This is a genomic window from Dendrosporobacter quercicolus, assembly GCF_900104455.1.
GTDB classification, from domain to species: Bacteria; Bacillota; Negativicutes; order DSM-1736; family Dendrosporobacteraceae; genus Dendrosporobacter; species Dendrosporobacter quercicolus.
In genome coordinates this window covers 57,672-115,342 of sequence record NZ_FNHB01000006.1, presented here as the reverse complement: position 1 = coordinate 115,342, position 57,671 = coordinate 57,672, and the positions used below count along the sequence as shown (strand labels likewise).

Here is a 57,671-nt window from a genome sequence, read left to right as displayed (position 1 = left end):
GGCCAATTGACATAATGATTCCATTGCCGGAGCGGGCAGTCGGCATGGGTCACCGGACCTTTACAGCCGACCTTATATAAACAGCCGGCCTCACCGGGGTATCGGGCGAAAACCCCGTCCTCATATTGCTGCCGCCGCTGGCATAAATCATGAATGGTTTGGCCGAAAAACATCACCGGCCGCTGATAGCTGTCCAGTTCAGGCCGGCCATACAGCAGCAGATGTCCCAAAGTGCCGCTCATCCAGTCAGGATGAGCCGGACAGCCGGGAATGTTGATGACCGGCTGCCGGATGACCTCCCACACCCCTTTGGCTCCGCACGGGTTGGGATGAGCGGCGGCCGGACCGCCAAAACAGGCGCAGTCGCCAACCGCAATAATATGTTTCGCCTGCGGGGCAATTTCCTGCAAAGCCGCCAGTCCGGTAACCGTTTTCCCGTCCCGGATAAACAACTCGTTATACCGGCCGTTGTCCGCAGTCATTACCGCCCCCTCCACAATCAGCCAAAATTGGCCCTGCTCCTGTTTGACCGTATCCAGCATTGCCTGCACACTGGCTGCTCCCTGCTCGGCGCACAGCAGCCAGTGATAGCGCAAATCCAGCATATCAAACAATAACTGATCGATTGACGGATTAAAGGCATTCTCCAGCGACACCGAATTGCCGGTGCAGGAGCCCAGTTCCAGCCAGATTACCGGCGGCCGCACTGCCTGGCTTGTTGCAAAAGCCTGCTGGATGAACGGCGCAATCCGGTCGGTAAGACTAAAGGAAACTGCTGTCGACATACATAACTTAATAAAATCGCGTCGCGTAATCATGAAATTTAATTCCTTTCATTCACTGCCGCTATTTTTTAAAATCCCCAAAATTGGTAATGTTATGTACCGCTCGCAACGAGTATGAACAACCATGTTGGTAAACACTATACTCCAGGTGATGAACTATGCTGAACCATTGGTACCGGTTTAAAAAACCGCTCAAAATAATTAAAAAACCGTCAGGCAAACCGGCAGTCCAGCCTAAATATGACGCAATCGTCGTTGGCGCCGGGCCGGGCGGAGCCACAGCCGCCTACTTCATGGCCAGGGAAGGCCTTAATGTACTATTGCTCGAACGCGGCCCCTGGCCGGGCGCCAAAAACTGCGGCGGGGCTTCGCTTATTGCCGAACACACCCATAAGCTTTTTCCCGACTTCTGGAATGAATGCGAATGCGAGCGCGTGGTAACGCAGCAGGCTTACTGGTGCATGACCGAGGATGCGGTACTGTCGGGCTCATTTCACAGTATGAAACTGGCCGCAGCCCCGTATAACCGGTTTACCGTCAAACGCCGTAATTTGTACCGCTGGCTATGCGATAAAGCGGTTAACGCCGGCGCCACCCTGAAATTCAACCACCAAGTGGAAACAGTGTTATTTGAAGGAGAACAGGCGATCGGCGTCCGTCTTGCACTGCCGCAGGCCGACTGCTTTGAAGCGGATATCGTTATCCTGGCCGACGGCGCTAATTCCCTGGTTGCTGAACGCTCCGGCCTGACGCCCAGGCTGTCGCCGCTTAATTTGTCGCTTTATGTAAAAGAAACAATCGCCCTGCCGGCCAAAATAATTGAGGATCGCTTTAATCTGCCGCCGGGCCAGGGCGCAATTATCGGTTTAATCGGTTATCCAACAGCCGGTTTAAACGGTACAGGATCTATCCATACGTTTAAGGACAGCCTCAATATCAATATTGGCATGTCTGTCGCTAATTTTGCCAGATCCGGCATCAGACCATACCAGTTGCTGGACCGGCTTAAACAGCATCCCTTTATCAAATCCCTGCTTGACGGAAGTGAAACAATAGAATACGGCAGCGCAGTCATTCCCGAAGGCGGCTACCAGGCAGTCCCCAGGCTGGTACACCCGGGTCTGGTTATCATCGGCGACGCCGCTTCACTGGTCAATGGCACCCACGGCTTCAACCTGGCGATGTGGTCAGGGTTCTTTGCCGCCAAGGCTGCCTGCCAGGCCAGGCTCAGCCGTGATTTTTCCACTGCCAAACTGTCACTGTACCGTACCTTGCTGGAGGAAAGCTTTGTCCTGCAGGATTTAAAAGCCAATGCCGGTCTGGCCGGCCTTGAACGCCGCCTGCCTTACCTGTTTAATTTATACAGTCGTATAACCAACGAAACAGCCTATCAGGTTTCCAAAGTATATACCATGCCGAAACAGGCCAAACGAAAATTTATTTTTAAAAAAATTACCAGCATGCAGCCGCTGCTCAAAATGGCAGGTGATGCCTGGAATATTTTTAAGGCGGTTCGCTGATGAACAAGCTTGATTACTGGCTGGGACTATTGCATTTCACCCCTGATGAACAGCATCAGCACATTTGCATCGCCGACCCGGCGCTGTGTCAGGACTGCCGGGACAAGCCCTGCCTTACCTTCTGCCCGGTCGGTGTGTTTTCCGGCGGACAGACCGACAGCCAGCCGGTGGCCGTATGCTATCGCCAGTGCCTGGAGTGCGGCGCCTGCCGGCTGATCTGCCCAAACATCGATTTTTCTTACCCCCGGAACGGCTGCGGCGTGGAATTCCGCGAGGGTTGAGCGTCAATCGGACGAATGACAAACACCCAAAAAGATTGCCGGTTATTGTTAAACAATAACCGGCAATCTTTTTGGGTGTTAAGTCCCGCCGGGGAATGGCGATTTGTTCAGCATCAGGACATTTCTTAGCAGGCTGTTCAGCTTACTCAGCCCGGCGGGCGCCGCCGCGTCCGCCGCGTTTGGAATCGGTGTTTTTCTTCAAATCAGACAGACGTTCATCACTATCTTTCAGAAACTTGTTCAGTTTATCCTCGAAAGTAACGCTGTTGAAACGATTAGGACGCCGATGGTCGTTGGCGTGCGTTCGCCTTGGTGGTGGTGCGGAGTTAGAACTAGCTTGTTGAAGCTGCTTAATGGACAATCCAATTTTCCCGCGTTCATCAACTGATAATACCTTTACTTTGACTTTATCCTGTTCCTTAAGAAAATCTTTTACATCGCGGACATAAACGTCAGCAACTTCCGAAATATGAATAAGACCTACTTTTCCTCCCGGCAGCTCGACAAATGCACCAAAATTTGTGATTCCGGTTACAACGCCCTCTACCACACTGCCAACTTCGATGGACATACTAATCAAATTTCCTCCTTAAAAAATCATGGTTTTGCAAACATATTATACTCTTGCCCTGTAAAACGTGTCAAGAAATAGACCCAACTTAATTTTTATCTGCCGGCATATAAAGAGTTTCGCCCGGTTTGGCCAGCCCCAGTTCTTCCCTGGCCAGTTTTTCAATATAGGCGCGGTCATTCAGCCGCTTTCGTTCCTCGGTCAGACTGGCATTAACCTCACGGGCCTGTTCCAGTTGCAGCTTAATCATTGTCTGTTCCTGCTGAATAGCGCTTAATTGGTTGTACTGGTTAACGCCGGCGTAGATTAAATAAGCAGATAACGTTACAACAATCAAACGGAACCATTTAACCCGGAACGTACGTCGCCGTTGCATCATCACACCGCCTAATACTTTAATGTGCTGTTCTAGTTCGTCAGCCTGACTGTTATTTCCTCTTTTTTCAGAAAAAAAGAGGATTTAGCCAATAAATACCCGGCTATTTAGGCGGGACATCCTGATTGGGCGGCCGCCGCAGTCTGGCCCGGAGCCAGCCGGCCAGCCGCCGCCGGACTGCGGCCGTTCTTCCTGCTCCATAAACAAACGGCCTGCAGGCGAAGCCGGCGCAGTAAACAACCGGTTGAACAATGAGTTTTACCGCCAGCGCCTTGAACCAGGTAATGGTCAGCAGCAGCAGGCGAATGGAACGAATGAGGGCAAACAGCACATAACGGCTGAGTAACCGGAAATACAGGAGGGCTCCGCCGGCCAGTCCGATAAAGATATAAAAGCGCAACTCCCCCCAGTTGCTGATCAACAGAGCGCTAAAGGCCAGAAAAATCGCCAGCAGCCAGTATAGCAAATCAAATACATACGTAATGGCGGAGCGGGGCTTGAAAATACCGCGCAGCACCCGGTAAAAGTCAAAAATAACGCTCAACAGCGCCCCAAGAACCAAAGTGGTCAAAAAAGTTGCGGCCTGGCCGGTAAAATCCATCTTATCACCTCCACCGCCACGAACCTGCCGACCGGTACAAACGCCGGCCTGCCAAAACCGCCAGCCCCACAGTTATCACCGTCAGCCAGCCTAAACCAGCCTGTATTGACTCCCACTGGCCGGCATAGCCGCTGTCAGCAGGCAAACCCTTGCCTACGGTTTGATACCAATAGCCAATAACCCGCTGAACATAGCTTTGGGTTTCCTCATACGGCGGTATGCCGCCATAAGCTTCGACAGCCCCCGGACCGGCGTTATAAGCCGCCAGGGCCAGTACCATGTCCCCTGCAAACTGTTGGTTAAGCTGTCCCAGATAGGCGGTTCCAATGCGGGTATTAAGCTCCGGGTTATAATAGCATTCTACTGTGCAGTCGCCGGCATGCCGGCTGCTGCACACCTTTAATTGCTGATTGACCTGACGCCAGGTCCCGGGTATTACCTGCATTAAACCATACGCGCCGCTGGGTGATAAGGCCCGCGGCTGAAAAGAACTCTCCGCTTGCATGACTGCGGCGACAATTGCCGGGCTGACCCCTTGCTCCCGGGCATAGCGGTTAATATATTCGGCATAGGGAGTTTTTTCGTCAACTTCCCGCATCTCCCTGACCCCGGCGTTAAAGTTTCGCCAAACGCTGCTGCGATAAAGATTGACGGCGATACCGGCTAAACCATAGGCAATGATTTCAACCGCCAGAAGGATTAACAATGCATACCATACCGACAGCCAGCGGCTCCGCACAGCCTAACCTTACTTCAACAGCCGGTTGAGCAGGCCTTTTTTGGACTGGCCGGCCTCCTCATAACTGATGGCCTTAATGATTCCGTCAATAATAATATTGCCCTGATCCAGATTTAACTGCTTGATATTGAGTCCGTCGCCCCGTACCAGCATCATGCCCTGCTCAGTTTCCATAACAACTTCTTTTTCATCATAACTGCCTAAACTGATTACTCCGTCGACATTCAGCTCTTCGCGGTCCACCAAAGTCAGCTGGTGCCGCCAGACTGGCGTTTTATCTATTGGCATATCCGCCCTCCTCGCCACATTTTTAGTTAACTATATGCCTGACATGGTTAAAATAGTACCCTTTAGCGGGCATACTAACTCTAACAAAACATGAAAAGAAGGGCTTATCTATGAACTTTGACTGGTATTACCTGTGGGCCAAAACCGCTTTTATCCTCAACAAGTATTTAACGGTTTGGGTAATCTGTTATTTTCTGGCCACCGCCTTTGCCCTGTCGGTATTGGGCAACGTACTGGAAAGACATAACAGCCCCCGCCTGAGAGAAACAAAGCTGGCGCGCCAAACCGCCGTCGCCTACCTTGCAGCCTGCCTGATTTTCTGGCTGTTTGGCCTGATGTACGACTAAACAGCCCTGCATCAGATTCGTTCACCCGAACCGCGAATTGTGACATTAACCGATGGTTCCAGCGGTATGGTTGCGAAAACCTCCGGCCAGCGGTCCTGGACTTTCTCCCAGACCTCAGGCCGGTATCCTTTGAGCGTTTTGCCCGCCGCCAGCACATCCGCCTCCATTTTCTGCATCTCCTGCCAGGAGTGCAGGACATTCCGTTTGACCTCATCGGCAAACAGCACCTCAAGCTGTTTGACAAACTCCGGATCGGAAGCCTTGTGTCCGGGGTCAGGACAACGCTGCAGCTCGCCAATATTGCCAATCATGTAAATGTCCAGCGTAAAGGTGATTTTATCGCCGTCGATACGCGGCGTCAGCTTGGTATGATGCTGAAACAGCTCAAAAGTAAAAATCATTTCCGGATGGTCCGGACAGTTAACGGTAATCAGGACCGATTTCTCGGTTGCCCGGATGAGCTTTATGCCTTTGGTGGTATATTCATCCGTAATTCCGACCATTTTATCCTGTTTTATCGCTATGCCGCCGCCCACCTTCAGCACATCGCCGCTCAGCACAACCCGGGGTAAAAGAAAGTCCATTTTGTTGGCCAGGAACTGCAGCACAAATCCCATATCGGTACGCGCTCCCATCAAATGGGCATCTTTGACATGATTGCGCAATAATCCGTTCAGAAAAATCCCGCTGGGCTCACCGTTCGGCGTTTTAAACTCAAGCACTTTGCGGGCTTGGCCAGGCGTAGTAATTACCCTGATCCTGGCCCGCATTTCCGAATCGCGGGAAAAAAAGTCGACAATCGGATTGAGGCCGTCCTCTTTCAGCACTTCTTCATTAATAACAATAGTCTGAATATGCTCAAACCACAAAGTCCGGCTTACCTGACCGGCCATATCCCGGACGATTTCAAACAGCGTCTGGCCGCTGTTGGCTATGACAAAATACTTTTCAGCCCCGCCGGGGCCGCTTTCCGCATTATTATCGGATGCTGATAAATTCAGCACCTGCAAACTAAGCAGATAAACCTTCCGGCCTTTGGGCTGGACAAAAGTTTCCGTTTGACGTTCAGCCTGTTCCGCGCTGTCCGCCGGCGGCTCGGCGTAATCAACGCCTACCGCCAGCACAAAATTGCGCTCCTGCAGTTCCCGCCGGTCCCAGCAGCCGCTGAGCAGCAAACTGAACCCCACCAGCAGCACAGCCAAAACGGCGGTAACCGCCGAAATCCGGACGTTAGCCTGTTGAATCATGCTTTGCCCTCCGTTTCTTGCGCCAAGTCAAAACCAGACTGGCCGGCACAATCACCGCCGACAGCAGCCAGGCCAGCTTCTGCATCATGCTGGAAACAGATTGGATCAGGATCATCATGTCGCTGAAAAAGGTGGAAACAAACAACAGCCAGGGCCCCAGCAGCAGCACCCAGGGCCGGTGATCACTGTGCCCGCAGAGCTTCATTAACGCAAAAGCCGGCATGTACAAAAAAACGGACAGTGAAGTGAACACATTGGGAATCCAGGCGCCCAGCAGATAGGTCTCCAGCCGCTCGACAAAGGTGCCCGGCAGTTCGACAAACCGGACCACTTCCATGGCTGGAAAAGCCAGGTTTTTGGCATTTTCAGCTGATAACACACTAACGGTGAGCAGAGCAAAGGCAACATGAATGCACCCCATAAAGCCAAATGCCATCGCCACTGTTTTACCGGGTTTGGTCGTACGGCAGACCAGCAGGGGCAGGATCAGCAGGATCACCTCATAACCGGCGTACACGTGCCAGATCGTAGGCACCGCTGTTAACAGGCTGCCGAAATCCTGAGGCCAGAACGGCAGCAAATGTTCGGGCTGGGCGCTTAATATGCCGGTGAAAAAAATGAGGACAAAGACCAGCACAGTGGTAAGGAACACAAATTGCAGGATTCGTAATATCGTGCCAAAATCCTGGACGGCGCAATAAGTACAGGCAATCAGCATCCCCATCGCCAGAATTTCCGGCGGCGTCCGGTCAAACATAAAAACGGTAATGATCCGGCTGAACACCCCCAAAGTGACTGTAAAATAGGTGATGTACAGGCCAATATAAGCCAGGGTAATGATATTGCCCCAGAAACGGCCCCACAGGCTGGGCATAATTTCCACTAAGCCAAGGCCGGGATGGCTCAGCCCCAGCTGGAGCATCATGAGCGCAAATACACAATGAACGGCTGATCCCATCAACAAAACCAGCCATTGGTGAACGCCGGCGGCTTCGGCTAGCGCCCGGCCGCCAATGATGATCCCTGGCCCGAACGCCGTGGCGGTCACCAGCAAAGCTAACTGCCAGGGGGAAATCTGAAATTTGGCCTCTAAATTAGCCACTGTCGTCACCAGCCCGGCTCAGCTCCTGACCGCCCATTTCCTTGGGCCTGCTGCGCAGATATCTGGCCGGCAGCCGCACGATGCCGTCCTTCCAGTCCTGCAGTAAAGTAATGTCGCCGGCTCCGCCCAGCCAGGATTCGCCAAAGCTGCGCAGTGAGCATAAATGAATGGTCACCAGCAAGGCGCTGATGATTACACCGTACAAGCCCAGCACCGACGCGGCAATAAACATGGGGATCCGCAGCGCCCGCAGGGCAATGCCGAAATTGTAACTGCTGATGCTGAAAGAAGCGATGGCGGTGACCGAAGTCACCACGACCAGCAGAGGATTGATTAGGCCGGCCTGTACTACGGTTGTGCCAATAACAAAAGCGCCAAGCATACTGGCAACGCCGACCAGCTTATTCGGCAGCCGCACGACAGCCTCCTGAATCAGCTCCAGCAGCACCTCCATCATCACCGCCTCCAGAAAAGACGGAAACGGCGTCTTGGCCCGCAGCTCGGCAATGGATATGGCCAGCGGAGTGGGCAATATGCCCGGATGATAAGAGACAATGGCAATGTAAATCGCCGGCAGGTAGATGGCGACAAAGGCCGCTACATGCCGGGTCAGGCGCAGCAGGCTGCCAATGACCGGCTGAACCGAAAAATCGTCGGTCGACTGCATGATGGCGGTATAGGTGCAGGGAACAATCAGACAAAAGGGCGTATTGTCGGTCAGGATGGCTACCCGCCCCTCATATAACGAAGCCACCACCCGTTCCGGCATTTCCGTATCGATGACCTGAGGAAAGGGCGTCCAGGGATGATCTGTAATAGCTTCAGACAAATTGGTGGCCAGCAGAATACGGTCCGTGTGGATCGCCTCAAGCCGGCGGAACAACTCTTCGACCAACCCGGGCTTGACAAGATTGGCGACATAAATGACAGCCAGCGCGGTTTTCGTCCGCTCACCCACCCTGATGATCCGCACCTTAAGCTGAGGGTCGCGTGAACGCCGGCGAATGAGTACGATATTGTCCTGCAAGGTCTCGTTAAAGGCGTCGAACGGCGCTCTGACGCTGCCTTCACTTCTGGCTGTTTCCACATTGCGTTTGACGTGTTTAATCGAACCGATCACGATTCCCTTGGCAACGCCGTCCAGGAGGATTAAAGCATGGCCGATCAAAATTGCCTCCAGTGCTACCGCCGTATTGGTAACGACCGTCAGTGAACTGGTGGTAAACAGCGTCGACAGCGTTTTTTCCAGCTCAAAGCCTGCTGCGGACTGCGGCTCCTCAGCCTGCATCAAGGTCTCCAGCACGTTTTTTTCCAGCATGACGGTATCGGTCATGCCATCCAGATAGACCAGCAGGGCTTTGCGGCCTATAGTCTCAAAGGTGCGGTATTTGACGTCATCACAGTCCCGCAGCGCAGCCTGTAATAAATGCTGATTCTCAGCCAACTGCCCGGTAAACAGAAACGGCTGGTCAGCCGGCGCCGCGACCTGGCGGATCCGTTCGACCACCTGCGACAATTCCTCGCCCAGTTCGGCTCCCTGTGACGTGAGCCGCCGCAAGGCATGCAGCCTTTCCCGGGCTTTATTCATTGCAGCGTGCGGGACAGCTGCCGACAGTTTATGAACCTTCATTTTAGAATTACCGTCCATTGCCCACTCCTTAGCCGTTTTATTCGGCACCCCTGCTTTGCTTTTTTCAGCGAAAGCCTTATTCTATAAGGTTTTACAGCTAATGGATTTATTATGCACCGGCTGCAGCCCTCCGGCAGTCCGGAATAGCGGAAAGGTTATGACTTGTTTCCCTCCGTCATAACCTTTCCGCCGCTGTGCGGTCTTGTCAGTTCCAGCGTTTTTCCACTGTTACCCCTGTAAAATAGTGGGCAATGATTTCTTCAGGGGTTTTTCCCATAGTCGCCAGCTTATTCGCCCCCCATTGCGACAGGCCGACGCCGTGGCCATAGCCTCGGCCGGAAAATGTCACCCGGTCTCCGGTTACCTCAATTTTATCAAGCAGCATAGATTTCAACTCCGTACTGCCCAGTCCAAGACGCATTTGGGGACCTGATATATTGATATTTTTATTAATGACCAAAGTCATCGCCCGCCCCGACGGGCCTTTTTGACCAATCTCAATACTGTCAATACGGTTAACGGTTTGGCCTTTCCCGGCCAGTACAGCCATTACCTGCTGTTTGGAAAAAGCCGCTGTCCAGTTTTTCACATCAGCCGGCGCAAGCTCATCCGGCGACTGAACTGACTGAATATAGGGCGGTTCGGCTTGTTGATAATCCAGGCCTTCTTTGGCCGTGGCCGTCATTCCTCCGGCTGAAGCGTGAAACCAGGTTTGCGCCGGCTTGCCCTGATAAGTGATGATCATGCCGCGGGTCATTTCTACTGCTTTTCGCACATTGTCATTGACAGCGGCGGCGCTGTAAGCCTGAAATTCCTTGATATCGGTTGAAGCCTGAGTTCCCCGTTCGGGAACGCCGCCTTTTTCCTCAATCGCCTGGACGGTAAAGGTCCGGGCAATGATGGCCTGCGCCGCCAGCGCTGTGACGGGCCAGTCGGATTTCATCTCACCGGCCACTACTCCGGCAATATAGTCCTCCATCTTCATTGATTTTTTTTCGCCTGATTCGTGCATATAAACGGAAATATCCGGCTCAGTTCCCTGAGTATTTTGCTGTGGCGCTCCCTGATCTCCCGGTTCCGGCATCTTCTGCGGCTGCCGGGAGCAGGCAGCGAAAATTAGAGCGCTCACGGTCAGCAGCACCACCAGTAAATAGGCCTTGCGATTTTTATTGTTCATAATTTTCCTCCTTCGGCGTTTACTCTTAGTATGGCAGAGGCGCTCAAATAAATACCAAAAAGCTTGCCTTGCGGCAAGCTTTTTGGTATTTATTGCGGTCTGTGCTTATTCAGCTAATTCTAAATTGCTCTACCAGACAGTCCAATTGCCGGGCCATGACCTTGAGCTTTTCAATGGACCCGTTAATGTCCTGGGCAGCAGCAGCCTGTTCTTCACTTACGGCTGCAATATCCTGGGCGCTGTGCGTGTTTTCCCCGGCCAGACAATGAATGCCCTCAACCGCCTGCAATGCACTCCGGCAATGCCCCAGTTGTCCGCCTGTCTGCTGTTTGCCGGCCTCCGCCTGTTGCTGGACCCCCTGGGCCGCTCCGATAATATTCGCGAAAGCAGTGCTGCTGATTTGGGCTATGTTAACGCCTTCATCAACATGAGTATAACTGTCCTGCATCGCCGCCAGCACACTTTCGGTTTCAGCAGCTACCTTACGGGTAATTTCGGCAATATTTTTCGTGGCCCCCGCCGACTGCTCGGCCAGCTTGCGCACTTCATCGGCAACAACAGCAAAGCCCCGGCCGGCTTCGCCCGCCCGGGCGGCTTCTATCGCCGCATTAAGCGCTAATAAATTGGTCTGGCTGGCAATGGCTGCTATTGCGGTGGAGATATTGCCAATCTCCCGGGTGCTTTCACCCAAACTGCCGACCATCTGTCCGGCTTTCTCCATCAGCTGTTTTAGCTGCCCCATATTTCCCAGAGTCCGCGCAATGACAGCCTGTCCGTCGTTGGCGAAAAAGGCGCATTGACCAGCAGACCGGGCAATGCTGACCATAGCTTCATCAACGCCGGCGGTAAGCTTGGCCAGCTCCTGCAATTGCCGTTGGGCGTCGGCAGTCGTTTGTCCCTGATCAGCCAGTTTACCGGCAATGCTGCCAACAGCGGCCGCCACCTGCGCACTGCCGGCCTGCGACTGGGCGCAGGCCGCGGCGACACTGCCGCTGGCTTCAAATACCAAGGCCGACGATTGCTTTACCGACAAAACGATTTCCTGCAATCTGGCAGTCATTTCATCAAAGGCGGCGGATACCTGTCCCAATTCATCCTGCCGCCGGTAGTTCAGCCGGTAGGTTAAATTTCCTTTTGCGACATTTTCCACTCCGTTTGCCAACTGCTGTAAAGGCGCGAGCGCCTGTTTGGTAAAATACAGACCGGCTGCCGCAAAAACGGCAATGATCAATAGCGTTACCGCCGCGCCGCGTTCAATCATTGCCGCAATTCTCTCCGAAACCACAGCTTTGGGATAGGTGACAACAGCAATCCAGCCGCTGTCGGCGATGGGGCGGTATGAGGTAAAATATTCCTGACCGCGCAAAATTCCCACACTGCTGCCGCTTTGCTCTTCCACCGCTGTACTGTATAACGGTTCGGTTAAGGCCCGCTGTTCCTCAACTGCCGACGAATCACCCTGATGAAATACCGGAATCAGGTTTGCGTCAAGAATCGTTACCCCATAACCCGGGTTTTGCGACAACACCTGCTCCACCATAAACCGGAGGTTGGCCAGCTCGATATTCGCCCCGAGCAGGCCCTCAACCTTGTGGTCAGCGCCATAAATGGGCGCTGCGCCAATCAAGGTCAAACTGCCGTCAGCCTCGCTTTTGACCGGTCCGGCAAAGCCGGCGCGCCCTTTGATTCCCTGTTTAAAATATTCATGATCGGCCACATTCACCAGCGGCTTCTCATCGGTCCGTAAAATTTGTTGCCCGTCGGACCCGACGATAAACAACGGGTCATTGCTGCCGTAAAAAGGCTGCAGCATTGACAACTGCCGCCGGCCGGCTTCACGATCCAGGGACCTGATGGCAGCATCAGCGCTGGCAAGCATTAAAAAATTCTTTTTCGTTTGCAGCAGGCTCCCGATATCGCTTGCAATCCGTTCGGCGACCTGGCTATTTCGCTCAATTGCAGCCTCAGTCAGGCCCGCCGCTGTTTCATGAATAAAATACCAGCCTACTGCCGCCACCGGGATCATGCAGGTGACTACTGTATATAACGCAGCTTTGGCCCGCAATGAAGTCGCTGATTTAACCAAGGTTTGCCTGTCGATGCCGTGCAGCCTGCCCTGCCCGGTCATAAAGCTTCGCAGTGCCGCCGGCTTGATTTTGGCGCGAACCGCTCCCTGGAGTAATTGCCGCTTAGTGCTGAGCATTGTGACCATTCGCTTGAACACAAATCGCACCTCCATACTAGTACTGCACCAACCCAGAATTCTACAATTGCTGCCGGATGATTTTCCGTAATACTGCGTTGTCGTCAATTGGCATACGTCCGGTATGCCTCATTCCTCCGCCTTGTCTTACGAAAAATCATCTCGCCATCGCTTGCAGTTTCTGGGTTGGCGCAGTACTGCATTCTGTTTAAAAAACGCCCCGGCCGGGGCGTATTTTTCATGTTAGTGACCAGAAGCGCCAAGTTTTCTTTGCAGTAATTTTCCTGGAATGAGCACCACCAGGTTAATCACCAGAATAGTTAGGATCAATAATGCGCCAATGCCGTCGGCAATGCTTATTCGGTCGGGAACCAGGCCAACGGCCATGACATACCACAGATGAACGGCCAGGGTTTCCCCGGCGGCGGTAACCTCAAAATCCGGCACCACCCGCGACACTGTCGTCCCGGCGGTAAAGATCAGAATGGCGGTTTCACCCAGCGCCCGGCCGGCGGTCAGGGTTATACCGGTCATAATGCCCGGTAAGGCATTGGGCAGTATAACCCGCCAGATGGTCTGCCATTTGGTAGCGCCCAACGCCAGGCTGGCCTCACGGTAATGGCTTGGCACAGTACGCACCGACTCTTCCGTCACCCGGACCAGCACCGGCAAATTAAGCAGCATCAGAGTCAAAGCCCCGCCAAGAATGCTAAAGCCCAGTCCAAAATAATTTACAAAAATAATCATCCCGAATAATCCCAGTACAATGGACGGCACACTGGCCAGACTTTCCGTACTAAGGCGGATTAAATCAGTCAGCCGGTTATTGCCGGCATATTCGGCCAGATAAATTCCCGCGCCAATGGCCACCGGAATCGAACAGGCCATCGATAAAAACAGGATATAAAAGGAATTAAACAGTTGCGGGCCGACCCCGCCGCCTGCGCTAATCTCACTGGGCATTCCAAAGAGAAAACCAAACGATAATACCGGCAGCCCTTTATATAAAATATAACCTAAAAACACGGTCAGAATGCCGATAATCAGCATTCCCGCCAGCCACATCATTATGGTGGCCAGTTGATTTACCAGTCTCGCCGGCACTTAGACCACTCTCCTTTGGGCAATCCGCCGAATAATTAAAATCATGGCCAGTGAAATCAGCAGCAGTACCAGCGCCATCAAAAACAAGGCATTGCCCCAGGCTGAACCAAAAGGAGTATTGCCCATTTCCACAACAATTTCGCTGGGCAGCGTAGCGGTTGGCATAAATAAGGAATAGGCCAGCTGCGGGGTATTGCCAATCACCATTTGCACGGCCATTGTTTCACCGACAGCCCTGGCCATGGCCAGAATAATTGACGTAAGAATTCCCGGCAGCGCCGCCGGCAGTAAAACCAGCCAGATTGTCTGCCAGCGGGTTGCTCCAAGCGCCAGGGATGCTTCCTCCAGGGGGCGCGGCACCGACCGCAGCGCATCCTCTGAAATGCTGATAATGGTTGGTAAAATCATTACCGCCAATATGATGGAGGCAGCCAATAAGCCGAACCCGATACTGACGTTAAAAAACTCCCGGATAAACGGCACCAGAATAGTCAGTCCCACATAACCATATACGACCGATGGTATGGCCACATATAAATCGGTTGCCGGCCGCATGACTTCCCGCAGCCAGCCCGGGGCGATTTTAGCCATAAACACCGCTCCGGCCAGCCCCAGCGGCGCACCAAAAAATATAGCCAGCATGGTAACCGACACTGAACCGACAATAAAACTCAGCGCCCCGTACTGTCCCTCCATGGGATCCCATTTAGCGGTCAGAAAAAACTCCAGCGGGCTTACTTCAGTAAACGTCATCAGCCCCTGCTGCCCGACAAATACGATGATCGCCAAAATAATCACCGTCATGAGAAAGGCGCTGGCAATAAATAAATAGCGGATATAACGGTCGTATAACAGCTTCATTTTATGGTCGCGATTCCCGCCTGCGCCCATTACGTTAAGCTCCTTTGCCGCTAATGCCATAACAGCTTCACATCCCTGCTCTATGTTTAGTATATCTAGAATTATAAACAATAACAGAAACTCTCATTGTTAGGATAGTGTTAATTTTTCGTTAAATTATTAAGCAGGAAATATTTGCCTGACGCCCGGCGCAGCAGGCGGAATAAATGGCGCAAAAAAGAGCCGGCACGAATGCCTGACTCTTTTGGAAAAGATTATTTTTTCATTTTTGTCACTGGAATAAAACCACTCTTTTCGGCAAAGCTTTCCTGGAAGTCCTTGCTCATGACATAGTCGATAAAAGCCTTGACCGGACCGGTTGGCTCACCCTTAGTGTACATATGTCCATAAGTATATACCGGGTATTGGCCGCCAATGATTGCCTCGGGGCTGTATTTAACGCCGTTAAAAGCCAAAACCTTTACTGTATTGTCGGCATAAGGAGCATCAACATAACCGATTGCCCCCGGTGTGCTGGCCACAGCAGCTCTTACCGCACCGTTGGAATCCTGAATAACGGCATTATCGGTGAATGCCGCGTCTTTCAACACCACCTCGGCAATCGTAGCCCGGGAACCGGAAGACTTCGCCCGGTGAATCAGCGTAATTTTCTGGTCTTTGCCGCCAACTTCCTGCCAGTTGCTGATTTTACCGGTCAGTACATCCACATATTGTTGCTGAGTCAAATTATCCACAGTTACATCAGGATTGGTGATAAATACAAACGGAATAACCGCTACCCGGTGGTCTACCAGGCCTTTGTCTTTAAAATCGGCCGGCAGATTAACGTCGGAATTGCCGATATTGACAGCGCCGGCGGCAACCTGATTCATTCCGGTGAAGGAACCGCCTCCGGAGATATTTACCGTTACTTTAGCATTTTTCTTCTGGAATTCCTCCTGGGCCGGCTTTAACAGCGGCAAAAGTGCGGTAGAACCTGAAGCCGTCACCGTACCCTGCAAATCAGCGGCAGCTTCTTTCTTTTCACCGCCACAGCCGGCGACAAAGGTTACGCCCAGCATCAAAGCTACAGCAGCAATCATCATTCTGGATTTACGGAAAAACTTCATTTAAAATACCCTCCCATATTGTAAAAATCATACAACCTAATTTTAAGCCTCCACCCAGGCTTTTGTGTTAAGCCGGTGTTACGTTTTTGTTAATTCTATTCTATTGCTAGTTTTTCATCATTGGCTGGATTTAATACCTTATTTTTGATTGCATAACCGGCCGGTTAAAGGTTTGCCAGACCGCTTATCAGCGTCCTTCACCGGTTACTCGGCTACTTTATAGCAGCTGTGCCAGGTAAGCTTACACTGCTTTTTGACTTCACCGGCGGCTTCCGCCAATTGCGTGGCATTGGTGAATTTCCGGCCTTTACTGGTAACCACGGCAATCGATATGGCCATAATGGGATAACGTTCTTCCCTGCCGTGCCGGTTTTTGGCGATAATAAAGCCGTTGGTCAGATGTTCCTCGGTATAAAAACCTCTGATCCGCAAATCGAAATTGTCAATAACGGCTTGGCACAACTGATCCACGTTGGCGGAGTGAACAACGGCAATAAAATCGTCGCCGCCGATATGTCCAATAAAAGAATCGGGCGGCCCCAGAAGTGTCAGCTGCTGGCGGATAACCTCGGCTGTCAGGCATAGAATCTTATCGCCGTGCTCAAAGCCGTAAGTATCGTTATACGGCTTAAAATTATCCAGGTCAAAATACAAAATGGAAAAATCGCTCTTGCCGTCCAGAGCCCGGTTAATTTTGTCTTCAATAATAATATTGCCGGGCAACCCGCTCAGCGGATTGCAATGCTTGGCCCGGGTGATCTCCAGTTGCGTGGTTTTTTCCAGCAGCCGCCGGACGCTGGTCACCCCGTAATAGCTTTCATTCTTGGTCACGATAATGTAATCATACAGGGTATCGTCTGTTCGGGCCACAACCAGTTTGGCCACCTGTTCCAGCGAAGTATGATAATCGACAACCAGCGGGTCCCGGTCCATCAGCAGGCGGATTGGCCGGTTCATATAAATAGCTACCCCGTACTGTGTAGCCAGATTGGCCAAAAACCGGTCTTTCATTAACAGGCCGACCGGCCGACCGTCCTCTACTACCGGGATGCCGCGCAGTGACAGGTTGTGATTAAAAGCCTCAATCGCCTGTGCTCCGCTGCAATCAGGATTATGCGGCGGGTCACACCTGGCAATTTCACCTACCGGCATGGTAATTGCCGTATAAAACGTTTCTTTCTTTTTTTGTTTATTTTTACGCTGAATTAGTTCTCTGATGTCCGGGCGGAGATCCAGAAACTGCGGCATTGGCTTTTGCAGCAAAAACCCCTGTCCATAGTGAATGCCAATGTCAATTAACGTATATAATTCACTGACGGTTTCAATGCCTTCAGCAATTATTTTCATATTTGTCAAAATTGCAAAATCATAAAAAGCCTTAATTAACGCCTGTTTTAAATGATCCTTGTCAATATCCCGCACCAGCTGCATATCCATCTTAATGAATTGCGGTCTGGTCTCAGCCAGCATGCGCAGTCCCGAATAGCCCGAGCCGGTGTCGTCAATGGCAATTTTATACCCTTGGCCGGTGTAATGATCAAGCACCCGGCGAAAGCTGCGATAATCCTCCACCGAGGTCTTCTCCGTAATTTCAAAAATAATGCCGGTAGGATCAAGCTGGTACTTGTCCAGCAAATCTGTGGTTAAACCCTTTTGAAACCGGACATCGTGAATAATTTTAGGATCAACATTAAGAAACAGCATTTTGTCAGGCGGCATATACTTAGCCTGTTCCAGGGCCGCCGTCCGGCAGAGCAGTTCCAGCTCCCAAAGCTTATTCAGCCGCTGGGCGGTCTCAAACAAAACACTCGGCCGTTCCAGGGCCGACCCCTGCGGACCGCGGCTTAACGCTTCATACCCGATAACAGTGCCGTCGGTTAAAGAAATCACGGGTTGAAACACCGTATTGATTTCATTTTGTTCCAATATAGCATGAAACAGCTCTGCGGCATCCGGGTCTGCCATACCTGCGCCTGGGCCGATATTTGTAAAAAATCCGGCAAAGGTCGCGATCTTTCCCCAGCTAGTATCCCACACAGCACTTCCCCCAATGATGTAGATTACTGCCCGTCTCGGCCCGCCAACCGGTTAAACCGGCCGGCATTCTTATAGTTCTTTGTCATGCTACGGTAATCAGCTTGAACGACGCCATGGACTGAACGCACTGGCAAAATTGCTCAAACAGCCTGGCCGTTGCCCGCTGGGCCTGAGGCAACGCAATGGCAGTCACTTCATGATATCGGGCATTGCCTCGCTCGCTGTCGACCAAATCATACAGATCAGCCGCCATAGCAGCATTATCCAGCAGCAGCCTTTGATTGTCCGGCCGACAGTTAAACCCGCTGAAACGGTCAACTGCATAACTGAAATAATGTGCTTTTACCCAGCCTTCATATTCTTTGTGTCCATTGAATACTTTAGCCCGGGCATGATGGGGCACACACAAATCCTGCAATAAATGCGCCGCCGCACCTAGAAAAAATACCGCGTCTCTTATTTTGCCGCCGCCCAGCGCGGTTAGACAGCGGTAATAATAACTGTTGAAACTCTCCAGAGCATTACTAAACTGCCATAGCCCCCTGCCGCCAACCGGCTCATAATAATGGCCGACATTCTTCCAGCCTTTATCGGCCCAGTATACACCGGCATTCAGCTCAGTCATATAGGTGCTGAGCAGCCGGGCATAGCCGGTATTGCCATCGCGGGCCAGAATGGTTACCGCTTGGCGGTTGCAAAATTCATGCGCTATGCCCGGCTGATCGAAAAAGCCCTGCAGCGGGCTTACCGCGGCCAGCAAAACTTTAGCGCCAAGAAGCATGGATGCATTGCCCAAGGCAGGGAAGCTCATAATAAATCCTCCTTTTATCACTTACTACAGGTTGGCTGCTGTAAAATACCGCGTGCGGAAATACCGCTCAAGAATGGCCGCTATGTTCCTGGCGGCCTGCGGCTGACGCAACTCACGGGCGATGGCCTGCATCCGCTGCAGCTGGTCCGGATTATTGAGCAGCCTGCTCACCGTGGGTTGCAGTTGGTCATCGCTTTGGACCCACACAGCCGCGCCTTTCCGGCTCATATAGCCGGCATTATCCTTCTCCTGACCGGGGATGGACTCATATAACACCAGCGGCAGCTTCATTGCCAGAGCCTCGCAAATGGTCAGTGCACCCGGTTTGGTGATTAATAGATCGGCGCAAGCCATTAATTCCGGTACCCGGTGGGAATAACCCAACAGCCGGACAATATGAGGCGAGGCCGGACTATATTGGCGCAAGGCTTGCTGCAGTTTTGGGTTTCGGCCTGTCAGCACGATCAACTGCAGGACACTGCCGCCGGCCGCTAAGTTTTCCAGCGCGTGCTTAACCCCGCCAAGGCCCAGGCCGCCTCCCATCACCAATACCGTTGGCAGGTCTTTGCTTAACCCCAGTTCCGCTGCGATGGACTGCTTATCATAAAGCTGCTCAAAAGCCGCCGCAATCGGAATACCGCTCACATGAATGCTCCGGCCGGGGATCCCCTGGGCTAAGAGTTCAGTACGCAGCTCGGGAACGCCGACAAAGTACAAATCGACTTCGGGATAAACCCACAGCCGGTGAATGGCAAAATCGGTAATGACGGCGGCCAGCGTTGTTTTAATGCCGCGCGTTTTTTTCAGATATGCAGCGGCTCCGCAGGGAAAAGGGTGCGTACAGATGACCAGGTGAGGGCGGTATTTACGGATCAATTTTTCCATCGTCTTTTTCATGATGACCGCCATCAGATTCTGTACCGGCAAGCCGCTGCCGGACAACTTGGTCCAGCGGTATAAAACATCGTACATGCTTGGCGACAAATGCAGCATCTTTAAATAAGTCTCTTTCAGCAGCGTGTTAAAGTAAGAATTCTCCTGATCCATAAAGTCCACGATCTTCACCGTGGCTCCCGGATTTTCCCAGGCAATCCGGCCGGCAATAGCCTCAGCCGCCTGATTATGCCCTGAACCAATAGAAGCTGAGACAATCAGGACTCTTTTAGGATTTGGCCGCATTGTTCTCTCCTCCATTTCAACCTCAGTATAATACAGGACAAACCGCTCTCTTGTTAAAAAGAGGTTAAGTCCGGTTAACGACAGGTTATTTATTTGTAAATTAAACACGTGTCTAATTTTGACAATCATTTCAGGGTTGCGGTGCGAAGCTTTATCCCACTATAATGGAATTACCTAAGGAGGGATGGGTTTGATAAAATGGAGCTTCCGCACCAGAATTCTAATCTCTTTTTTGATCCTGGTTACTGTTGCCTTAGCGCTGTTAGGCAGTTATCTGTTATGGTTTTTTTACCGGCAAAATTTAGAATGGCAAACCGCCCACCTGGTAACCAACGCCAAAATAACCGAACAATTGCTGGAAGAATACATGAACGGTCCCCGCGAAAAAGCCGGTATTGACGAAAAAATTAAAGAGCTGAGCGGTAAAATTGATCTTCGCATTACCATCCTTGATATCACCGGCACAGTATTGGCTGATTCATGGGAGCATCCCGGCACGATGGAAAACCATCTGGAGCGTACGGAAATCCGGGCTGCACTGACTGGCGACTATGGCACAGCCATTCGCTATAGTGCAACCACCGGTCAAAATATGCTTTATGCCGCGCTTCCCATCAAACGCGGCAATGAACTGATCGGCATTGTTCGCACAGCCAGTACGCTGGCCCCGGTCGAAGCCGATTTCTCCCAAATTCGCTCGACCTTGCTGGCGGCGATTTTCGCTGCGGCCTTGCTAACCATTTTACTGAGCATACGTCTGGCCCGCAAATATACTGCGCCAATTGAGGAAATAACCGCCGCCGCCAAACAAATTGCCGATGGCGATCTGAGCCGTCGTATCCACATCCGCACCGGTGACGAACTCGAACTGCTGGCCCATACCATTAACCAGCTAACCTCCAATCTTGATGATAAAATCAATGAAACCTCAGCCGAAGCAAAAAAGCTGTCTTTAATTCTCACCCATATGGATAATGCCGTAATTCTCCTTGATCATTACGGCCAGGTTACCGGAGCGAATAAAAAAGCCCGGGAGATCTTCAACATTGCCGATGCGATGATTGGCAGGCACAGTCTTGAGGTAATCGGCAATAGCTTGCTCAATCAGACAGTACAAGCCGTTATTGCTGAAAACCATACCAAAACCATTGAATTAAAAACAAATATTCAGGGCAGCCAGCGTATTTTCCAGGTGTTTTTTGCCCCGATTACCAACAGCGGTCAGCCGGCGGCAGGCGTACTCAGCGTTTTCCATGACATAACCGCCTTGCAGGAACTCCATGAACGGCAAATTGATTTTGTCGCCAACGCTTCTCATGAGCTGGGCACACCGCTGACGGCAATCCGGGGCTTTGCCGAAACACTGCTGGACGGCGCACTGGAAACACCTGAACTGCGTCACAAATTTGTTTCGATTATTCACACGGAAGCAGAACGCATGAACCGCCTGCTTAAAGCCCTGCTGCAGCTGGCCAAACTGGACTCCCAGGAATACCGGCGGCAGATTCAGCTTGAACCAATTGCCCTTCAGCCGCTGCTGCAAACAGTTGCCCAGGAACTGAGCGTTCAGGCCGGCCTCCAACAACAGGAAATTATCATTGACCCGGCTTCTGATGCTGAAGCCGTGGCTTTGGCCAATTATGACTGGCTCAAGCAGGTAATGGTTAATCTGGTGGAAAATGCGGTTAAATACACTCCGGCCAATGGTAAAATAATGCTTAAATGCCAGTCGACGGCCGCTGGCGTGCTGGTAGAAGTCCGGGATACGGGCATCGGCATCCCGGCCAAGGATCTGCCGTTCATCTTTGACCGTTTCTACCGGGTGGATCGCTCCCGTACCCGGACGGCCGGGGGCAGTGGCCTGGGTCTGGCCCTGGTAAAGTTCATTATTGAAATGCTCGGCGGCGCCATCCAGGTGGAAAGCCAGGTTAATCTCGGCACAACCTTTACCTTCAGACTGCCGCCGGCCGGCTAAATATTTCATTATTTTTTACTGCACCACTGCCAGTCATGCATATAATGGATTAAGATATCTAATAAGGAGGATTTACGCTTACCCTGCTCCGCTCCGCCGCCCCCTTCTCAGGGAGTTAAGAGCGGCTAAGTCCTGGATAAGAACGGCTAAGATCAGCTGGAGTTAAAACCCCCGGCTGAAATCAGGTCTTCTTATATAAAACTCTGGATAAATCTAAAGGGGGTCACGGATTTGGCTAAACACTATGTACTTGACACCAATGTTTTGCTTCATTCCCCGCATGCCTTATTCGCCTTCAGCGAACACACCGTCGTCATTCCTGAAGTGGTGTTGGAGGAACTGGACAAATTTAAGGCCGAAGCAACCGAACGGGGAGCCAACAGCCGCCAGGTAAGCCGAATGATTGATGCTTTCCGGGTAACAGGCAACCTGCTGGATGGGGTGAAGCTAAATGAACTCGGTGGTATTCTAAAAATTGAGGCCAACCATCTGGATATCCCGATTCCTATCCATTGGGACAGGAAGAAAGCCGATAACCGCATACTCCAGGTATGTAAAGGTCTTGTCGAAAATGGTCAGCCCACTGTTCTGGTCAGCCGGGATACAAACCTCCGGGTAAAATCAACCATTCTTACTATTCAGGCCGAGGATTTCAACAATGACCGTGTACCGGCCATTGAACAGCAATACACCGGCCGGCTGGAGGCCTATGCGGCCTCAGACGTCATCAATGAATTTCACCGCGATGATCAAAATTCGATTAGTCCGGAATGCATCAAAATATATGACACGGCGTCACATACCATGTCCAATCCGGTATTGGTGCCGAATCAGTTTTTACTTTTACGCTCTCCCGACAACAGCCGGCATACTGCCTTGGGCAGATTTGACGGCAAGCATATTGTTCATCTCAAATACCGCAGCCGCAACCCATTTGGCGTCAACCCGCGCAATGTCGGACAAATCTTCATGCAGGAGTGCCTGATGACCAGTCCGGAAGAAGCGCCGCTGGTCATCATCAAGGGGCCGGCCGGTACTGCCAAAACTTTTTATTCACTGGCTGTCGGACTATATCATAACCTGGACTGCCGCCCCCGGCAATATCATCATATCCTCATCTGCCGGCCCAATATCCCAATGGATGAGGAAATAGGCTTTTTACCCGGCTCGGAGAGCGAAAAAATCAGTCCTTATATGCGAGGCATCAGAGACAATCTGTTCACCCTTATGTCCGGGCCGGCGGCAGCCGACTCCAAAGAAGTGGCCCAAATTGAAGACACCGTTCAGATGCTGTTTGACAAGCGGATTATTCAAGCCGAGGCGCTCGCTTACCAACGCGGCCGTTCCTTGCAGAAATACTGGATGATTCTGGACGAAATGCAAAACTCGACCCCCAAACAGGCCAAAGGGGTGATTACCCGTCCTGGTTTGGGAACAAAGATTATCCTGCTGGGCGATCCGGCCCAAATCGACCACCCCTATCTCGACAGTCAAACCAACGGTTTGGTCTATGCCAGTGAAAAAATGCTGGGCAGCAGCCTCTGCTATCAGGTTACCCTAACGCATGATGAATGCGAACGTTCGCCCCTGGCCGCTGAGGCCGCCCTGCGCATGTAAGGGATCACGGCATCATTGCGGGCTGGACGAACGATCCCATTTGCTGGCGCCAATAATTCCGGCAAAGCTTGATTCTCCAGTCAGTCGCTGTGCGTGGCCCGGTAATTCAAATGAATTACCGGGCCACGCTGTGTTCAGAAATCTTGGTGCCGTCAACCGCGTTCCACCCATACACCAGTCTTTATCATCCTGTATTTGCCAAGACATTAGTACCTTCTCGTTGCTAAATATTAAATCCTGCCTTGCGCCTTATTAATATCATTTGCCAAGGCAAGGCTTCTCACCTTCCCAATCCCGCCGAAAACCGGGGCCGGTTCCTGCTCGTTTTTAACGAGCAGGAACCGGCCCCGGTTTTCGGCGCACTATTCTTCGTTCGCCAGCAGTCCGCTTTCCTTACTTCTTTCGCATTCGCCGGCCGGTTGCCAGGTAAATAACCCACTCGGCGATATTCGTGGCATGATCGGCTACCCGCTCCAGATAACGGGCGACAAATATCAGCTGGGTTGCCTGGCTGATCGTCCGCGGATCTTCCAGCATGTAAGTTAACAGCTCACGGAAGATTTGCTGATAAAGATTATCAACACCGTCATCAGCCTGGCATACCTGTTCGGCCAGGGCAATGTCGAGACTGGTGTAGGCCGCCAGTGAATCCTTAAGCATCGCCTGCGCCATATCGGTCATGCGGGGCAAATCCACCAGAGGTTTAATGAATGGTTCCCCAGCCAGTTTCAAGGCAATTTTAGCAATATCAAACGCATGATCGCCAATTCGCTCCAGATCGGTTGTTATTTTAAGACCGGTGCCGATAATCCTCAAATCCCGCGCCAAAGGCTGCTGGGTGGCAATCAGCACCATGCACTTATCCTCAATATCCACTTCCATACCATCAATCATATCGTCCCCGGCCATCACTTTGTGCGCCAGCTCCCTATCCTGAGCAGCCAGCGCCTTTACCGCTTCACCAATGGCCAAACCAACCAAATTTCCCATTTCGGATATATCGCAGCGTAAATTCTCCAGCTCATGGTTATAACTCTGCCTGGTACTTGACAAATCCCTCGCCTCCCGCGTTTTATTGTTATTTATGCTAGCCAAACCGGCCGGTGATATAGTCCTCGGTGCGCTTATCCTGCGGCCTGGTGAAAATAGCATCGGTTTGATCATGCTCAATCAGTTCGCCATTCAAAAAGAAGGCCGTATAATCTGATACGCGGGCAGCCTGCTGCATATTATGAGTAACTACAACGATGGTATAATTCTGCTTTAATTCAGTGATCAGTTCCTCAATCTTCATTGTGGAGATAGGATCAAGCGCCGAGCAGGGTTCATCCATCAGCAAAACCTCCGGCTCGACCGCCAGCAGCCTGGCAATACACAGCCGCTGCTGCTGGCCGCCGGACATCCCCATCGCCGAGGTATGCAGCCGGTCCTTAACCTCATCCCACAACGCAGCGCCACGTAAGCTCTTTTCAACAATTGAATTAAGGGCGGACTTATTGGTCAAACCATGAATGCGCGGTCCGTAAGCCACGTTATCATAAATCGACATCGGAAATGGGTTTGGCCGTTGGAATACCATGCCAATCCGTTTTCTCAGCATGACCACATCAGTGTCAGGATGATAAATGTTGATATGATCCAGCAGCACTTCACCCTCAATCTTAACGCCTTCAACCAAATCATTCATCCGGTTGAGCGTTTTAATAAAGGTCGACTTGCCGCAACCGGAAGGCCCAATCAATGCCAACACGCTATTTTTTACCACCTGAATGGAGATTTTATTTAGCGCCAGAACATTTCCATAATATAATTTAAGTTTATTCGCCTGTATCTTATACTCCATAGCTATCCCTCCTGCTGCCATTACAACTGTTCCTATCGGCAATATATCATAAAGCTCCGGTGTAATTGTTAATTTTCCGTTACGTTTTTGTTAACTTAAGCGGAGCTGCGCCTGTCTCTTGTTGCGCCGAATGGCTAAATGCAACTGCTGGCGGTCAGCGGCCGCCAGCCCGGAATATTATCTCAATATTGTAATAATATAGAATAAATTGTCTATTCGTGTTAGAATTGATATGCGTGCTATTACTGAGGGAAGGTGAAACAAATGCGTATCAAAATTCCCAACATCGACCGCGTGGGCCTGGTGCTTGATATTGCCCAAATTCTTGCCGCCCGGCAAATCAACATTATCTCCATGGAGGTCGAATTAAAAATAGTGTATCTTGAAACCGCGCCGCTGGACGAGCAAACGACGGCAGACCTGTGCCGGGAGCTTCGTACAATCCCCGGTGTTTTGGATCTTGCGCCTGTTGACCTTATGCCTCACCAGGAAAAATCGGAACAGCTTAATACGGTGCTTGCCGCCGCCAATGACGGTATTTTAGCCATCGACAGGCATGGACGGATTACCCAGTACAACCCGGCCGCAGAAAAAATTATGCACATTCCCTGCAGCAAGGCCTTGGGGCAGGAATTGCTGGCCGTATTTCCCTATTGCCATTCGCTGGTGGAATCAATGAAAAACGGTCTGGCCTATACCAATCGCGAGGTATTTGTCGGAGAAACAAACAGTCACTATCTTGTCAGCAGTCGTCCCTTACTGGATAAGTCCGGTGAAATTGCCGGAGCAATGGCCATTCTGAAAGACATTCATGATGTACGAAAACTCTTTCAGCAACTTACCGAGCAGCCTGCCCTGACTTTCCAGGAAATTCTCCATCGCAGCAAATCCATGCAACAGGTCATTGCGTTGGCCAAAAATTATGCCAGGGGCAATTCCACGGTTCTTATCCGCGGCGAAACCGGCACCGGCAAGGAATTATTTGCCCGGGCCCTGCATACTGCATCCTCACGGGCCGATCATATATTTTTGCCAGTAAATTGCGCGGCTATCCCCGGAGCCCTGCTGGAAAGCGAGTTATTCGGTTATGAAGAAGGCACCTTTACAGGAGCGGTTAAGGGCGGTAAGCAGGGCCTGTTTGAATTAGCCAATAAAGGCACGTTGTTTCTGGATGAGATTGGGGAAACCTCTTCTCACTTGCAGGCAAAATTGCTGCGTGTTCTCCAGGACCGCAAAGTACGGCGGATTGGCAGCAGCCGGGAAATCGCCGTCGATGTCCGCATTTTAGCGGCAACCAACCGTAATCTGGAGGAAATGATTGCCACAGGCGGGTTCCGGGAAGATTTATATTATCGCCTTAACGTTATCCCTTTATTCCTGCCGCCCCTGCGCGAACGCCGGGAGGATATACCTTTGCTGGTCGATTTTTTTCTCCGCCGGTTTTCGGCCAGGCTGCATAAGCAGGCGGATACCGTCAGCGAAACAGCTTTGCAAAAGCTGTGCGGCTACGCCTGGCCCGGCAACATCCGCGAACTGGAGAATGTTATTGAGCGCGCCGTCAATATTGTCACTGGCTCTACGCTGCTGGCCGAACATATTATTCTGCACCATGATACACCGGCCTGCAAACCGCTATTGCCGCCTCACACCCTGGAAGAAGCGCTGGAAAAAACAGAACGTGAAGTATTATGCCTGGCCCTGCAGCATTCTCATACTTCCCGGCAGCTCGGCAAACTGCTCGGTTTGTCCCATACAGCGGTTCTCAAAAAGCTGCGCAAACACGGTTTATCCCTCAACCATTTTACGCCGGCCTGAAGAAACTGCCGGCTTGAACAGATAAGCGAATCTGTCCAACCATGTAAAAGACCAGCACCGTGGTGGACGCAACGATGATAAAAAGGGGCGCCGTTACATAAAGAATATGTAACGCACCCCTGTCGCCAAGGCAACCGCCGTTTTCAGCCTGCGTACCATTTTTCAATCAGCTGCAACAACCGAAGCCGGGCATCGGCTTAATGTTATTGTTTGCCGGAAGCATGTTTTGCCTCATCCTGATTTAAGGTACTATGTTTATAACTATAACCGAAATATACCGCCAACCCGATGACGCACCAGACGACAAAACGAATCCAGGTATCGGCGGGCAAATTGTACATTAAGAACCCGCAGGACAGCACCGCAAGCGGAGATATAACGATCAGCGCCGGACATCTAAAAGACCGGGGAATGTCCGGTTTCGTATACCTGAGTACCAAAACGCCCACCGCAGCAACCACAAAAGCGCTTAATGTTCCGATATTCGCCATTTCGGCAATCAGGCCGATCGGCGCAAAACCGGCGATGGCGCTGACCAGGATTGCGCCAACAATGGTAACCAGATACGGAGTTTTATAAACCGGATGAACTTTGCAGATGGAAGAAGGAACCATGCCGTCACGGGACATCGCAAAGAATACCCGGGCCTGGCCGTATAAAAAGACCAGCAGCACGGTGGTAATGCCGCAAATAGCGCCGACCCCAACCAAGGCTGAACCAATATTATAGCCGATATAACGCAGGGCGTAAGCGACCGGCTCGGGATTATTCAGCTGGGTGTAGGGGACAACACCGGTCAAAACGCCGGAAACAGCAATATATAAAATTGTACATACCACAAGTGAACCAATAATACCAATTGGCAAATCCCTGCTTGGATTGTGGCACTCTTCAGCCGAGGTCGCCACAGCATCAAAGCCGAGATAAGCGAAAAAGACAATTGCCGCGCCGCCGGCCACTCCGGCAAAGCCAAACGGCATGAACGGTTCCCAGTTAGCCGGATTGACTTTGGGACCGGCCAGAAATAAAAAGATGAATACGGTGGCCAGTTTAATGATAACAAGTACCCTGTTCAGCTTGGTGCTTTCCCTTGTTCCCCGTACCAGCAAAATGCTGAGAAACATAACGATGATAATTGCCGGTATATTGATTATGCCGCCGTCAGCCGGTACCAGAGTATACGCTGCCGGCAAATCAATGCCGCCGGCTCGGAGCAGCCCGACTACATAGCCTGACCAGCCGGCGGCAACAGCACTGGCCGTTACCGTGTACTCCAAAATCAGATTCCAGCCGACTAAAAAAGCCATGAACTCGCCAAGTGAGGCATAAGTATATGTGTAAGCGCTGCCCGCCGAGGGAACAATGGAAGCAAATTCGGCGTAGGCCAGACCGGCAAATACACAGGCCAGACCGGAAAGCACAAACGACAGCATAAGCGCCGGGCCGGCGTAATTGGCCGCTGCAACCCCGGTAAGAACAAAAATTCCGGTGCCAATAATACTGCCGATCCCCAAAAATATCAAATCAACAGCGCTCAGACTTTTTTTCATTCCCGATTTTTCGGCCATGGCCCTTAAAGTTTCTATGCTTTTCGTTCTGAATAAGTTCATACACATCCTCCTGTAATTTATTCGAATCTTCAATTAATTGTCCGGCATTACATTGGTTCTATGTCAGCAAAGAAGCAGCGCGTAGTTTCGGACAACGCCATTTGTTGACATAGAACCCTGTTGCCGGCTGCTCCCTACAGCAGTTCATTCAATTGATAATAAACGGTGTTCAGAGCAGCGGCAACACTCTGATAAGTCACCTTACCATCGAGCACATTAACGCCTTTCGCCAACCCCGGATGGTCAAGGACAGCCTGTTTCCAGCCTTTATTGGCAATTTGCAGGGCATAATCCAAAGTAGCGTTCGTCAGCGCAAGCGTGGATGTACGGGCGACAGCACCCGGCATATTGGCTACCGAATAATGAATGACGCCATACTGGGTATACGTAGGCTCGCTATGGGTAGTAATCCGGTCAACCGTTTCAATGGAGCCTCCCTGGTCAATGGCCACATCGACAATTACCGAACCGACTTCCATTGTCTCAACCATCTCCCGGCTTACCAGCTTAGGCGCTTTGGCGCCCGGAATGAGTACCGCCCCTACCAGCAGGTCTGCCTTGCGCACCCAATTGGCGATATTATAGCTGTTGGACATCACGGTCACCACACGGCTGCCGAAAATATCGGCCAGATAGCGGAGCCGTTCTAACGAGCGGTCGATGATCGTCACGCGGGCGCCTAGGCCAACGGCCATTTTGGCTGCATTCGCGCCGACAATACCACCGCCGATAATGACTACCTGCGCAGCCTCAACCCCCGGCACACCCCCGAGCAAAACGCCTTTGCCGCCATAGGGCTTTTCAAGAAACTGCGCGCCAATCTGCACTGCCATACGGCCGGCTACTTCACTCATTGGCGACAGCAGGGGCAAAGAATGGTTAGGGCCTTCAATTGTCTCATAAGCAATACCGACCACTTTTTTGCTTAGCAGGGCTTTGGCCAGCGCCGGTTCAGGCGCTAAATGCAGATACGTGTAAAGGATCTGCCCCTCATGAAACAATTCATATTCCTCCGGCAGCGGTTCTTTTACCTTAATGATCATCTCAGCTTCGGCAAATAACGCTTTTTTATCACTCATAATCAGGCCGCCGGCTTTACGGTAGCTTTCATCCTGAAAGCCGCTGCCGCCGCCGGCATTTTTTTCAATCAGGACGGTATGACCGGCCTTGCACAGTGCTTCGGTACCCGCTGGAGTAAGCCCCACCCGGTTCTCGTTATTTTTAATTTCTTTCGCTACCCCAATAATCATGATTACGTCCCTCCATAAATAAATTTCATTCCCCGTCTCTGAAAAAATAATGCAAGAACTATGCCAAACCGCAAAAGCCCTAGGACAGTTAGTCCTAGGATAGATCGCCACCTAAGCATTCGGCTTATCATGCGGTCTTTTTTCGCCCTGCTTCGTCGTCGGCGCCTTGCATGTCCGATCATTGCGGCTTCTTCCGCCGCGCAGGGCAAAAAAAAATTCTCTCATTCTAATCTCAAAATTCGAGCGATGTACGACTAGTATTTCCGGGAAACTTTTGTTTACACTTGCCGGAATAATAAGTTTCCAGGTGGAAACTTATTATTCCGGATACTCCCGGCCCAGGCATTCTTATGAATTGGCGGGACATGCATTTAGCGCAGGTGCATGCTAAATAACGGCAAAAAACGGCTGACGCCGCCGGTCGGGTGGCAGCCAATGGCCGGTAATTAAATATCGCGAAACCGGTAACCAACCCCGCGCACCGTCTCAATAGCTTCAGCAATCTCCGGTTCAGCCGCCAGTTTTGCCCGGAGATGGCGAACATGCACATCAACCGTTCTGGTGTCGCCAAAGTATTCGTAGCCCCAGACCTTTTCCAGCAGCTGCTCACGACTGTACACCCGCCCTAAATTGGTAATAAACAATTTAAGCAGTTCATATTCTTTCGGTGTCAACTCCAGTTTATCCTTGCTTAGAAAGGCTTCATACCGGCTGAAATTTAATCTGAGCTTCCCAATCATCAACTCACCGGCCGGTAAGCTCTCCTTGTTGCTGCGGCGGAGCACCGCCTTAATTCTAGCCACCAGTTCACGCGGACTGAACGGTTTTGTCAAATAATCGTCTGCCCCCAGCTCCAGGCCGATAATTTTGTCAATTTCCTCATTTTTTGCAGTCAGCATGATGATTGGAATACCGGCGGTATTCTGCTGGCTTTTCAGGTTCCGGCAGATTTCAAGACCGTCAAGTCCAGGCAGCATCAGATCCAGCACGACTAAATCCGGCTTCTCGTTTTTGGCGATGCTCAGGCCGTCAGTTCCCGTCTCGGCTTCCAGTACATGATAGCCTTCTTTTTGCAGGTTAAATTTCAGCAACTCCCGGATTGACGCTTCATCATCCACAATTAATATTGTTCCCGTCATTTTCTCACTCCCTACAGATAATTTATCTGAATGATAGTTAAATAAAAACCAGGTTAAAAAAATTAACCTGGTTTTTATTGTATATTATTGATTAATGGCGTCTTTCAAACCTTTACCAGCCTTGAACACAGGGTTCTTGGAAGCTGGAATGGTAATTTCAGCGCCGGTTTGCGGATTGCGGCCTTTTCTTTCTTCGCGGGTTTTCACTTCGAAAGTGCCAAAGCCGATAATCTGCACTTTATCTTCGAGTACCAAAGCTTCTTCAATGCTGGCGAACAAAGCGTTTACAGCTTTCTCGGCATCTTTTTTAGTAAGGCCGGCTTTTTCGGCAATGCTGGCTACCAATTCAGTTTTATTCACAAATTCATCCTCCTCGTGAAATCGTTACGAATAGCATAATTCGCTATTTGTGTTTTTATTCCTGTCTACTCAGAAAAAATTTGGCAAAAATTACTGGCTTATCCTTCCGCGAGTTTTGCTTCATCCCACAGCTGATCAAGCTCAGCCAGCGTAAGTTGCTCCCAGTTAAGCCCTTTTTCGCCGACGGCGGCTTCCATATGGACAAACCTGCGCTTAAATTTGCTATTGGTTACATTCAACGCAATCTCCGCATCCACCTTCAAAAATCGCGCTAAATTTACAACCGCAAATAAAATATCGCCCAGTTCACCTTCCATCGCCTCTGTGTCGCCACTTTCAATCGCAGTTTTAAGCTCAGCAATCTCTTCCTCTATCTTTTCCCAAACCGGGGCAATATTATCCCAGTCAAAACCTACTTTCGCAGCTTTTATCTGCAGCTTGCAGGCTTTCATCAAACCGGGCAGCTCCGGCGGGATACCGTCAAGCACCGACGGTCGTTCATGCCCTTTTTCCTGCTGCTTGATCTGTTCCCAGTTCAGCACCACTTCACCGGCATCCTGTACGGTGACATCGCCGAAAACATGAGGATGGCGGCGTACCAGCTTGGCGGCGACGCCATCAATGACCTCCTGCATGGTAAAATCACCGCACTCTTCAGCAATACGGGCATGAAATACGATTTGCAACAACAGATCGCCCAGTTCTTCACAAAGCTGACCGGCGGATTTAAGATCAATCGCCTCAAGCACCTCATAAACTTCCTCAACCAAATAACGGCGCAGGCTCCGATGGGTCTGCTCAATATCCCACAGACAGCCGCCAGGCGCCCTCAGACGGGCCATTATGTCAATGACAGGGGAAAGTTCAAATTGGCCCGGCCCGGCTTGTCCTGGCGGAACGTAGACGCTTGTCAGATGATCAATGACCGGCAGCCGGTCCAGTTCATACAAGGGAATTTTACGGACTTCCTCACCGGGAAGCCCCAGATTGCGCGCCACGATAATTTCATCGTCATCCGCATACCATTCCATCAGCGACAGCTTGGCTTCTGAAGCAACCTGCCGGCTGTAGATCTGCGTAACAACCAGGCCGGTTGACGGCTTGTCCCGCAAGACCGCCAGATCAATGCTGTCCAGAATGGTCATACCGGCTGCCGGGTCCACTCCCAGCCGGACATACAGCACCTCCAGAAAGCTCATCCCCGGCGCAATCTTAACCGCTATGTTCCGTTCAGCCGCTAGTAATCGAATCAGGCTTACTGTTTTTTCCGCCACAAGCGGACTTCCCGGAACGGCATAAACTACTTTTTGCCCTTTTTCAACTTTCGCCAGGCAGTCTCTGGCAATAAAATCATAGACTGCGTCAAAGGTCGGCTGGGCATCATAAACATCATCATAGCTTACAAAGCTGACGCCGCGCTCCTTCAGCCCGTCAACCGTAGGATGCTTGGCCGTCCTAAGCAGCACTAAATCCGCCGCTGCCAGCAGATCCCAGGTCTCCAGGGTAAGCAGGCCGAGCGAGCCCGGCCCCAGTCCAACAATCATCAATTCTCCCAATCCAGTCATCCCCTTATTTTTTTAACAGCCGTAATTTTCGCAGTATAGCAAGCAGCTTGCCGCCTACTTTCGGCACCCGTTCCACATCGCGTTCATTGACGCCGCCCAGCAGCAGCAGGGACAGGCCATACACGCCCACGCCGATGACAATGGCGATTAAGGTAGCCAGAGTGTTGCTGAATAACTGTCCCATTACCGCATCATAGGTTAAGAGCACCACCCCGCCCATAATGGCGGCTGAACAAATTGCTTTGAGGGTATCCGGCAAACTGATGCTAAAGCCCACATAACGGTAGACAAAATAAATATTCAAAACGGCGGCCACCGCGAAGTCGGCATTGGTAGCCCAGGCGGCGCCTTTAATGCCCAGCGAGGGAATTGCCGTGAGCACCCAGCTTAATACCACTTTTACGGCAGCCGATATTGCCATGTTGATCAGTGGAATGGTGGTATGACCCAGTCCCTGCAAAACACCGGTGGTCACCTGCCCCATCCCCAGCATAACAATCCCAATCGATAGAACCGCAATTGAGGTGCCGGCGTTGGGTGTGCCGTAAAGCATTTGCGATATTGGCGCAGCCAGCAGCCACATGCCTACAAAACTGGGAATGGTAATCAGATTGGCAATCCGCATCGCTGTGGCCGTACGCTGATAAATGCGCTTATGATCCCCTAGCGTAAATGCTTCTGATACCGCTGGCACCAGGCTGGCGGCCAGCGATGCGGTAAGAATGGTCGGTAAATTAACCAATGCCACCGCCATGCCGGTTAAATAGCCAAACAGCTCGGTGGCCTGCTCAACCGTAAAGCCCGCAACTTCCAGTCTGGCCGGAACAATCAGGAGATCAATATTCGATACCAGGGGCAGCATAATATTGGCCAGCGAAACCGGCAGAGCCAGTTTAACCATTCGGGAAATAATACGGATACTTGATTCCTGTTTAACGTCGGCCTGCAGTTGCGCCTGAATTTGATAGACCTTACGCTGACGCCAGTAATAATAAAGCAGCACCAGTAAGCCGGCGGCGGCACCTGGCCCGGCGCCAAAGCTGGCCCCGGCGGCGGCATATTCCAGTCCCTGCGGCAGCAGAATAAAAGCCAGGGCAATCATCGTGACTACCCGCACCAGTTGCTCGAAAATCTGGGAAACAGCGGTAGGGGTCATCATTTGCAATCCCTGGAAATAACCGCGGTAGCTCGATAGCACGGTGACAAAGAATATCGCCGGCGCTAACGCAGCTATCGCGTAGTAGGCTCTGGCATCACGCACATACTGGTTTTCCACCAGCCAGCCGGCGCCGAAGTACAATAAAAAACTAAAAATCAACCCGGTAACCGCCAGCACGCTTAAGGAAATACGAAATACCCGGTTGGCGCCACGATAATCAGAACGGGCGATTTTTTCAGCCACGATAATTGAAATTGCCACTGGGATACCGGCTGATGATACACTTAACGCCAGTAAATAAATGGGATAGGCCATCTGATACAAGCCAATGCCCTCGCCCCCCAGCAGCCGGGACAGCAGAATCCGGTTCACCGACCCAATGATTTTAACAATAATCCCTGCTATTGTTAAAATCAGCGCACCTCTCAAAAATGTGTCTTTACTCACTAAAGTCATTCCTCTCCCAAAGCGCTATTAAACTTGTCAAGTGAGCCTTACCCGGAGAATAGGTTTTTATCTACCTGGTAGTATTATAGCAAAGAACAGGCCTCATTCCAAAGAAATCCGGTAAAATATTCCGGTAATAGAAAAGTAGCGAACGGCGTCCGCTACTCATAAAACAACAGAAGGCAATAATTATTGTGACATTTGTTTAGCTAGAAAACCTGCAGCAGTTTCGGCGAGTTTAATTTCCATATCACCCATTTGGACGCCAGCTTGTTTAGAGCAAATCACTACTGCACCAATGGCATCGCCCTCGACGATGATCGGCGCAATCACTTCGGCGGTAAACTTCACCGCATCGTCATCCTCGTCATCCACATCAATTGGGTTGGCTTTTCCATGTTTATTCTCGCTTGGATTGTTAATTAACACCGCTTTGCGGTCTTCCATTACTTTTTCTAAGATCGAGCCTATCGGCTTGTTCAAGAACTCTTTCTTTGAAGCGCCGGCGACAGCGACGACATTGTCGCGGTCAGCGATAAGAATGATCTGGCCGATAGCTTCATATAAAGAATCGCAGTATTCCTTAGCGAAATCACCCAGTTCACCTACCGGGGAGTATTTTTTCAGGATAACCTCACCTTCACGGTCCACATAAATTTCCAGTGGGTCTCCTTCACGTATTCTAAGTGTTCTACGGATTTCTTTTGGTATTACCACTCTTCCTAGGTCATCAATTCTTCTAACGATTCCTGTCGCTTTCACCAGTATCCCCCCTTTTCTACAGTTTTTGACATTTAGCCTCAGTGATAGTATATATCCCGCCAATCATTTTTATTCATTGATTGCCCTTCGGCCCAAAATGGCCGCAAGTGCTTATTTTATCAGGACTTTAAGCAATTTGTGCAGAACATCTAGTAAATTATTTTCCGCTAATTTGGTCAACCGCAGCTTGATTATTTCCGGAGGTCCCGGCAGCATTGTCACATTACTGCCGAATTGCGCTTTAAGTTCCAAAATGCCGGTGATATTGACATTCGGTTGATCGCCAAAAATAATTTCCAGTCCTCTGAGCTGTTGAATAATAGATTTAACGCCCAACTGCCGGGCAATATTTTTAATGCGGGCCACCGTCAACAAATTTAATACTGGTTTGGGCGGATCCCCAAACCGGTCAATCAGTTCATCCAGCAGCTGGCTTACATGCTCTTCATTGCGGATGGCGGCAATTCTCTGATATATTTCAATCTTATGCATGGCATCGCCAATATAGTCGCCGCTTAAATAAGCTTCCACATTTAATTCTAAAACAGGTTCAACCGGCAATTCCACCCGCCGGCCGGTTCTAAGCTCCTGGACCGCTTCCTCCAGCAGACGGCAATACATTTCAAACCCTACACTGGCAATATGGCCGTGCTGCTGGGCCCCCAGCAAATTACCGGCGCCGCGAATTTCCAAATCGCGCATGGCAATTTTAAAACCGGCTCCCAGCTCGGCAAATTCCTTAATGGCCTGCAGCCTTTTTTCAGCAACCTCGGTTAGCACTTTATCGGCCCGGTAGGTAAAGTAGGCAAAAGCCATCCGGTGTGACCGCCCTACCCGCCCGCGCATCTGGTAAAGCTGAGACAGCCCGAAATGATCGGCGTCGTAAATAACAATCGTATTGGCATTGGAAACATCAAGGCCATTTTCAATAATACTGGTGCACACCAGCACTTCATCATGACCTTCATAGAAATCAAGCATAACCTGCTCCAGCAATTCTTCCGGCATTTGCCCGTGAGCGCTTTGAATTTTGGCGTCAGGCAGCATTTCAGACAGCTGCCGCTGCACTTTATCGATGGTTTCCACCCGGTTATAAACAAAATAGACCTGTCCGCCGCGTTTTAGTTCCCGCTTAATGGCATCCCTGATGATCTGCTCGTTATATTCGACGACATAGGTTTGTACGGGAAACCGGTCTTCCGGCGGAGTTTCAATAATACTCATGTCCCGGGCATTGACCAGTGACATGTGCAGAGTCCGCGGAATTGGCGTGGCGCTTAATGTCAGCACATCAATATTGCAGCGCCATTTTTTCAGCTTTTCCTTCTGCGCCACCCCAAACCGCTGTTCCTCATCGACGATCAGCAGTCCTAAATCCTTAAATACCACATCCGCGTTCAACATCCGGTGGGTGCCGATCAGTACATCCACCTGGCCGCTGGCCACCTTGGCCAGTGTAGCTTTTTGTTCTTTGGCGCTGCGAAAACGGCTGACCACATCAACCACCGGGCCAAAACCGGCAAACCGGCTGAGAAAAGTCTGAAAGTGCTGCTGGGCCAACACCGTTGTCGGTACCAGCACTGCTACCTGTTTCCCACTCATTACCGCCTTAAAGGCCGCTCTAATCGCTACTTCGGTTTTACCAAAGCCAACATCCCCGCAGAGCAACCGGTCCATTGGCCGGGGCTTTTCCATATCAGCTTTAATTTCGGCGATTGCCGCCAGTTGATCCGGAGTTTCTTCAAACGGAAATGTATCCTCAAACTCTTTCTGCCAGGGCGTATCAGGTTCAAAAGCATAACCGGCGCCAACTTGCCGTTCGGCGTATAAAGCCAGCAATTCCTTGGCCATATCGGCGACAGCCGCTTTGGCCTTGCTTTTGGCTTTTAGCCATTCGACGCCGCCCATTTTATGCAGTCTGGGCGCTTCACCTTCTGAACCGATATATTTTTGCAGCAAATGCACCTGATCGGTCGGCACATACAGTTTATCCTCGCCGGCATAACGGATATGCAAATAATCCTTATTTACACCGCCTACGCTTAACGTTTCCACACCGACATATTTGCCAATCCCATGATTGGCATGCACGACATAGTCGCCCAGATTGATGTCCCGGAAGTAGGTGATCTGCTGTCCCTTGGCGGCGCGGGGCCGGGGACGCTTCTTTTGACGGCCGAAAATATCTTTTTCAACAATAACGGCCAGACGGGCCTGCGGCAATTCAAATCCGCCCGATAAAACGCCGACAGTAACCAGAACGGTAGAGGCGGCCAGCTGCTTTATCTTGCTGGCATAACTCGCGCTGACCCCTTGCTCGCTTAAACTTTGTTGAAAAGCGACCGCCTTATCTTCATTAGACAAAAAAATAATCGGCGTAAAGTTTCGCTCCAGCAGATTGTTAAGCTCACTAATCACCATATCCATCTGGCGGTGAAAAGGGGCAATGCCTTTAGCGGCGACACTGATAATTTCCGTTGGTTCCGTATAAGGAATTTTTTGCAGCATTAACGACAAATAAATAATATTGTAATTCTTGGCGGCCGACGTAATATCCGCCCAGGTAAACGAACGTCGCTTAAGCTCCGGATTTTCCTTAATCAGCTTACCAAGCTGTTCTCTGATTCTGGTCGGCTCATCAAAAATAATAGTAGCCGGCTGAGGCAAATAAGACAGAAATACCGCTGGTTTTGCGCTATGCTCCGGTTCGGTAAGCGGCAAAATATCGGCTTGCGTAACATTATGACTGGAACGCTGAGTAACAATATCAAACTGCCGCAGCGAATCAATCTCATCACCGAAAAACTCAATCCTGAGCGGCGCGGTCACATTCACCGGAAAAACGTCGACAATCCCGCCGCGGGCGCTGAACTGGCCAATACTGCCAACCTGATCCACCCGCTCATACCCGAACCGTACCAGGTTCTCCAGTACCTGCTCCCGTGTTATCTCGATGCCAACCGCGATATTCAGACGGTTGTTTTCGAATTCCTGCCGCGATAACCCCTTTTGCATTGCAGCCTCAATGGTCGCCAGCACAATAATTTTCTCCTGACGTACCAGCCTGCCCAGCACATCCATCCGCCGGGCCGCCAATTCCACACTTTTGGCTGCTGCCGAAAAAGTGACAATATCCAGCGCCGGCAGGTCGGCAATTACCGCATCAGGCAGCAATGTCCCAAGATCGGTATGCAATTGTTCCAGCCCCTCATTATTACCGGTAACAATAACCGTTGCCCGGGGATTCTGCTGATAAGCCGCGGCAATAACAGCGCTCTTTTGTGTTCCGGTCAATCCGTACACCACGTTCTGCCCTTGCGCCTGATAGCATTCCAAAGCCTTAGAAAACGCTACGTCAGCCTTCATTGCTTCAAAAAGTTTATTCATACTTACACCTCACCCATGCCAAAAGGGGCTTTAGCTATAGCTAAAGCCCTATATATTTAAACTAGTTGTGTTAAATCAGCCGATCTGCTAATGCAAATAATTTGGCCTTCGTGTCCATAACTGTTGTTCATCAGCCAACCCTAGCGCTTCGATGCAGCTGTCGCACAGCGATTTTACGTGCATCGTATTTGAAAAAGGATCAGCTTTTATTATATCTTGACGCTCATCGCCAGTCAAGCAGTCAAACCCCAGCTTAACTTCATCCACCTGTTCTACGTCCAGCTCGGCAATCGCTTCGCCGCAGCAGCTGCAATTGTAATAAATCCTCATTGTCAAACCCTCCTGTAACACTTCGCTATGCATATCTGCGAATAACGGTGACATTCCACACCAGATGAGCCACGATACCGGCTGCCAAAGCCAGCCAGATACTGCTGCTGAGCGTCAAAATAAACAGGGTGGCCGCCCCAAATAAGCTATGCCCGGCGATACTGAACAAAGCAGCCTTACGCCCGGTACGGCCATTTTGGCGCCAGTCATAACCGGCTTCTACCAGACCAAACGTAATATGCACCGCCAGAATATCAGCACCCAATAAAAATGCGGGCAAAGTTTTGCTGCTTTCCTCCAATAACGGACCATAGCTGATCATCGTAGTAAGGCCAATACGCCGGATCATCGCCTGGTTTAACCCAAAACTCAGCGCCGCAACCAGACAGCCAATCAAATATCCCATAATTAACCTCTGAATTCTTCTTATCAACTATTATCACCGCAGGATTGCCGGCTTATACTCCGGCCATCGGCTAAATATACCGGCATAATGAAAAAAACCGCAAGCTGCTCATGGGACGCAGCTTGCGGTCACTATTTTCAAGGTAAAAAATTCATTGGGTCGAGAGGTTGTCCGTCTTTGCGCACCTCAAAATGAAGATGCGGCCCGGTTGAATAACCGGTACTGCCCATCAAGGCAATTTGCTGGCCGGTCCGCACATACTGGCCGGCGCTGACCGAAATCGCCGACAAATGCCCGTATAACGTCGAATACCCGTTGCCATGTGCAATCATCAGCGCATAGCCATAGCCGCCATACCAGCCGGCGTAAGTTACTCTGCCGGCCAATGCCGCTGTAACCGGCGTGCCGATGTCATTGGCAATATCAATCCCGCTGTGCATCCGCCCCCAGCGTGAGCCGAACGGTGAACTGATTTCACCGCTGGCTGGCCAGCCAAACCGGCTGACTGACGCCCGTGACGCCGGAGCTGAAGGTAAATCAACAGCGACCGGTTTACCGCCAGGCACAAACAGCTTCTCTCCGATGGCCAGCCCCTCGCCGTGTTTCGCATTGGCGGCCAGTATTGCGGCAATTTCCACATTGTAGATGCTGGAAACACGCCATAACGTGTCGCCGCCGGTCACGGTATGCAGAACCCCTTTCTGCGGCAAAACCACGAGTTGATCGCCCGGATAAAGCGTTGCTCCGGCCTCCGGATTAGCGCCCAGTAAAGTGTCGACATCAATATGATAAGCTTCAGCGATACCGCTAAGCGTCTCGCCCTCACCGACTGTATGAGATTTGATTGCCGCGACTGCGGGCTGTACGGGTTGAACGGGTTGTACGGATTGTACCGGCTGCTCAACCGCTATCTCCGGCACCGGCTCGGACGGCAGCGGTTTAGCGCGCTTGCCCAAAACGGTCCCGAATAACGCCAGCAAAATAATCCCTATCAATACGGCCATCAGCAACGGCTGCTTCCTGACCCTGGTTAAGTCCACTACATCACCTCGGATTCGTATAATTGGACGACCAATATTAGCATAAACGATTGTTCATATTCTTATACATAAATTTACATAATTTTCTGGGACTGGTTATAACTTACAGCTATCTATTCATCAATCGCCTGATCACAAACAGGATAATATAGCCGATAATCGAGCCGCCGGCTACCCAGTTTAACGTTGTCATATGATCAAAATCAACCGTTGTCAGCCACAAGACCGATATAAATACCATGCTGTAGTCTACAAGTTTAATTCTGTTTTTCATCCGTTCGGCCGATGTAATCACCCGGGGCGGAGTCCTTCGTTAAGTCCCCCGGCGCACATAACCTTGCACCTCCCTCCTTATGTAGCATACCATAATCATTGCCGGACGTTAAGGCCGGATCACCAAATTCAGACAAAAAAAGCCCCAGCCGGCCAAAACGGCCGGCCAGGCTTCAGTCTTTGCGGGATACCCGCGAAGACTCGCACTGAAGTACGCGGTTAATGCAGCTTGTATAATTCCAGCCGTTTGGCTCTTTGCGCCGCAGCTGCAGGTTGCTCTCTTGGCTGCACCTCTTCCACAGCAAGCTGCAGTTCACGGGCGATCAGCTCCTTCACCCTCGGTCCGCAAAAAGCGCCCTGGCAGCTGCCGTATCCCGCCCGGGTACGCCGCCCCACTGCGCCCACAGAGCGCACCTCAATTCCCCGGTACAGGCTGTCAATAATTTCAGCCTCCGTCACTTTTTCACACCGGCAAATGATACGGCGCTCAGGATCAGCAGCATCAACATCCCCGGCAAACTCAGATCCCTTTTTAACGATAACCGGCTTTCGATAAGGCTGGAAAGCGGGATTGGGAACCAGCGCAAGACCTTTGTCCTGTAAAAGTCCGGTGACCTTAACGGCGATGGCCGGTGATGCGGTCAGCCCCGGGGAATCGATGCCCACTAAGTTAATGAATCCTTTGACCCGGCTCGCGGCAATCACCCAGTCTTTTTGGTTGGACACCGGCCGGTTGCCGGCAAATGAACGCAATGCGCGTTTCATATTAAAGCCCGGAACCGATTTGCGCGCAGTCTGTACAATATACGCCAGTGTTTTTTCATCTGTGCCGACATCTTCCTTATCGTCAACCTCTTCCGCATTGGGTCCAATCATCAGATTTCCATGATAGGTGGCAGTAAGCAAAATTCCCTTGCCCAGCCTGGTGGGTACCTGGAAAATGACCGACTTGACCAGGTAATTTTGATCTTTATCCAGGACTACATACTGCCCCCGGCGGGGAGTAATCCGGTAATCGTCTATGCCCAGCATCCTGGCGACCGTATCGCTATGAATACCGGCGGCATTCAATACATAACGGGCCGCAGCAACTTGACCGGCACCGGTAAAAACCCGGAGGCCGTCCTCAGCCTGCTCAATGCGGGTCACTTCCTGGTTCAGCTTCAGCTCTACCCCGTTCAGAACGGCGTTCTCGGCCAGAGCAACAGCAAACTCATAGGGCGAAGTTACGCCCGCGTTGGCGCAATATAATGCGCCTTTCACCTCACCGCTCAGATAGGGTTCCTTCGCGCGGGCCTGTTCCCCGGTAATGATCGCCAAGCCCTGCACCCCGTTTGCCGTCCCATATTCATATAGCTGCTGCAGCTTTGAAAAATCTTCCTCGGCAAAGGCAAGCACCAGCGAGCCTGTATTACGGTAACCGAAATTCAGCTCCTTCTCCAACTGCTCAAACATCCGATTGCCGCGAACACACAATTGGGCTTTAAGCGTTCCCGGTTCATCCGAATAACCGCCATGAACAATGCCGCTATTGGCCTTCGAGCAGCCGCAGCCAACATCATCATTACGCTCCAGTATGCAAACCGATACCCGATATTTGGCCAGTTCCCTTGCGATATTCAGACCAACCACGCCTGCGCCGATAATGCATACATCATACATGCCGACCGACCCCCTTTTCTCTGATAAGCTAAACATTTCAGCACAACCAAAAAGAAAACCTGCCTTTGGGCGGATGAATGATCGCGCTTAAAAGACGCTCATTCCGGCAGTTCTATTGTTGTGCGTAAAAATTCTAAGCATCCAGGAGCTGCCTCAGTGTGCTGCACTGCCGTCTGCGCGCCGCCGCAGCCTGCAACAAATAAACTAAGCAAGACAGCACTATCCCTGTGCAGCAACCCCTTTTTGCTGAAAACACAGCTTTCCAACCCCTTATTGTTGTTATGATACTGCCGCATTGATTGCCATGCACTATAGTATACCGGATTATAGCAGAATAGTGGCGGTAAGCCTCTTCCAGAATGGACTAAATTGGAATCATTAAAGTATAAACAGGCAGGAGGCGGCTAAATTAATTTAGCTGCCTCCTGCCTGTTTTCTATGGGCGGAACAGGTTTCAATGCCCCCGCGCGACAGTTGCTTGTTTGTTAGTAACAGCTGGCTGGGCGACAATTCCTGACTGTACCCCAGCAGAGCCGCTTGCATTCATTCTGTCAGCCAACGCTGCAAACGTGCTTTTTCCACTTTCTAATCTTAGTCCTGAAAGTCTTAAATGGCGCAACCGAATTAATATGGATCCATTTCCACAGCGGCCAGTTAGCATTTGTTACTGTCCATTTTCTTATGTTGGGCGTAAAAAGTTCCTTATCACTCAATCGATCAACCCAGTTGCACCACTTTTCAACACTTCCGCTCAATAATTCACGTAATTCTTGTAGTGAATAACCGTTGTATTCAGCATAAAAATGTTGATAAAGCGGTCCCAGCTGATTCCATTTGTAGCCGGGAGATGGCGTGACCACGGTCTTTCCGTCCGCTTCATCCTGCTCCCAGCCCATGACCAGCTGCAGCCAGCCAAGCTGATAGGCCAGCATTTCCTGCGGCGTTCTGTCCACCTCCGGGCACCGGACATTCAATTTCTGCTCCGGAACAGCGTCAAACTCCTTGTCAAAAAGCGCATAGGTCTTTTTAACGGCGTCAATCAGCGCTTCTTTACTAAGATATTCCTGCATCATAACACTCCTTGATTTGTCCTTGTATTGGTAACTGTCCACTGATCCTCGCCGCAGGCCTCCATCCTCTCACTGCCGCAATATTCCAGGACCCGCTCTTTTATAGACTGGCGGACCAGCAGCTTGACCGTTATCCGCCTGTCTGTCATCCGCCTGCGGAATTCCGCTACCGGCGGCGGCAAGTCCCTTAGTGTAAAGGTTTCGTTCATCACCTCCAGGTCTGTCATCCGTGACAGCTTAAACAGCCGGAAGTTCTGTCTGGCGAGACAGAAGCCGTAAATGTACCAGTGGCTCTCCTTGAGTATCAGCCGGTAAGGCTCAATGCTCCGGACACTCGGTTTGCCTGCCCGGTCTGCATACCGAAAGGCAAGCACCACCTGCCTGTTTAAAGCATCCTTTACCAGCGCCATCGGCAAATTGCCGTTGCCGATCCAGGGCTGTAAATCAATGCTGATCTGATTTGACCTCAGCTCAATTTCATCAGCCTGGCCTGCGGGAATCAGACTTTTGATCTTGGCGAAAGTCCCTGCGGTGTCTTTGCCGGTCAGCATTGGAGAAATGCTGCTGAGGCCCATCAAAAGAGTGGCAAGCTCTGTTGCGGTAAATACGTTCTTATCCACCTTATATTCGTCCATAATGCCAAAACCGCCCTTGACCCCGGGTGTGGCTACAACCGGAATACCAGCCAGGTTGATAGTGTCAATATCCCGGTAAATGGTTCTGAGCGAAACCTCAAACCGATCGGCCAGGACCTTGCCCCGGATGGTTTTGCGGTCCAGCAAAATGATAATAATCGCAATCAGCCGGTCAATTTTCATTTTTCTTTCAGCCTTTTTATTCTTAATTTATATTTCTTAATTTATATTGTTGACGGATAGCTGTCAAATATTTGTGCTAGAATATCCCCAGTAATAACTTAGGAGGCTTAGTATGAATACCATTCAGAAAGAATATTATCGGGTTTTAGCGCAAACCAATGCGCTTGCTCTGGCGACAGCGGTTGATAACCGCCCGAATGTCCGGATTGTTAACTTTGTTTATGCCCCTGACCGGCCCGGCATTCTCTATTTTATGTCAGACCGGGAAAACAAAAAAGTACTGGAATTTCAACAAAACAGCAACGCAGCTTTTCCGGTCGATGGCGTGGCCCATGTCCGGGCCCGGCAGGCGCTTGTCCAAAAAAGCAGGTTTACCATCGACGATTTAAAGGATTTGTTTATCGCCAAGGTGCCGGGTTATGACCAAACGCTTGAGGCCATCGGCGGAACACTGGATGTATTTGAAATCCAGGTTAAAAAAGCCGTCATTGTTACCGGCTTCGGAGAGCCGGCTGCCCTGTCGTTTTAGCAAATGCGAATATGCAGCCGGAGAGAAATTCCGTTCCTGCCCAGCATGGGATCATGCGTCCTCGTTTTCCATAAGGAACGTTGTTCTGACATTGACTTTTATTCCTGTCTGAAGTATAATTATTTTGTTATACTGGTAATTTGATCAAGCGGGCGTAGCTCAGTGGTAGAGTACCGGCTTCCCAAGCCGTGGGTCGCGAGTTCGAGTCTCGTTGCCCGCTCCAGGAAAACCAAGCCTTCCGGCGATTATGCCGGAAGGCTTTATTGTGTTTTTACTGTAGCCAGCCCGTCTCCTCTCCAAGCAAGGGGGACTGCACCATACCGGCCGAGCTTGGTCATTGCGATTTTACAGCTTGACGGCATTTGTGCAGCTCAGGGAAGCGCGAGGTTTACTTTTCCATACGGATATCCCCATACGATTTAAAACCGGCCAGCGATACCGCCTTTGTCACGGCATTGATGACGGCCTGCTCCATGACCCTTGCCGCCAGCAATCCGACTACATTGACATCTGCTGCCACCTGCCCCGTCGACAGAGCAAAGATGGTATCGCCATCAAACATCGTGTGCGCCGGACGCATGGTTCGTCCATAACCATTGTGCGCCATAGACGCCACCTTGTTGGCCTGGGCCTTGGTCAGCGCCGCATTGGTGATAATTGTCCCGATGGTTGTATTGCCTGCGAAGACATTGGCCGCCTTATCATATTGCCGGATCATGCCCTCCTCGGTATACATAAAGGTAAAAGGGTCTTCCCTGTACGCTCCCGCCAAAACAACGCCTCTGCCGGGATCAATCACATCTCCCAGACAGTTGACCGCCACCACTGCGCCCGTCATAAGGTCGCCGGTCTTTAGACACGCTGCGCCCAGTCCGCCTTTCATAGCATGCCGGGCTCCAAAAAACTTTCCTACCGTCGCCCCCGTTCCCGCTCCCGCAGATCCCTCGCAAAACTCTCCGTTCCGGGCGGCAATACAGGCCTGATAGCCCATTGCCTTGTCAGGACGCACACGGGAATCTCCGCACATCAGATCGAAAAGCACCGCGCCGGGCACAATCGGCACCTTTGCCACACCTACGTCAAAGCCCACGCCGTTTTCCTCCAGATACTGCATTACGCCTGCAGCCGCATCAAGGCCAAATGCACTGCCTCCCGCCAGCATCACGGCATGTACCTTGTCCACGTAATTCTCCGGCTTCAGAAGATCGGTCTCGCGGGTTCCCGGCGCTCCGCCCCGCACATCAACACCGGCAACAGCCCCCTGTTCGCATAGAATAACAGTGCAGCCGGTTGCAGCCTCCAGGTTCTGGGCATTGCCAATTTGAATACCTGGAATGCCGGTAATTTTCATAAGCTCCATTCTTTCGTCTCCTTCTCTTGCCGATCTCCTTGAGCATTTATCCTTATTACTTCGTTTCTCTCCCGCCCCTGTCCTGCCTGCCATTTCAGTAATGCGACCACTGAACATTTTGCCATGCATACCGGGCAATAGACAGGAGTTCTCTACACCAGCGCTGCGATTCTCCTTGCCGGAAGCAAATTACCTCCGCAGTCCGCTCTGGCGTTTATCGCTTATTTCGGTTCGTTGCTTGCAACGACCCTTGCTCCCGGTCCGGCTCAGTTCAACTTGCCTTTTTTACCAAATCAGCCGCCTGTTGCGGCACATAAGCCTTGCCTGTTTTGGTTCTATTTCCGCATCTGATCCCCATCACCTAATAATGCAGAAAGCGCAAAGCCTTCCAGCAAGTTGCTGGAAGGCTTTGCGCTTTCGATATCCGGCGGCCTGCTTATCAAGGCCGTTAGCGGTTAAAAAGCTCTCTGCCTATTACAAGCAGCGAGACCCGATTCCCGCTTTAAACACCAGGACGTTCGGCTTGTTCAAACAATACTATAATTTCGACCGGCGTAGTTTGGGCGGGGATGCTTTTGGTTGACCGCCCGTAAAGCACCACCAACCGCTGGTTGCCAAGCTCGCCTTTAAACGCCGTTCCATCCTCCAGCACAATTTTGGTATCATCAGAAATATTCAGCTTTAACAAATTGTCCCCACTGACTAAGCTATCGTCAAACAAATCAACCTTAATGTTGTGCTTACCGGCCCCGGCAACAATAACTTCCGCGTTGTACTGCGGCGGATAAATCATGATCACCGGGACATTGGCATCATAAAAACCGGTGATGGTTGTTCCTTTTTTTATCTCAGCGTCATTAAGCCGGTAAGTATCGTTGGACACAATAAAATTCACTTGCCGTCCTTCTTTATCTTCTACCAATACAGTTTGCGGGCAATCGTTCCCGGAGCAAGACTGCACTTCTTTAACCTCGCCCTGAAAAGACTTAAAATAAGCCTTTTGTTTCTCAACAACAGACGACGCAGCCTGGCTGGCCGTGCTGCCGGCCGCAGCCGAAGAACTTCCTGCCGGCAACAGTAAAAAGGGAATGGTTAACAGGCCGGCAAGCACTTTTCTAACCTTTTTCATTTATGCTCTCTCCTCTGCTCTTTTTGTCAAATTCGGCAAAAATCCTTTTCCTGTACCATAGCATGTTTAAAGCAATTTGTACAGCTTACAGCCGGCGGCAAAATTAGGCATCAATAAAAAGCTTTGGTAAAGGGGGTGTCTAAAAATGCCAAAACATTTAAAGACACCCCCTTGTATAACCTGCCGGCAGGTATAAGCAAATAGGTTAATTGCCACAGCATTATTTTTCGCCGGCAGACTAGTTTATCCCGTTATTATACGCGTTTTACAAACAGCGGCTTGCGTTCGAATTTATGAATGGCGTCAACAAAGCGGACCGTTCCCGATTTGTAGCGCATAACGATAGAATGAGTTCTGGCCCCGCCGCCAAAATAGCGCACGCCGTTGAGTAAATCGCCCTGGGTGATGGCGGTCGCCACGAAAAACGCGTCCTCGCCATAGACCATATCATCAATGGTCAGCACTTTATTCACATCAGTAATCCCCATCTTAATCGCCCGGTCAATATCAGCCTGGTTTTCCGGATAAAGCCGGGCCTGCATGTCGCCGCCCAGACACTTCAGCGCAGCGGCGGCAATAACGCCCTCCGGCGCTCCCCCGGTGCCAATCAGCATATGAACGCCGGTTCCGTCAATAGCGACATTGATTGCCGGCGATACATCGCCATCGGTAATCAGCTTAATTCTGGCGCCTGCTTCGCGGGCTTCCCCGATGATTTTGGCATGACGTTCGCGATCCAGGACCACAATGGTTAAATCTTCGACTTTCCGGTCCAGCGCCGTAGCAACAGCTTTCAGATTCTCCGCTACCGGCGCGTTAATATCAATTTTGCCGGCGGCTTTGGGACCCACACAGATTTTCTCCATATACATATCCGGCGCATGCAGTAAGCCGCCCCGCGGAGCAATCGCCAGTACGGCAATTGATCCCGGCAATCCTTTGGCTACCAAATTTGTACCTTCCAGCGGATCAACGGCAATATCCACTTCCATACCGCCCCCGCCGACTTCCTCACCAATATACAGCATTGGCGCTTCATCCATTTCACCTTCGCCAATCACAACCCGGCCGCTAATCGCCACACTGTCAAAAGCCTCCCGCATTGCATCTACGGCGGCTCCATCGGCGGCATTCTTTTCTCCCTTGCCCATCCAGCGGCCTGATGCAATAGCCGCCGCTTCGGTAACCCGTACAAATTCTAACGCTAGTTCGCGATCCATTGATTAACCCCCAACCTTTTACTACATATTTGCCTTTCGCCAGTCCTCCAGAAATTGCTTGATACCGGCATCGGTAAGCGGATGCTTAAGCAGGGCCAGCAACACCTTATAAGGAACGGTCGCTATGGTCGCACCGGCCAAAGCTGCCTGCGTCACATGCAGCGGATGACGAATGCTGGCGGCAATAATTTCCGTTTCCACACCATGAATGGCAAAAATATCGGCAATCGTTTTAACCAACTCAATACCATCCTGGCTGATATCATCCAGCCGGCCCACAAACGGACTGACATAGGCAGCACCCGCCCTTGCCGCCAACAGCGCCTGATTCGGCGAAAAAACAAGGGTGACATTCGTCTTAATGCCCTCAGCCGCCAAGGCGCTGGCCGTTTTTAAACCATCAGCCGTTACCGGAACCTTAATGATGACATTGTCGGCCAAACCGGCCAGTTCCCTTGCTTCCGGCAGCATTTCCTCATAAGTGGTCGCAATTACTTCCGCACTTACCGGCCCTGTAACCAGACCGGCGATTTCTTTGATAACCGCGTGAATATTACGTTTCTCTCTGGCGATGAGCGAAGGATTGGTTGTTACGCCTGCAACAACCCCGAGAGCTACAGCCTCCTTAATCTCCGTTAAGTTAGCCGTATCAAGGAAAAATTTCATACTATCCCCCCTTTTTTATAGTAAACTCGTTCATAACCCCAGTTTAATCAAAATCAATTCTTTTGACCAAATAGCGCCGGGGCGCCAGTTCAATACTGTCCAGCGTCTGAGCGGATTGCAGGTCATATTCGGTCTGCGCCGCAAGGATATAATAAGCGCCGCAATGCATACATTCCAGAATAATGCAATCCGGCAGCAAATCCGCTTCCACCGCGTCACCGCCGCAGCGGCAATATACCCCGCCCTGCTCGGCAATATCATGAACTTTATTTAGTATTCCCAATACAATATGCTGCCGCTCAATGTGCTCCTCCGGTTCATCCTTGTCGGTTTCACGAATTAAGCTCACGCACTCCTGCTTTTGATCGGCCAGCGTCTTTTCAATTGCTGCCCGGGCGCCGAAATAACCTAGTTCAAAATTATCTTTAACACAATATATTTTATCCACCAGGGTATACAACAATTTCCTGAAGCTAAAAAATACACTATGCGTTGACTGACAGACTACGCAGGGGATGGTGAGTTTAAATTGCCTGGCGCCTGCCCGTGAAAGCCTGGCTTGCACATGCCCGCAACTGCATTTAAGTTCAAGTACCGTTTTTTTTATGCTAAAATGGGAAATATCATGCATCTGTATTTTACCGCATTCCTGGCAATACAAGGCAAATGTTGAACTGGCATTGACAAACACGTCTCATCCCCCTTCCCTTCTAAGGGATTCGCCAGCCGCCCGAAAAATCCTGCCTTGTCCTGGTTTTTACAATTTACTAGTGACTTGGCACAGTTAGATGTTGTTTAGGCAATGTAGATTTTTTCGTCCTGCGAGGCGAAGGAGCCGCGCAGACCGGGTATCTGTAAGGTGACGATAAAGAAAACACGGTTTGTACCGAGCGCAGCGAAGGCAGAAACCGTTGTGCCCTTATGCCGTTCGGCCAACGAAGCAGGGCGGAAAAAGCTGCGTTGTATAACCTGATATTGCTGAAAAGCAGCGCAATAGTAAAAACACCCAGCCAGGCTGGGTGTTTTTTGCTAGCCAATCAACAATTGATGCTGATCGTGTTTATCATCATTAATATGACTGCTAACCATATCACACAGGGCAATAATGTCAAACGGCTTTGTTATATAAGCATACGCGCCCAGCTCTCTGGCCTGATTTACCAGTTCCAGTTCACCATAGGCTGTCATCATAATAACATTCCCTGCTTGCCCGACTTTCCTCAATTCCCGTAACGTCTCAATTCCGTCCATACCCGGCATTTTCATATCCATTAAAATCAGAGCGGGTTCCAGTTCTTTTGCTTTTTGCAAGCCTTCATAGCCGTTTTGCGCTGTAACTACCGTATAACCTTCCTCTGTCAGAACTTCCATAAGCAAACGCCTAATACCAGGTTGGTCATCAACGATCAAGATTGTGCTTCTTGCCAAAGACATACTTCGCTCACCCTACCCTCTAGAAACTATTCGTCACGAACTTTTCCTTAATTATTGCTAATATATGTATATTCGACCAGATAATAAAATATCCTCCTATTAATTGGAAATATAAGACATTTTTTCTGAATAATTCAGAATTCTTTGTTCTAGAGAGTAAAATCTTCGATCCCGCCGTCCCGGCCTGTCAGCCAGTTCGACAGGTTGCCGGTCATTGGCGGCCGGCCAACCAGCCCTGCCCCCTTTTCAGCGAACCGCCCCGGCGCGGCCGCCGGATAGCAGCTATTGCTTAATGATCAGCCCGGCATACCTTCCGGCTTAGCCTGCCAGGCCCAGCGGCCATTGGATCAGCGCCGCCCCGGCAAAAAAAGTAATGATGACCGCGCTTGCAATCAACACCAGGAGCGGAGTTAAAAAAACCAACAACGCTTTGGCCCCGGAGATTTCGTGAACAACGCTAATTGCCAAAACCTCCAGATACAGCGTCCATAACGCAACCGCCAGCCCGGTAAGCACCATAAAGAACGGAACAAGCGGATCAGGCAGCAGTGTGGCCAGCACCCATAAAGGTACGATAAAGGTTCGGGGAAAATGAGCGAAGCCAAAGGCTGTCAGCAGACTTACCGCCGAGCCGCGCCCGCCCAAGAGTTCCGCGCATAAGTGCCATACAGCCGTCCCTGCCAGCCAGGCAAGCAGGCTGACAAGCGCCTGAAATACCATGATTAAACTTAAAGAGCCTGTACTCCCGGCAGCCTGCAGCCCCAGGTGTATTGCCCACATGGGAATAATGACGCTAAACAAAAAAACAATCAGCGCTGCCGCTACTTTTTTCTCCGCTGCAATTCTGCCCAGGGCCGACCGGGGATGAAACAGCACATCATAGATATCGTCTAATATTGTTCCCATATAACCACCTACCATTTTATCGGAATAGCCAGCGGGGCAGTCATTGGCAATTGATTTTCCGTCAGGTTTAACAACACTTTATCAATCAGTTCCAGCTTACTGCCGACCCCAAGCAGCATCTGCCACGGACCGCTTTTGCCAAATTCCTTAAGCACCGGTTTGCCTTTAATGCCGGCAAGCTGCGCTGTTCCGTCAATTGCGTCATACATGTTGCCAAGTTCGTCCACCAACCCCAGCTCTTTAGCCTGATTGCCGGTATAAATACGCCCGTCGGCCAACTGGCGAACGCGCTCAGGTTCCATTTTGCGGCCTTCAGACACAATAACGACAAACTGGTTATACATATCGTCAACCATCGTTTGAATAATAGCCCGTTCTTCAACGGTCATCGGACGCTCCGGCGACAGTATGTCTTTATGCGGACCGCTTTTTATCTTTTCCTGCCTGACGCCAATTTTTTCATACAACTCTTCCCAGTTCGTATAAGGCATGTAAACGCCGATACTGCCGGTCAAGGTCGAGGGATTGGCATAAATTTTATCGGAACAAGCTGCCAGCCAGTAGCCGCCGGACGCCGCCACATCGCCCATTGAAGTAACCACGAGCTTGCCGCCCGCCCGGATTTTTTTAATTTCCTCACCCACTTCCTGAGAAGCCGGAGCGCTGCCGCCCGGACTGTTGATACGCAAAAGGATGGCTTTGACACTTTTGTCATCCCGCGCCTCATGCAATTGCCTGATTAAATAGTCGGTCCCGCCTGATTCGGCAAGCAGACTGCTTTGACCGCGCCCGCCGATAATAACGCCGTCAATATAGATAACAGCTATCTTATCCGTATCTCCATCCCGCCGCTTCATGCCGGAACCGGTAAAAGCCAGTACCCCCAGTGAAATAATAATTACTACAGCCAGGATAAAAACCACAGTCTTCTTGTGCATATACAACCTCCTTTTTATTTGTAGCTATATTTTGCCCCGCCAGAGCAATAAAACTACTCAAAATTCATTGCAAGATCGATGGATTTAAAAAGAAAACTGTTGGATTGTCCAACAGTAATAAATACTACTTTTTATTGATCAGCGCAGCTTTGACGAAATCTCTGAATAAGGGGTGCGGGTTGGTCGGACGCGATTTGAACTCAGGATGAAATTGTGTGCCGACAAACCACGGATGGTCTTTTACTTCGACAATTTCCACCAACCGTCCATTGGGCAGAGTGCCCCCGATCATCAGACCGCATTGTTCCAAGGTATCCCGGTAGGCATTATTAAACTCAAACCTGTGCCGATGACGTTCATAGATGATTTCCGCCTGATAGGCCTTACAGGTCAGTGTTCCCTCGGCCACCTTACAGGGATAAACGCCCAGCCGCATGGTCCCTCCTTTGGCTTCGATCGCCACTTGATCAGGCATAAGATCAATCACCGGATGCGGCGTATCCGGATTAAACTCAGTGCTGTGCGCATCGGCCAGCCGGCAGACATTGCGGGCAAACTCAATGACCGCGCATTGCATACCCAAACACAGCCCGAAAAATGGTATCCCGTTTTCCCGGGCATATTGAATCGCCTTAATTTTGCCCTCAACACCGCGATCGCCAAAACCGCCCGGCACCAAAATGCCGTCAACATCACCAAAATAATCGGCAAGCTGAATACCGGCGGCTTCAATCTCTTCAGAGTTGATCCACTTAATATGAATGGCCGTTTCATTGGCGATGCCGGCATGACGCAGTGACTCGGTAACACTCATATAGGCATCCTGCAAGGCGACATATTTCCCAACTACAGCGATGGTAACCAGATGGGAAGGACAGACAATCTTATCGACCATCTCCCGCCAGGCAGCCATATCGGCCTCTCCAACATCAAGGCGTAATTTTTCCAGTACGATCCGATCCAGTCCTTCGTCCTGCATCATCAGCGGAACCTGGTAAATGCTGGCCGCATTTTTATTTTGAATCACGGCATTGACATCAATGTCGCAAAATAAAGCCAGCTTGTCCCGCATGTCCGCAGAAATCTCATGTTCGGTACGACAAACAATAATATCAGGATGGATGCCAATGCTGCGCAGCTCTTTTACACTATGCTGGGTCGGCTTGGTTTTCAGTTCACCGGCGGCTGAAATATACGGCACAAGGGTTACATGGATATATAGGACATCATCGCGGCCAACTTCTTTTTTCACCTGGCGAATCGCCTCTAAAAACGGCAGACTCTCAATATCGCCGACAGTTCCGCCAATTTCGGTAATGACAATATCGGCGCTGTCCTCTTTCGCGACCTGGTAAACCCGCGCCTTGATCTCATTGGTGATGTGGGGAATTACCTGAACGGTACTGCCCAGGTAGTCGCCCTTGCGCTCTTTGTTAATGACTGACCAATAGATCTTGCCGGCAGTAACATTTGAACTTTTGCTTAAATTTATATCAATAAATCGCTCATAATGACCTAAATCCAGATCGGTCTCGGCGCCGTCTTCGGTGACAAATACTTCCCCGTGCTGGTATGGGCTCATTGTTCCTGGATCAATATTGATATAAGGGTCAAATTTCTGAATGGTAACCTTTAGGCCGCGGCTTTTGAGCAGCCTTCCCAAAGAGGCCGCCGTAATGCCTTTACCAAGTGAAGAAACAACCCCCCCGGTAACAAAAATATACTTTGCCATAAATATCCTCCTAAATTGCGCTTACCGTACTAACCAGCAGGCTGACTGACTTTTTTTGCAACTGCCGGTTGTTCAGTATTTCATCTCAAAAATACGCCAATAATTGTATCCCTTTTTACCGGGTAATGTCAAGGATTATTCAGCCTCGCCTGTTTCACTTGCCGCCGCGACATAATCCTGCTGAATTTCTTCTAAGAGCCGTTCCCGCCGCTTGGTTGTCGGCACGTCAGTTGTTGTAGAATCCTCGCCACTGGCCCGGCGGCTGCTTTGCGGCGACCAGTCCGCCAGCCCCCACATGCCCTTCCCCAGATGAGAAAACCGGCTGTCCATATTAATTTGGGTATGAATTTCGGAAATGGCGTGAGCAGCTGAATGAACGGGTCTGGCCTTTATTGCTAAAACCTGATTGATCAGTTCGCGAAAATATATGGCTTCACCGGATTCCTTCAAAATTTGATAGGCTATATCCACTTCCGCAGTTTGCTTGATATCTGACATCATTATCCCCTCCGTGATACTAAATAATGCTCATCCAGTTATGCCGCCAACGCAGCAAAAACGATAAAAACGGATAAGCTTCACTCTATTCTACTGGTAATATTCACCATACGGGCAAATTCACCTTTTCCGGCTACATCTTTTCCGGCGCCGTAATGCCCAGAATGGTCAAGGCATGCCGGATGGTATTTTGAACTGCCGTAACCAAAGCCAGCCTGGCAACAGCCAGTTCAGGCTCGACGCCGACAATCCGGCACTGATTGTAAAAAGCATGGAATAAGCCGGCCAGCTCGTAAACATAGCGAGCCACCCGGTGCGGCGCCCGCTCCAGCGCCGCATAGGATATTTCGTCCGGATATTCTCCCATTTTTTTTATCAGATCAATTTCAGGCGGGGCCGCTAAAACACGAAAGTCACAGCCGGACCACCGCCGGTCGATCCCGGCCTCGTCAGCCTGACGGAATATGCTGGCAATCCGGGCATGAGCATACTGGATGTAGTACACCGGGTTTTCATTGGAGCGGGCTTTGGCTAAATCCAGATCAAAATCAAGCTGGCTGTCAATGGAACGCATAATAAAGAAAAATCTGGCGGCATCACAGCCAACCTCTTCGATAAGTTCAGTAAGCGTTACGCTTTGCCCGGTCCGTTTAGACATTTTGACCAGCTCTCCGTCCCGGTACAGGCTTACCATTTGCAGTACCAGAACCTCCAGCATGGCGGCGTCATATCCCAATGCCGCCAGCGCAGCCTTGACCCGGCAAATATAGCCATGATGATCAGCGCCCCAAATATTAATCAGCGATCCAAAGCCCCGTTCGGCTTTATTGCGATGATAGGCAATATCTGCAGCCAGATAGGTTGGAACGCCATTTTCCCGGATTACCACCCGGTCCTTATCATCGCCATAGGCAGTTGATTTCAGCCATAATGCCCCATCCTGTTCATAGATGCTGCCATTATCCTTTAACAACTGGCAGGTTTCACTGATCGCGCCGCTTTGGTGTAAAGTGCGTTCACTGAACCATGCATCAAATTCTACATTAAACGCCTGCAAATCTTCTTTAAGAGCTGCCAGTTTTTCCTTCAGCGCCAATTCTTTAAATGCCGCCAGGCGCTCGTCGGCGGACATTTTTAGATATATATCGCCCTCATGATCAATAATGCGCTGCGCTGTATCAATGATATCCCGGCCATGATAGCCATCTGCCGGAAATTCGGCAGGCTGACCCAATAACGCTAAATAGCGGGCATTGACTGACGCTGCCAGATGATCAATTTGATTGCCGGCGTCGTTGATATAATACTCCCGCTCAACCTCATAACCGGCCGCTTTCAGCAAGTTGGCCAGGGCGCTTCCGACAGCGGCGCCCCGCCCGTGTCCGACATGCAGCGGACCGGTAGGATTAGCGCTGACAAACTCAATCTGAACTCGCTTGCCTGCCCCGGCTGTTGTATTGCCATACTCTCTGCCGTCAGCTAAAATCGCAGCCAGGGACTGATACAACCAGTCTGCTTTCAAATAAAAATTGATAAAACCAGGTCCGGCAATCTCCGCTTTGTCAAGCCAGCTCTCATGCAGCCTCAGTACAATAGCGTCGGCAATTGCCCGCGGTTTGGTACGGGCAGCCCGCGCAGCCTGCAAGGCGAAATTGGTGGCATAATCACCGAATTCCTTCTGAGGCGGTACTTCCAATACTATTTCCGGCAGTTCATCAGCACTAAAAGCCCCGTCAGCAATAGCCTGCCGCGCGGCTTTCATGACAGCGTTATGTAATAATTCCTTAATATCCAAAATACGTTCCTCCTGGTTGCATCTTTTTGTCAATTAATGGCTCTGCAAACATTGTTATCGGCGCACACTTTAATATACAGATGATTGGCGCTCTGCCACTGACCATCTACCATCAGATCGTAACTAATATCAATCGTACCTGAGACCGCGCCAAAACATATATCTAAATTGTTTGTTAGAATCGTCAAAGTCATATCGCCATAAGGTGTGCGGTACAAACTGGAATTGGTTTCCCGCCGCTTAAATTTCTGCGTATGCTCCACCCGGCCCTTGCGAACCAGGGTTACACAATCGCCGCCAACCTTTAAGAGCGTATCTGTTCCGTCCATTCCGTAGGACTGGCTGTCATGATACGTGATATAATTGATGCCGTTCTTAAGCTGCCGCCGCCCTACCGTAACCAATTCAATGCGATTCTCTTCGCCATAAACATCTGTTTGGACGCCCACCACCGAAACTATAACTTTATTCATTGGGAATCTCCTCTGCAACATGAATATATTATAGCGTAATGCTTAAGCATTGCCAACTATCTAAACTGAAACTTAAGCCGCCGCCTCTGGTAATATTTTCCCGGTAATAAAAAGCCGTAGCGCCGCTGTCCGTGCGTTCCGGACAAACGGCGCCTCTTAAGGAAAAACTGTTATCCAGCTCTCCACTGATATTTTATGCGGAAAATAAGGGAAAAATTCAGTTTAATTTGGTATTGATCAGACGAAAATATCCTATTTTTTATTAAACATACTCACAAGCTCCGCAGTCGAAGACTGCACTGAGTCCACCCTGCCAAGAATATCCTGCATTGCTCTGGCCTGGTCATTGGTAATCCGGGCGGACTGATTGATCCCATCAATGACCTTTTGAATCGCAGTTTGAATTTCCTGTAAAATAACATTGATTTTTTCGGTTGCATCAGCACTGTTTTGCGCCAGTTTCTGCATTTCCTGAGCCACAACCGCAAAGCCCCGGCCATGGCT

The 57,671-nt window shown here is 50.7% G+C and carries 54 protein-coding genes and 1 tRNA gene (2 of these 55 cut by a window edge); 8 read left to right on the top strand and 47 right to left on the bottom strand.

Annotated features, from left to right (window positions below):
* Positions 1–818, bottom strand: partial view of a hydrogenase small subunit gene (locus tag BLR06_RS12410; protein ID WP_092073674.1) — the 5' portion only. Its footprint begins 424 nt before the window's first position; the window shows 818 of its 1,242 coding nt (coding positions 1–818); its start codon is at positions 816–818; its stop codon lies off the left edge, out of view.
* Between the two features lie 125 nt (positions 819–943).
* Between BLR06_RS12410 and BLR06_RS12405 the strand changes: the two genes are divergently transcribed.
* Together BLR06_RS12405 and BLR06_RS12400 are read left to right on the top strand one after the other, a co-directional pair.
* Positions 944–2,305 (top strand): FAD-dependent oxidoreductase, encoded by a 1,362-nt coding sequence (locus tag BLR06_RS12405; RefSeq protein ID WP_092073672.1) that lies wholly within the window; start codon positions 944–946, stop codon positions 2,303–2,305.
* Positions 2,305–2,586: a ferredoxin family protein gene (locus tag BLR06_RS12400; RefSeq protein WP_092073670.1), complete on the top strand. Its 282-nt coding sequence runs from the start codon at positions 2,305–2,307 to the stop codon at positions 2,584–2,586. The genes BLR06_RS12405 and BLR06_RS12400 overlap by 1 nt, the downstream gene beginning before the upstream one ends.
* A 142-nt stretch (positions 2,587–2,728) precedes the next feature.
* Here BLR06_RS12400 and BLR06_RS12395 read toward each other — a convergent pair whose 3' ends face one another.
* The 5 genes from BLR06_RS12395 to yabP all read right to left on the bottom strand — a co-directional run bounded on the left by BLR06_RS12395 (position 2,729) and on the right by yabP (position 5,161).
* On the bottom strand, positions 2,729–3,157 hold the full coding sequence (locus tag BLR06_RS12395) for a S1 domain-containing RNA-binding protein (protein ID WP_092073668.1): 429 nt from the start codon (positions 3,155–3,157) through the stop codon (positions 2,729–2,731).
* Positions 3,158–3,245: 88 nt separating this feature from the next.
* Positions 3,246–3,536 carry an FtsB family cell division protein gene (locus BLR06_RS12390; RefSeq protein WP_092073666.1) on the bottom strand — a complete coding sequence of 97 codons (291 nt, stop codon included), beginning with the start codon at positions 3,534–3,536 and terminating at the stop codon, positions 3,246–3,248.
* A 100-nt stretch (positions 3,537–3,636) separates the two neighbouring features.
* Entirely contained in the window at positions 3,637–4,134 is a 498-nt protein-coding gene (yabQ, locus tag BLR06_RS12385) for a spore cortex biosynthesis protein YabQ (protein WP_092073664.1), read from the bottom strand.
* 4 nt (positions 4,135–4,138) lie between these two features.
* Complete coding sequence (locus BLR06_RS12380) at positions 4,139–4,873, bottom strand: lytic transglycosylase domain-containing protein (RefSeq protein ID WP_245698139.1); 735 nt, start codon at positions 4,871–4,873, stop codon at positions 4,139–4,141.
* A 9-nt stretch (positions 4,874–4,882) separates the two neighbouring features.
* On the bottom strand, positions 4,883–5,161 hold the full coding sequence (gene yabP, locus BLR06_RS12375) for a sporulation protein YabP (RefSeq protein ID WP_092073662.1): 279 nt from the start codon (positions 5,159–5,161) through the stop codon (positions 4,883–4,885).
* A gap of 110 nt (positions 5,162–5,271) precedes the next feature.
* Here yabP and BLR06_RS12370 point away from each other — a divergent pair, with 110 nt between their 5' ends.
* A complete protein-coding gene (locus BLR06_RS12370; RefSeq protein WP_092073660.1) occupies positions 5,272–5,508 on the top strand; it encodes a hypothetical protein in 237 nt (78 codons plus the stop codon).
* A gap of 11 nt (positions 5,509–5,519) precedes the next feature.
* Here BLR06_RS12370 and BLR06_RS12365 read toward each other — a convergent pair whose 3' ends face one another.
* The 11 genes from BLR06_RS12365 to BLR06_RS12315 all read right to left on the bottom strand — a co-directional run bounded on the left by BLR06_RS12365 (position 5,520) and on the right by BLR06_RS12315 (position 19,968).
* Positions 5,520–6,755, bottom strand: coding sequence for a Ger(x)C family spore germination protein (locus BLR06_RS12365; RefSeq protein WP_092073658.1), 1,236 nt, complete (start codon positions 6,753–6,755; stop codon positions 5,520–5,522).
* Entirely contained in the window at positions 6,739–7,866 is a 1,128-nt protein-coding gene (locus tag BLR06_RS12360) for a GerAB/ArcD/ProY family transporter (protein WP_173812737.1), read from the bottom strand. The genes BLR06_RS12365 and BLR06_RS12360 overlap by 17 nt, the downstream gene beginning before the upstream one ends.
* Positions 7,850–9,505 carry a spore germination protein gene (locus BLR06_RS12355; protein WP_092073654.1) on the bottom strand — a complete coding sequence of 552 codons (1,656 nt, stop codon included), beginning with the start codon at positions 9,503–9,505 and terminating at the stop codon, positions 7,850–7,852. Before BLR06_RS12355 ends, BLR06_RS12360 begins: the two co-directional genes overlap by 17 nt.
* A 187-nt stretch (positions 9,506–9,692) precedes the next feature.
* Complete coding sequence (locus BLR06_RS12350; protein ID WP_092073652.1) at positions 9,693–10,664, bottom strand: SpoIID/LytB domain-containing protein; 972 nt, start codon at positions 10,662–10,664, stop codon at positions 9,693–9,695.
* Between the two features lie 109 nt (positions 10,665–10,773).
* Positions 10,774–12,888, bottom strand: a complete 2,115-nt coding sequence (locus BLR06_RS12345; RefSeq protein ID WP_173812739.1) for a methyl-accepting chemotaxis protein — start codon at positions 12,886–12,888, stop codon at positions 10,774–10,776.
* A 222-nt stretch (positions 12,889–13,110) separates the two neighbouring features.
* A complete protein-coding gene (pstA, locus tag BLR06_RS12340; RefSeq protein ID WP_092073648.1) occupies positions 13,111–13,971 on the bottom strand; it encodes a phosphate ABC transporter permease PstA in 861 nt (286 codons plus the stop codon).
* Positions 13,972–14,892, bottom strand: a complete 921-nt coding sequence (pstC, locus tag BLR06_RS12335; RefSeq protein ID WP_245698138.1) for a phosphate ABC transporter permease subunit PstC — start codon at positions 14,890–14,892, stop codon at positions 13,972–13,974.
* Positions 14,893–15,086: 194 nt separating this feature from the next.
* Positions 15,087–15,941, bottom strand: a complete 855-nt coding sequence (locus BLR06_RS12330) for a phosphate ABC transporter substrate-binding protein (RefSeq protein ID WP_092073644.1) — start codon at positions 15,939–15,941, stop codon at positions 15,087–15,089.
* 204 nt (positions 15,942–16,145) lie between these two features.
* Positions 16,146–17,978, bottom strand: coding sequence for a GGDEF domain-containing protein (locus BLR06_RS12325; RefSeq protein WP_245698137.1), 1,833 nt, complete (start codon positions 17,976–17,978; stop codon positions 16,146–16,148).
* Positions 17,979–18,060: 82 nt separating this feature from the next.
* A complete protein-coding gene (locus BLR06_RS12320; RefSeq protein ID WP_092073642.1) occupies positions 18,061–18,789 on the bottom strand; it encodes a zinc dependent phospholipase C family protein in 729 nt (242 codons plus the stop codon).
* A gap of 24 nt (positions 18,790–18,813) precedes the next feature.
* Positions 18,814–19,968, bottom strand: coding sequence for an MGDG synthase family glycosyltransferase (locus tag BLR06_RS12315; protein WP_173812741.1), 1,155 nt, complete (start codon positions 19,966–19,968; stop codon positions 18,814–18,816).
* A gap of 190 nt (positions 19,969–20,158) precedes the next feature.
* Here BLR06_RS12315 and BLR06_RS12310 point away from each other — a divergent pair, with 190 nt between their 5' ends.
* Both BLR06_RS12310 and BLR06_RS12305 read left to right on the top strand, forming a co-directional pair.
* A complete protein-coding gene (locus BLR06_RS12310; RefSeq protein ID WP_092073636.1) occupies positions 20,159–21,943 on the top strand; it encodes an ATP-binding protein in 1,785 nt (594 codons plus the stop codon).
* Positions 21,944–22,174: 231 nt separating this feature from the next.
* Positions 22,175–23,560, top strand: coding sequence for a PhoH family protein (locus BLR06_RS12305; RefSeq protein ID WP_092073634.1), 1,386 nt, complete (start codon positions 22,175–22,177; stop codon positions 23,558–23,560).
* Positions 23,561–23,953: 393 nt separating this feature from the next.
* On the opposite strand, the gene phoU is transcribed toward BLR06_RS12305, so the two are convergent.
* Both phoU and pstB read right to left on the bottom strand, forming a co-directional pair.
* On the bottom strand, positions 23,954–24,613 hold the full coding sequence (gene phoU, locus BLR06_RS12300; RefSeq protein ID WP_092073631.1) for a phosphate signaling complex protein PhoU: 660 nt from the start codon (positions 24,611–24,613) through the stop codon (positions 23,954–23,956).
* A 34-nt stretch (positions 24,614–24,647) separates the two neighbouring features.
* A complete protein-coding gene (gene pstB / locus BLR06_RS12295) occupies positions 24,648–25,403 on the bottom strand; it encodes a phosphate ABC transporter ATP-binding protein PstB (RefSeq protein ID WP_092073628.1) in 756 nt (251 codons plus the stop codon).
* A gap of 264 nt (positions 25,404–25,667) precedes the next feature.
* Between pstB and BLR06_RS12290 the strand changes: the two genes are divergently transcribed.
* Positions 25,668–27,218: a sigma 54-interacting transcriptional regulator gene (locus BLR06_RS12290; RefSeq protein WP_092073625.1), complete on the top strand. Its 1,551-nt coding sequence runs from the start codon at positions 25,668–25,670 to the stop codon at positions 27,216–27,218.
* Between the two features lie 203 nt (positions 27,219–27,421).
* On the opposite strand, the gene BLR06_RS12280 is transcribed toward BLR06_RS12290, so the two are convergent.
* From BLR06_RS12280 to BLR06_RS12205, 15 genes are all read right to left on the bottom strand, one after another.
* Positions 27,422–28,828, bottom strand: coding sequence for an amino acid permease (locus BLR06_RS12280; RefSeq protein WP_092073618.1), 1,407 nt, complete (start codon positions 28,826–28,828; stop codon positions 27,422–27,424).
* Positions 28,829–28,962: 134 nt separating this feature from the next.
* Complete coding sequence (ald, locus tag BLR06_RS12275; RefSeq protein ID WP_092073614.1) at positions 28,963–30,078, bottom strand: alanine dehydrogenase; 1,116 nt, start codon at positions 30,076–30,078, stop codon at positions 28,963–28,965.
* A 446-nt stretch (positions 30,079–30,524) separates the two neighbouring features.
* On the bottom strand, positions 30,525–31,217 hold the full coding sequence (locus tag BLR06_RS12270) for a response regulator (protein ID WP_092073611.1): 693 nt from the start codon (positions 31,215–31,217) through the stop codon (positions 30,525–30,527).
* Positions 31,218–31,301: 84 nt separating this feature from the next.
* Entirely contained in the window at positions 31,302–31,577 is a 276-nt protein-coding gene (locus BLR06_RS12265) for an HU family DNA-binding protein (RefSeq protein WP_092073608.1), read from the bottom strand.
* Between the two features lie 98 nt (positions 31,578–31,675).
* Positions 31,676–33,133, bottom strand: coding sequence for a bifunctional methyltransferase/pyrophosphohydrolase YabN (gene yabN / locus BLR06_RS12260; protein ID WP_092073605.1), 1,458 nt, complete (start codon positions 33,131–33,133; stop codon positions 31,676–31,678).
* A gap of 13 nt (positions 33,134–33,146) precedes the next feature.
* Positions 33,147–34,748, bottom strand: a complete 1,602-nt coding sequence (locus BLR06_RS12255; RefSeq protein WP_092073942.1) for a putative polysaccharide biosynthesis protein — start codon at positions 34,746–34,748, stop codon at positions 33,147–33,149.
* A gap of 189 nt (positions 34,749–34,937) precedes the next feature.
* Complete coding sequence (spoVT, locus tag BLR06_RS12250; protein ID WP_092073602.1) at positions 34,938–35,510, bottom strand: stage V sporulation protein T; 573 nt, start codon at positions 35,508–35,510, stop codon at positions 34,938–34,940.
* Positions 35,511–35,621: 111 nt separating this feature from the next.
* Positions 35,622–38,897, bottom strand: coding sequence for a transcription-repair coupling factor (gene mfd, locus BLR06_RS12245; RefSeq protein WP_092073599.1), 3,276 nt, complete (start codon positions 38,895–38,897; stop codon positions 35,622–35,624).
* Positions 38,898–38,984: 87 nt separating this feature from the next.
* Positions 38,985–39,227 (bottom strand): anti-sigma-F factor Fin, encoded by a 243-nt coding sequence (locus BLR06_RS12240; protein WP_092073596.1) that lies wholly within the window; start codon positions 39,225–39,227, stop codon positions 38,985–38,987.
* 25 nt (positions 39,228–39,252) lie between these two features.
* A complete protein-coding gene (locus tag BLR06_RS12235; RefSeq protein WP_092073593.1) occupies positions 39,253–39,633 on the bottom strand; it encodes a hypothetical protein in 381 nt (126 codons plus the stop codon).
* 137 nt (positions 39,634–39,770) lie between these two features.
* Positions 39,771–40,637, bottom strand: coding sequence for a peptidoglycan DD-metalloendopeptidase family protein (locus tag BLR06_RS12230; RefSeq protein WP_217636901.1), 867 nt, complete (start codon positions 40,635–40,637; stop codon positions 39,771–39,773).
* Between the two features lie 145 nt (positions 40,638–40,782).
* Positions 40,783–40,968, bottom strand: coding sequence for a hypothetical protein (locus BLR06_RS19575; protein WP_092073587.1), 186 nt, complete (start codon positions 40,966–40,968; stop codon positions 40,783–40,785).
* A gap of 197 nt (positions 40,969–41,165) precedes the next feature.
* Positions 41,166–42,608 carry an NAD(P)/FAD-dependent oxidoreductase gene (locus BLR06_RS12220; RefSeq protein ID WP_092073584.1) on the bottom strand — a complete coding sequence of 481 codons (1,443 nt, stop codon included), beginning with the start codon at positions 42,606–42,608 and terminating at the stop codon, positions 41,166–41,168.
* A gap of 551 nt (positions 42,609–43,159) precedes the next feature.
* Positions 43,160–43,681 (bottom strand): ClbS/DfsB family four-helix bundle protein, encoded by a 522-nt coding sequence (locus BLR06_RS12210; protein WP_245698136.1) that lies wholly within the window; start codon positions 43,679–43,681, stop codon positions 43,160–43,162.
* Positions 43,678–44,496, bottom strand: a complete 819-nt coding sequence (locus tag BLR06_RS12205) for a helix-turn-helix transcriptional regulator (RefSeq protein ID WP_092073575.1) — start codon at positions 44,494–44,496, stop codon at positions 43,678–43,680. The genes BLR06_RS12210 and BLR06_RS12205 overlap by 4 nt, the downstream gene beginning before the upstream one ends.
* A 112-nt stretch (positions 44,497–44,608) precedes the next feature.
* Here BLR06_RS12205 and BLR06_RS12200 point away from each other — a divergent pair, with 112 nt between their 5' ends.
* Entirely contained in the window at positions 44,609–45,025 is a 417-nt protein-coding gene (locus tag BLR06_RS12200; protein ID WP_092073572.1) for a pyridoxamine 5'-phosphate oxidase family protein, read from the top strand.
* Between the two features lie 148 nt (positions 45,026–45,173).
* Positions 45,174–45,248 (top strand) — tRNA-Gly (locus tag BLR06_RS12195).
* Between the two features lie 165 nt (positions 45,249–45,413).
* On the opposite strand, the gene BLR06_RS12190 is transcribed toward BLR06_RS12195, so the two are convergent.
* The 13 genes from BLR06_RS12190 to BLR06_RS20255 all read right to left on the bottom strand — a co-directional run.
* On the bottom strand, positions 45,414–46,385 hold the full coding sequence (locus tag BLR06_RS12190) for a P1 family peptidase (RefSeq protein WP_092073569.1): 972 nt from the start codon (positions 46,383–46,385) through the stop codon (positions 45,414–45,416).
* A gap of 493 nt (positions 46,386–46,878) precedes the next feature.
* Positions 46,879–47,505: a hypothetical protein gene (locus tag BLR06_RS12185; RefSeq protein ID WP_092073566.1), complete on the bottom strand. Its 627-nt coding sequence runs from the start codon at positions 47,503–47,505 to the stop codon at positions 46,879–46,881.
* Positions 47,506–47,759: 254 nt separating this feature from the next.
* Positions 47,760–48,725, bottom strand: a complete 966-nt coding sequence (glpX, locus tag BLR06_RS12180; RefSeq protein ID WP_092073563.1) for a class II fructose-bisphosphatase — start codon at positions 48,723–48,725, stop codon at positions 47,760–47,762.
* 21 nt (positions 48,726–48,746) lie between these two features.
* A complete protein-coding gene (gene fsa / locus BLR06_RS12175) occupies positions 48,747–49,391 on the bottom strand; it encodes a fructose-6-phosphate aldolase (RefSeq protein ID WP_092073560.1) in 645 nt (214 codons plus the stop codon).
* A gap of 43 nt (positions 49,392–49,434) precedes the next feature.
* Positions 49,435–50,082, bottom strand: a complete 648-nt coding sequence (locus BLR06_RS12170) for a hypothetical protein (RefSeq protein ID WP_092073557.1) — start codon at positions 50,080–50,082, stop codon at positions 49,435–49,437.
* Positions 50,083–50,420: 338 nt separating this feature from the next.
* Positions 50,421–50,825 carry a response regulator gene (locus BLR06_RS12165; RefSeq protein ID WP_092073554.1) on the bottom strand — a complete coding sequence of 135 codons (405 nt, stop codon included), beginning with the start codon at positions 50,823–50,825 and terminating at the stop codon, positions 50,421–50,423.
* 318 nt (positions 50,826–51,143) lie between these two features.
* On the bottom strand, positions 51,144–51,731 hold the full coding sequence (locus BLR06_RS12160) for a Yip1 family protein (protein WP_092073551.1): 588 nt from the start codon (positions 51,729–51,731) through the stop codon (positions 51,144–51,146).
* 8 nt (positions 51,732–51,739) lie between these two features.
* Positions 51,740–52,669: a signal peptide peptidase SppA gene (sppA, locus tag BLR06_RS12155; RefSeq protein ID WP_092073548.1), complete on the bottom strand. Its 930-nt coding sequence runs from the start codon at positions 52,667–52,669 to the stop codon at positions 51,740–51,742.
* A gap of 124 nt (positions 52,670–52,793) precedes the next feature.
* A complete protein-coding gene (locus BLR06_RS12150) occupies positions 52,794–54,401 on the bottom strand; it encodes a CTP synthase (protein WP_092073545.1) in 1,608 nt (535 codons plus the stop codon).
* A gap of 135 nt (positions 54,402–54,536) precedes the next feature.
* The gene (gene rpoE, locus BLR06_RS12145) at positions 54,537–54,902 is read right to left on the bottom strand and encodes a DNA-directed RNA polymerase subunit delta (RefSeq protein ID WP_092073542.1); all 366 of its coding nucleotides are present in this window, start codon (positions 54,900–54,902) and stop codon (positions 54,537–54,539) included.
* A 130-nt stretch (positions 54,903–55,032) separates the two neighbouring features.
* Entirely contained in the window at positions 55,033–56,694 is a 1,662-nt protein-coding gene (gene argS, locus BLR06_RS12140) for an arginine--tRNA ligase (protein ID WP_092073539.1), read from the bottom strand.
* Between the two features lie 29 nt (positions 56,695–56,723).
* Positions 56,724–57,167 (bottom strand): YwiB family protein, encoded by a 444-nt coding sequence (locus tag BLR06_RS12135; protein WP_173812747.1) that lies wholly within the window; start codon positions 57,165–57,167, stop codon positions 56,724–56,726.
* A gap of 252 nt (positions 57,168–57,419) precedes the next feature.
* On the bottom strand, positions 57,420–57,671 hold the end of the coding sequence (locus BLR06_RS20255) for a methyl-accepting chemotaxis protein (RefSeq protein ID WP_092073533.1). 615 nt of this gene lie beyond the right edge of the window; 252 of the gene's 867 nt are visible here — the last part of the coding sequence; its start codon lies off the right edge, out of view; it ends in the stop codon at positions 57,420–57,422.

Bases quoted from the DNA above. Each gene is read 5' to 3' on its own strand.
- rpoE (WP_092073542.1), bottom strand. From the start codon at position 54,902: ATGATGTCAGATATCAAGCAAACTGCGGAAGTGGATATAGCCTATCAA.
- BLR06_RS12220 (WP_092073584.1), bottom strand. From the start codon at position 42,608: ATGTATGATGTATGCATTATCGGCGCAGGCGTGGTTGGTCTGAATATC.
- glpX (WP_092073563.1), bottom strand. From the start codon at position 48,725: ATGGATCGCGAACTAGCGTTAGAATTTGTACGGGTTACCGAAGCGGCG.
- BLR06_RS12350 (WP_092073652.1), bottom strand. From the start codon at position 10,664: ATGAACAATAAAAATCGCAAGGCCTATTTACTGGTGGTGCTGCTGACC.
- BLR06_RS12400 (WP_092073670.1), top strand. From the start codon at position 2,305: ATGAACAAGCTTGATTACTGGCTGGGACTATTGCATTTCACCCCTGAT.
- BLR06_RS12270 (WP_092073611.1), bottom strand. From the start codon at position 31,217: ATGACGGGAACAATATTAATTGTGGATGATGAAGCGTCAATCCGGGAG.
- fsa (WP_092073560.1), bottom strand. From the start codon at position 49,391: ATGAAATTTTTCCTTGATACGGCTAACTTAACGGAGATTAAGGAGGCT.
- pstB (WP_092073628.1), bottom strand. From the start codon at position 25,403: ATGGAGTATAAGATACAGGCGAATAAACTTAAATTATATTATGGAAAT.
- BLR06_RS12370 (WP_092073660.1), top strand. From the start codon at position 5,272: ATGAACTTTGACTGGTATTACCTGTGGGCCAAAACCGCTTTTATCCTC.
- BLR06_RS12320 (WP_092073642.1), bottom strand. From the start codon at position 18,789: ATGAGCTTCCCTGCCTTGGGCAATGCATCCATGCTTCTTGGCGCTAAA.
- yabP (WP_092073662.1), bottom strand. From the start codon at position 5,161: ATGCCAATAGATAAAACGCCAGTCTGGCGGCACCAGCTGACTTTGGTG.
- pstC (WP_245698138.1), bottom strand. From the start codon at position 14,892: ATGGCATTAGCGGCAAAGGAGCTTAACGTAATGGGCGCAGGCGGGAAT.
- BLR06_RS12280 (WP_092073618.1), bottom strand. From the start codon at position 28,828: ATGAACTTATTCAGAACGAAAAGCATAGAAACTTTAAGGGCCATGGCC.
- BLR06_RS12395 (WP_092073668.1), bottom strand. From the start codon at position 3,157: ATGTCCATCGAAGTTGGCAGTGTGGTAGAGGGCGTTGTAACCGGAATC.
- BLR06_RS12365 (WP_092073658.1), bottom strand. From the start codon at position 6,755: ATGATTCAACAGGCTAACGTCCGGATTTCGGCGGTTACCGCCGTTTTG.
- yabQ (WP_092073664.1), bottom strand. From the start codon at position 4,134: ATGGATTTTACCGGCCAGGCCGCAACTTTTTTGACCACTTTGGTTCTT.
- BLR06_RS12185 (WP_092073566.1), bottom strand. From the start codon at position 47,505: ATGAAAAAGGTTAGAAAAGTGCTTGCCGGCCTGTTAACCATTCCCTTT.
- BLR06_RS12210 (WP_245698136.1), bottom strand. From the start codon at position 43,681: ATGATGCAGGAATATCTTAGTAAAGAAGCGCTGATTGACGCCGTTAAA.
- BLR06_RS12165 (WP_092073554.1), bottom strand. From the start codon at position 50,825: ATGTCTTTGGCAAGAAGCACAATCTTGATCGTTGATGACCAACCTGGT.
- BLR06_RS12230 (WP_217636901.1), bottom strand. From the start codon at position 40,637: ATGGCCGTATTGATAGGGATTATTTTGCTGGCGTTATTCGGGACCGTT.
- BLR06_RS12135 (WP_173812747.1), bottom strand. From the start codon at position 57,167: ATGAATAAAGTTATAGTTTCGGTGGTGGGCGTCCAAACAGATGTTTAT.
- BLR06_RS12160 (WP_092073551.1), bottom strand. From the start codon at position 51,731: ATGGGAACAATATTAGACGATATCTATGATGTGCTGTTTCATCCCCGG.
- mfd (WP_092073599.1), bottom strand. From the start codon at position 38,897: ATGAATAAACTTTTTGAAGCAATGAAGGCTGACGTAGCGTTTTCTAAG.
- BLR06_RS12390 (WP_092073666.1), bottom strand. From the start codon at position 3,536: ATGATGCAACGGCGACGTACGTTCCGGGTTAAATGGTTCCGTTTGATT.
- ald (WP_092073614.1), bottom strand. From the start codon at position 30,078: ATGATTATTGGGGTAGCGAAAGAAATTAAAAATAACGAGAACCGGGTG.
- BLR06_RS12205 (WP_092073575.1), bottom strand. From the start codon at position 44,496: ATGAAAATTGACCGGCTGATTGCGATTATTATCATTTTGCTGGACCGC.
- BLR06_RS12315 (WP_173812741.1), bottom strand. From the start codon at position 19,968: ATGCGGCCAAATCCTAAAAGAGTCCTGATTGTCTCAGCTTCTATTGGT.
- BLR06_RS12355 (WP_092073654.1), bottom strand. From the start codon at position 9,505: ATGGACGGTAATTCTAAAATGAAGGTTCATAAACTGTCGGCAGCTGTC.
- BLR06_RS12190 (WP_092073569.1), bottom strand. From the start codon at position 46,385: ATGGAGCTTATGAAAATTACCGGCATTCCAGGTATTCAAATTGGCAAT.
- BLR06_RS12405 (WP_092073672.1), top strand. From the start codon at position 944: ATGCTGAACCATTGGTACCGGTTTAAAAAACCGCTCAAAATAATTAAA.
- BLR06_RS12240 (WP_092073596.1), bottom strand. From the start codon at position 39,227: ATGAGGATTTATTACAATTGCAGCTGCTGCGGCGAAGCGATTGCCGAG.
- BLR06_RS12290 (WP_092073625.1), top strand. From the start codon at position 25,668: ATGCGTATCAAAATTCCCAACATCGACCGCGTGGGCCTGGTGCTTGAT.
- BLR06_RS12150 (WP_092073545.1), bottom strand. From the start codon at position 54,401: ATGGCAAAGTATATTTTTGTTACCGGGGGGGTTGTTTCTTCACTTGGT.
- BLR06_RS12235 (WP_092073593.1), bottom strand. From the start codon at position 39,633: ATGGGATATTTGATTGGCTGTCTGGTTGCGGCGCTGAGTTTTGGGTTA.
- sppA (WP_092073548.1), bottom strand. From the start codon at position 52,669: ATGCACAAGAAGACTGTGGTTTTTATCCTGGCTGTAGTAATTATTATT.
- BLR06_RS12200 (WP_092073572.1), top strand. From the start codon at position 44,609: ATGAATACCATTCAGAAAGAATATTATCGGGTTTTAGCGCAAACCAAT.
- BLR06_RS12330 (WP_092073644.1), bottom strand. From the start codon at position 15,941: ATGAAGTTTTTCCGTAAATCCAGAATGATGATTGCTGCTGTAGCTTTG.